The sequence below is a fragment of the Micromonospora tarensis genome (genome assembly GCF_016803395.1).
GTDB lineage: Bacteria > Actinomycetota > Actinomycetes > Mycobacteriales > Micromonosporaceae > Micromonospora > Micromonospora tarensis.
In genome coordinates this window covers 57,672-115,342 of record NZ_JAEVHL010000001.1, presented here as the reverse complement: position 1 = coordinate 115,342, position 57,671 = coordinate 57,672, and the positions used below count along the sequence as shown (strand labels likewise).

At 67.5% G+C, this 57,671-nt stretch carries 51 protein-coding genes and 4 pseudogenes (1 of these 55 only partly in view); 33 read left to right on the top strand and 22 right to left on the bottom strand.

The genetic code is table 11. The features are described 5' to 3' along the window. The 6 genes and pseudogenes from JM949_RS39500 to JM949_RS00530 form a co-directional block, all read left to right on the top strand. Positions 1 to 326 (top strand): annotated as a pseudogene (locus tag JM949_RS39500) (low temperature requirement protein A); its annotated part reaches 571 nt to the left of the window's first position; the annotation flags it as partial. 19 nt (positions 327 to 345) lie between these two features. Next, positions 346 to 939, top strand: coding sequence for a low temperature requirement protein A (locus tag JM949_RS38360; RefSeq protein ID WP_203146476.1), 594 nt, complete (start codon positions 346 to 348; stop codon positions 937 to 939). Between the two features lie 560 nt (positions 940 to 1,499). Continuing rightward, positions 1,500 to 2,189 (top strand): hypothetical protein, encoded by a 690-nt coding sequence (locus JM949_RS00545; RefSeq protein WP_309231942.1) that lies wholly within the window; start codon positions 1,500 to 1,502, stop codon positions 2,187 to 2,189. Next, positions 2,186 to 3,271, top strand: a complete 1,086-nt coding sequence (locus tag JM949_RS00540) for a hypothetical protein (RefSeq protein WP_203146475.1) — start codon at positions 2,186 to 2,188, stop codon at positions 3,269 to 3,271. The genes JM949_RS00545 and JM949_RS00540 overlap by 4 nt, the downstream gene beginning before the upstream one ends. Beyond that, the gene (locus tag JM949_RS00535; RefSeq protein ID WP_203146474.1) at positions 3,250 to 4,194 is read left to right on the top strand and encodes a hypothetical protein; all 945 of its coding nucleotides are present in this window, start codon (positions 3,250 to 3,252) and stop codon (positions 4,192 to 4,194) included. Before JM949_RS00540 ends, JM949_RS00535 begins: the two co-directional genes overlap by 22 nt. A 66-nt stretch (positions 4,195 to 4,260) precedes the next feature. Continuing rightward, a complete protein-coding gene (locus tag JM949_RS00530) occupies positions 4,261 to 6,261 on the top strand; it encodes a hypothetical protein (protein ID WP_203146473.1) in 2,001 nt (666 codons plus the stop codon). A 70-nt stretch (positions 6,262 to 6,331) separates the two neighbouring features. Here JM949_RS00530 and JM949_RS00525 read toward each other — a convergent pair whose 3' ends face one another. The 7 genes from JM949_RS00525 to JM949_RS00495 form a co-directional block, all read right to left on the bottom strand. Next, a complete protein-coding gene (locus JM949_RS00525; RefSeq protein ID WP_203146472.1) occupies positions 6,332 to 7,078 on the bottom strand; it encodes a hypothetical protein in 747 nt (248 codons plus the stop codon). A gap of 87 nt (positions 7,079 to 7,165) precedes the next feature. After that, a complete protein-coding gene (locus JM949_RS00520) occupies positions 7,166 to 7,618 on the bottom strand; it encodes a hypothetical protein (RefSeq protein WP_203146471.1) in 453 nt (150 codons plus the stop codon). Positions 7,619 to 7,714: 96 nt separating this feature from the next. Then, entirely contained in the window at positions 7,715 to 7,918 is a 204-nt protein-coding gene (locus JM949_RS38895; RefSeq protein WP_203146493.1) for a hypothetical protein, read from the bottom strand. 320 nt (positions 7,919 to 8,238) lie between these two features. Beyond that, a complete protein-coding gene (locus JM949_RS00510) occupies positions 8,239 to 8,859 on the bottom strand; it encodes an HAD family hydrolase (RefSeq protein WP_203146470.1) in 621 nt (206 codons plus the stop codon). A gap of 251 nt (positions 8,860 to 9,110) precedes the next feature. Next, entirely contained in the window at positions 9,111 to 9,461 is a 351-nt protein-coding gene (locus JM949_RS00505) for a hypothetical protein (RefSeq protein ID WP_203146469.1), read from the bottom strand. A gap of 183 nt (positions 9,462 to 9,644) precedes the next feature. After that, on the bottom strand, positions 9,645 to 10,436 hold the full coding sequence (locus tag JM949_RS00500; protein WP_203146468.1) for a hypothetical protein: 792 nt from the start codon (positions 10,434 to 10,436) through the stop codon (positions 9,645 to 9,647). After that, positions 10,433 to 11,041: an RNA polymerase sigma factor gene (locus tag JM949_RS00495; RefSeq protein ID WP_238432327.1), complete on the bottom strand. Its 609-nt coding sequence runs from the start codon at positions 11,039 to 11,041 to the stop codon at positions 10,433 to 10,435. The genes JM949_RS00500 and JM949_RS00495 overlap by 4 nt, the downstream gene beginning before the upstream one ends. Positions 11,042 to 12,146: 1,105 nt before the next feature. Here JM949_RS00495 and JM949_RS00490 point away from each other — a divergent pair. The 6 genes and pseudogenes from JM949_RS00490 to JM949_RS00460 all read left to right on the top strand — a co-directional run. Then, positions 12,147 to 12,524: pseudogene (locus tag JM949_RS00490) on the top strand (T3SS (YopN, CesT) and YbjN peptide-binding chaperone 1); the annotation flags it as partial. 668 nt (positions 12,525 to 13,192) lie between these two features. After that, the gene (locus JM949_RS00485) at positions 13,193 to 13,474 is read left to right on the top strand and encodes a hypothetical protein (RefSeq protein WP_203146467.1); all 282 of its coding nucleotides are present in this window, start codon (positions 13,193 to 13,195) and stop codon (positions 13,472 to 13,474) included. A gap of 733 nt (positions 13,475 to 14,207) precedes the next feature. Then, entirely contained in the window at positions 14,208 to 14,564 is a 357-nt protein-coding gene (locus JM949_RS00475) for an HD domain-containing protein (RefSeq protein WP_203146466.1), read from the top strand. Next, entirely contained in the window at positions 14,564 to 14,794 is a 231-nt protein-coding gene (locus JM949_RS00470; protein ID WP_203146465.1) for a hypothetical protein, read from the top strand. The genes JM949_RS00475 and JM949_RS00470 overlap by 1 nt, the downstream gene beginning before the upstream one ends. Positions 14,795 to 15,073: 279 nt before the next feature. After that, positions 15,074 to 15,619, top strand: a complete 546-nt coding sequence (locus JM949_RS00465; protein ID WP_203146464.1) for a hypothetical protein — start codon at positions 15,074 to 15,076, stop codon at positions 15,617 to 15,619. A gap of 35 nt (positions 15,620 to 15,654) precedes the next feature. Beyond that, the gene (locus JM949_RS00460) at positions 15,655 to 16,599 is read left to right on the top strand and encodes a coiled-coil domain-containing protein (protein WP_203146463.1); all 945 of its coding nucleotides are present in this window, start codon (positions 15,655 to 15,657) and stop codon (positions 16,597 to 16,599) included. Between the two features lie 183 nt (positions 16,600 to 16,782). Here the strand turns inward: JM949_RS00460 and JM949_RS00455 are convergent, their stop codons facing one another. Continuing rightward, positions 16,783 to 17,784 carry a hypothetical protein gene (locus tag JM949_RS00455; RefSeq protein ID WP_203146462.1) on the bottom strand — a complete coding sequence of 334 codons (1,002 nt, stop codon included), beginning with the start codon at positions 17,782 to 17,784 and terminating at the stop codon, positions 16,783 to 16,785. Between the two features lie 347 nt (positions 17,785 to 18,131). Between JM949_RS00455 and JM949_RS00450 the strand changes: the two genes are divergently transcribed. Further along, positions 18,132 to 18,350 (top strand): hypothetical protein, encoded by a 219-nt coding sequence (locus JM949_RS00450; RefSeq protein ID WP_203146461.1) that lies wholly within the window; start codon positions 18,132 to 18,134, stop codon positions 18,348 to 18,350. A 497-nt stretch (positions 18,351 to 18,847) separates the two neighbouring features. Here the strand turns inward: JM949_RS00450 and JM949_RS00445 are convergent, their stop codons facing one another. The 3 genes from JM949_RS00445 to JM949_RS00435 all read right to left on the bottom strand — a co-directional run bounded on the left by JM949_RS00445 (position 18,848) and on the right by JM949_RS00435 (position 22,839). Continuing rightward, positions 18,848 to 19,618, bottom strand: a complete 771-nt coding sequence (locus JM949_RS00445; protein WP_309231941.1) for an NYN domain-containing protein — start codon at positions 19,616 to 19,618, stop codon at positions 18,848 to 18,850. A gap of 59 nt (positions 19,619 to 19,677) precedes the next feature. Beyond that, positions 19,678 to 20,373 carry a hypothetical protein gene (locus JM949_RS00440; RefSeq protein WP_203146459.1) on the bottom strand — a complete coding sequence of 232 codons (696 nt, stop codon included), beginning with the start codon at positions 20,371 to 20,373 and terminating at the stop codon, positions 19,678 to 19,680. Positions 20,374 to 20,577: 204 nt separating this feature from the next. Beyond that, the gene (locus JM949_RS00435; protein ID WP_203146458.1) at positions 20,578 to 22,839 is read right to left on the bottom strand and encodes a DUF4365 domain-containing protein; all 2,262 of its coding nucleotides are present in this window, start codon (positions 22,837 to 22,839) and stop codon (positions 20,578 to 20,580) included. Positions 22,840 to 23,290: 451 nt separating this feature from the next. Between JM949_RS00435 and JM949_RS00430 the strand changes: the two genes are divergently transcribed. Beyond that, positions 23,291 to 23,902 carry a hypothetical protein gene (locus tag JM949_RS00430; RefSeq protein ID WP_203146457.1) on the top strand — a complete coding sequence of 204 codons (612 nt, stop codon included), beginning with the start codon at positions 23,291 to 23,293 and terminating at the stop codon, positions 23,900 to 23,902. Positions 23,903 to 24,003: 101 nt separating this feature from the next. Here the strand turns inward: JM949_RS00430 and JM949_RS00425 are convergent, their stop codons facing one another. After that, positions 24,004 to 24,315 (bottom strand): hypothetical protein, encoded by a 312-nt coding sequence (locus tag JM949_RS00425; RefSeq protein ID WP_203146456.1) that lies wholly within the window; start codon positions 24,313 to 24,315, stop codon positions 24,004 to 24,006. Between the two features lie 152 nt (positions 24,316 to 24,467). Then, positions 24,468 to 24,887 carry a helix-turn-helix domain-containing protein gene (locus JM949_RS00420; protein ID WP_203146455.1) on the bottom strand — a complete coding sequence of 140 codons (420 nt, stop codon included), beginning with the start codon at positions 24,885 to 24,887 and terminating at the stop codon, positions 24,468 to 24,470. Positions 24,888 to 25,617: 730 nt separating this feature from the next. Between JM949_RS00420 and JM949_RS00415 the strand changes: the two genes are divergently transcribed. Then, the gene (locus JM949_RS00415; protein ID WP_203146454.1) at positions 25,618 to 26,892 is read left to right on the top strand and encodes a hypothetical protein; all 1,275 of its coding nucleotides are present in this window, start codon (positions 25,618 to 25,620) and stop codon (positions 26,890 to 26,892) included. A gap of 100 nt (positions 26,893 to 26,992) precedes the next feature. On the opposite strand, the gene JM949_RS00410 is transcribed toward JM949_RS00415, so the two are convergent. From JM949_RS00410 to JM949_RS00400, 3 genes are all read right to left on the bottom strand, one after another. Then, positions 26,993 to 28,024, bottom strand: a complete 1,032-nt coding sequence (locus JM949_RS00410) for an ATP-dependent DNA ligase (protein WP_238432326.1) — start codon at positions 28,022 to 28,024, stop codon at positions 26,993 to 26,995. A gap of 281 nt (positions 28,025 to 28,305) precedes the next feature. After that, positions 28,306 to 28,755, bottom strand: coding sequence for a hypothetical protein (locus JM949_RS00405; protein WP_203146452.1), 450 nt, complete (start codon positions 28,753 to 28,755; stop codon positions 28,306 to 28,308). A gap of 238 nt (positions 28,756 to 28,993) precedes the next feature. Further along, positions 28,994 to 32,449: a hypothetical protein gene (locus JM949_RS00400; protein WP_203146451.1), complete on the bottom strand. Its 3,456-nt coding sequence runs from the start codon at positions 32,447 to 32,449 to the stop codon at positions 28,994 to 28,996. A gap of 547 nt (positions 32,450 to 32,996) precedes the next feature. Here JM949_RS00400 and JM949_RS00395 point away from each other — a divergent pair. Then, positions 32,997 to 33,959, top strand: a complete 963-nt coding sequence (locus JM949_RS00395; protein WP_203146450.1) for a phosphotransferase family protein — start codon at positions 32,997 to 32,999, stop codon at positions 33,957 to 33,959. A 112-nt stretch (positions 33,960 to 34,071) separates the two neighbouring features. Here the strand turns inward: JM949_RS00395 and JM949_RS00390 are convergent, their stop codons facing one another. The 3 genes from JM949_RS00390 to JM949_RS00380 all read right to left on the bottom strand — a co-directional run bounded on the left by JM949_RS00390 (position 34,072) and on the right by JM949_RS00380 (position 38,032). Continuing rightward, the gene (locus JM949_RS00390; protein ID WP_203146449.1) at positions 34,072 to 34,488 is read right to left on the bottom strand and encodes a hypothetical protein; all 417 of its coding nucleotides are present in this window, start codon (positions 34,486 to 34,488) and stop codon (positions 34,072 to 34,074) included. Then, on the bottom strand, positions 34,485 to 36,383 hold the full coding sequence (locus tag JM949_RS00385) for a hypothetical protein (RefSeq protein WP_309231940.1): 1,899 nt from the start codon (positions 36,381 to 36,383) through the stop codon (positions 34,485 to 34,487). Before JM949_RS00385 ends, JM949_RS00390 begins: the two co-directional genes overlap by 4 nt. 176 nt (positions 36,384 to 36,559) lie before the next feature. Continuing rightward, positions 36,560 to 38,032, bottom strand: coding sequence for a hypothetical protein (locus JM949_RS00380; RefSeq protein WP_203146448.1), 1,473 nt, complete (start codon positions 38,030 to 38,032; stop codon positions 36,560 to 36,562). Between the two features lie 48 nt (positions 38,033 to 38,080). Between JM949_RS00380 and JM949_RS00375 the strand changes: the two genes are divergently transcribed. Further along, positions 38,081 to 38,326 (top strand): hypothetical protein, encoded by a 246-nt coding sequence (locus JM949_RS00375; RefSeq protein ID WP_203146447.1) that lies wholly within the window; start codon positions 38,081 to 38,083, stop codon positions 38,324 to 38,326. Between the two features lie 121 nt (positions 38,327 to 38,447). Here the strand turns inward: JM949_RS00375 and JM949_RS00370 are convergent, their stop codons facing one another. Further along, the gene (locus JM949_RS00370) at positions 38,448 to 39,908 is read right to left on the bottom strand and encodes a tyrosine-type recombinase/integrase (RefSeq protein ID WP_203146446.1); all 1,461 of its coding nucleotides are present in this window, start codon (positions 39,906 to 39,908) and stop codon (positions 38,448 to 38,450) included. Between the two features lie 737 nt (positions 39,909 to 40,645). Here JM949_RS00370 and JM949_RS00365 point away from each other — a divergent pair. Beyond that, positions 40,646 to 41,029: a histone-like nucleoid-structuring protein Lsr2 gene (locus tag JM949_RS00365; protein WP_203146445.1), complete on the top strand. Its 384-nt coding sequence runs from the start codon at positions 40,646 to 40,648 to the stop codon at positions 41,027 to 41,029. Positions 41,030 to 41,764: 735 nt separating this feature from the next. Here the strand turns inward: JM949_RS00365 and JM949_RS00360 are convergent. Beyond that, a complete protein-coding gene (locus tag JM949_RS00360) occupies positions 41,765 to 42,619 on the bottom strand; it encodes a hypothetical protein (RefSeq protein ID WP_203146444.1) in 855 nt (284 codons plus the stop codon). A gap of 353 nt (positions 42,620 to 42,972) precedes the next feature. Here JM949_RS00360 and JM949_RS00355 point away from each other — a divergent pair, with 353 nt between their 5' ends. Both JM949_RS00355 and JM949_RS00350 read left to right on the top strand, forming a co-directional pair. Beyond that, a complete protein-coding gene (locus JM949_RS00355; RefSeq protein WP_309231939.1) occupies positions 42,973 to 43,938 on the top strand; it encodes a DUF5954 family protein in 966 nt (321 codons plus the stop codon). A gap of 169 nt (positions 43,939 to 44,107) precedes the next feature. Further along, positions 44,108 to 44,341, top strand: a complete 234-nt coding sequence (locus JM949_RS00350; RefSeq protein ID WP_203146443.1) for a hypothetical protein — start codon at positions 44,108 to 44,110, stop codon at positions 44,339 to 44,341. Positions 44,342 to 44,682: 341 nt separating this feature from the next. Here the strand turns inward: JM949_RS00350 and JM949_RS00345 are convergent, their stop codons facing one another. Further along, positions 44,683 to 45,384 (bottom strand): peptidase A24, encoded by a 702-nt coding sequence (locus JM949_RS00345; RefSeq protein WP_309231938.1) that lies wholly within the window; start codon positions 45,382 to 45,384, stop codon positions 44,683 to 44,685. Between the two features lie 623 nt (positions 45,385 to 46,007). On the opposite strand from JM949_RS00345, the gene JM949_RS00340 reads away from it, so the two are divergent. The 13 genes and pseudogenes from JM949_RS00340 (at position 46,008) to JM949_RS00280 (ending at position 57,487) form a co-directional block, all read left to right on the top strand. Then, positions 46,008 to 46,376 carry a hypothetical protein gene (locus JM949_RS00340; RefSeq protein WP_238432325.1) on the top strand — a complete coding sequence of 123 codons (369 nt, stop codon included), beginning with the start codon at positions 46,008 to 46,010 and terminating at the stop codon, positions 46,374 to 46,376. A gap of 26 nt (positions 46,377 to 46,402) precedes the next feature. Continuing rightward, positions 46,403 to 47,236: a hypothetical protein gene (locus tag JM949_RS00335; protein ID WP_238432324.1), complete on the top strand. Its 834-nt coding sequence runs from the start codon at positions 46,403 to 46,405 to the stop codon at positions 47,234 to 47,236. Beyond that, complete coding sequence (locus tag JM949_RS00330) at positions 47,233 to 47,913, top strand: SAF domain-containing protein (protein ID WP_203146441.1); 681 nt, start codon at positions 47,233 to 47,235, stop codon at positions 47,911 to 47,913. The genes JM949_RS00335 and JM949_RS00330 overlap by 4 nt, the downstream gene beginning before the upstream one ends. 20 nt (positions 47,914 to 47,933) lie before the next feature. Next, positions 47,934 to 48,674 carry a P-loop NTPase family protein gene (locus JM949_RS00325; RefSeq protein WP_203146488.1) on the top strand — a complete coding sequence of 247 codons (741 nt, stop codon included), beginning with the start codon at positions 47,934 to 47,936 and terminating at the stop codon, positions 48,672 to 48,674. After that, positions 48,671 to 49,980: pseudogene (locus JM949_RS00320) on the top strand (CpaF family protein). The gene JM949_RS00325 and the pseudogene JM949_RS00320 overlap by 4 nt, the downstream one beginning before the upstream one ends. Before the next feature lie 2 nt (positions 49,981 to 49,982). After that, a pseudogene (locus JM949_RS00315) lies at positions 49,983 to 50,824 on the top strand (type II secretion system F family protein). Further along, positions 50,821 to 51,690 (top strand): type II secretion system F family protein, encoded by an 870-nt coding sequence (locus JM949_RS00310; RefSeq protein ID WP_203146440.1) that lies wholly within the window; start codon positions 50,821 to 50,823, stop codon positions 51,688 to 51,690. The pseudogene JM949_RS00315 and the gene JM949_RS00310 overlap by 4 nt, the downstream one beginning before the upstream one ends. Before the next feature lie 57 nt (positions 51,691 to 51,747). Continuing rightward, the gene (locus JM949_RS00305; protein ID WP_203146439.1) at positions 51,748 to 51,954 is read left to right on the top strand and encodes a hypothetical protein; all 207 of its coding nucleotides are present in this window, start codon (positions 51,748 to 51,750) and stop codon (positions 51,952 to 51,954) included. Positions 51,955 to 52,010: 56 nt separating this feature from the next. Beyond that, positions 52,011 to 52,367: a TadE/TadG family type IV pilus assembly protein gene (locus tag JM949_RS00300; protein WP_309231937.1), complete on the top strand. Its 357-nt coding sequence runs from the start codon at positions 52,011 to 52,013 to the stop codon at positions 52,365 to 52,367. A gap of 122 nt (positions 52,368 to 52,489) precedes the next feature. Then, complete coding sequence (locus JM949_RS00295) at positions 52,490 to 52,867, top strand: TadE family protein (protein ID WP_238432323.1); 378 nt, start codon at positions 52,490 to 52,492, stop codon at positions 52,865 to 52,867. Further along, positions 52,864 to 53,346: a pilus assembly protein TadG-related protein gene (locus JM949_RS00290; protein ID WP_203146436.1), complete on the top strand. Its 483-nt coding sequence runs from the start codon at positions 52,864 to 52,866 to the stop codon at positions 53,344 to 53,346. The genes JM949_RS00295 and JM949_RS00290 overlap by 4 nt, the downstream gene beginning before the upstream one ends. Further along, positions 53,343 to 56,435, top strand: coding sequence for a BTAD domain-containing putative transcriptional regulator (locus JM949_RS00285; RefSeq protein ID WP_203146435.1), 3,093 nt, complete (start codon positions 53,343 to 53,345; stop codon positions 56,433 to 56,435). Before JM949_RS00290 ends, JM949_RS00285 begins: the two co-directional genes overlap by 4 nt. After that, a complete protein-coding gene (locus JM949_RS00280) occupies positions 56,432 to 57,487 on the top strand; it encodes a DUF2637 domain-containing protein (RefSeq protein WP_407664671.1) in 1,056 nt (351 codons plus the stop codon). The genes JM949_RS00285 and JM949_RS00280 overlap by 4 nt, the downstream gene beginning before the upstream one ends. Positions 57,488 to 57,671: the final 184 nt, after the last annotated feature.

Sequence of the window (57,671 nt, the reverse complement as noted above, 5' to 3'; positions counted from 1 at the left end):
ACGATCCTCAACTCCGGGTGATCCAGGCCGTGGTCGCCGGCACCGTGTTCGGCGTGGCCCTGATGGCGGTCGCCGTACCAACCGCCTACGCCGGGCAGGGGCTGCTCTTCGCCGGCGCGTACGTCGGCATCCACCTGCTCCGGGGGGTCGTGCTGATCGTCGCGCTGCGTCCACGCCGCGCACACCCTCGGGAGGAACGGTTCCTCTTCTGGTTCGTCGTCTCCGGAATTCTGTGGCTCGCCGGCGCCTTCGCCGAAACAGCCTGGCGCACCGGCCTGTGGGCCGGCGCGCTCGCAGTCGACTACCTTGCTGCCGCGCTGCTACCCGACGCCTCGACGGGGCCGGTTGCCGATCGATCACTACACCCGGTTGAGCGTCCACTTCGGCGAGCGCTACCAGCAGATCGCCATTCTCGCCCTCGGGGAACTGGCACTGACGGCCACGTTGACGTTCAGCCGCGCGGCGTACACCCCCGCGCGCGTCGCCGCGTTCCTCACCGCGCTCGTCACCGCGTTGCTGTTCTGGCAGATCTACGTGTTGCAGAGCAACAAGCTCGTCGACCGGTCGGCGCACCGGCGTCCGCGAGAGTCGGTGGAGCTCGCGCCGTACGTCTACGCCTGCCTGGTGACCGGGGTCATCGCCACGTCCGGCGGCGTGGATCTCGTTCTCCACGATCCCCACGGCACCACCCCGGTGAGCTGGGTCGTCCTCATCGCCGGCGGACCGGTCCTGTTCGTGCTCGGACGAATGAGCTCGGAGTACGTGCTCCTCGGCCAACTGCCGCCCACCCGCCTGGCCTGGCTGGCACTGCTGCTCGCCGCGACACCGCTGCTGACCACGCTGGCCCCGGTGCTTGTCATGATCGTCAGCGCGGGTGTTCTGGCCGGCCTCACGATCACCGATGTTCGACGTCTCCGACGCGGCGCGTCAGCGAACTAGACCGCCTGTCGCCATCGCTGGAGGGGTCAGCGGCCGTGACCCTCAAATTGTCAGCTCGGGCAGTAAGAAGGTGATAACAGCCGCGGCGGATAAGAAAAGCCCTCTAGCTGCCTGACGGCCTGCTAGAGGGCTGTTTGTGCGCCCGAAGGGACTCGAACCCCTAACCTTCTGATCCGTAGTCACAGGCTTTTGGGCGGTCTCCCACAAATACCACTCTACAGCAAATAGAGTCGGCCCGCAACCTCCCTAGTCCAACCCCGTCCAGCCACGTCCTTGCTGGTCCAGGCGCTGCAGGCGACCGCCATCGCTAGCCATCGATTATTGCGAGGGCTCGCGGTAGCTGATGAAATCCGGCTGCGTCCCGGTAAATCCACGCCCGTCCCCCGTCGCCCGAGCAGCCACCGAGCAGCCACGGATCAACCGCTGCCCTGGCCGACGTCAGCCAGCCGGCGCTGGGTGTCCGATCGATCGGCTCGTAGATCGACCGCCTCGGCCAGAAGTCGCCTTACGCCGCGCGACGGGTCTAGACACGCAGTGTGGTGGTCCGGTTGGCTCTACACGTGACTCAGGTGATGGTCCGGCACGCCAGCCTCTGGCAAGACGCGGTTCGACTGCTGTTGTTGATCGACGCAGCCGCGAAACCGGTGGGCGAGGACAGCGAGGCACCACCGAGTGCCGTGGGCATCGTTCGCACTCAGGTGCGGTTGCAGAAGCTGGACTTCTGGGTCCGTTACCCGGACTACCTCGCCAACGAGCTTCTGAACGAGTACGAGTCCCACCCGGACTCACCAGGACTTATCGACGAGGCGGAGCGCATCCTGTCGTCGCAAGAGCCCGACCTACGCCGTTTCCCCATGCTGCGGCACCGCTTCGGCGCCTTCGAGCAGCTGGACAACGCCCTGTCGGTCCTCGTCGAGAGGGGCCTGGCGCGTAAGCATGACCGGCTCGGCGAACGCAGAGTCCTTCAGCACAACTATTACCTGCTCGAAAAGGGGCAGACGACCGCCGTCGACCTCCTGAGGGAAGCACCCGTGCTCGGCTGGTACGGCGATAGGACCCGAACCGTGGTGGCCCTCGTGGACAGCTTAGGTGGCAGCCATATCAAGGCTCGCCAGTACCTGCAGCGCGAATACGCCGACACCCCCATCGGCTCCTACATCCCGCCGATCACGGAACAGGCCCGCCGCCGGCTGGCCGAAGTCCGAGCGGCTGTCCCGGCCCCCACGGCCCGAGAGGAGCTGGTCCGGTGACGGCCACTGTGAGCCCGACGGCGGTGCAGACCTGGACCCCACCCAGCCCCGGCGAACTGCTAGCGACCGCTGCGACAAAATCCTCGGCGACGGTGGCCGATGTGGAGACGGTGCTGCGGGAATTCGGTATCACTCTGCCCAGCCCGATCCCACCGCATCGGCGCATCAGAGTGCTGCGACTGCGCGTCGAGGGCGTCAAGAAGACCGGCGAACAAATCAGCATCGACCATCGCTTGGACGCCGGCGTCTGGGCGATTATGCACCCGAGCAACTCCGCCGGGAAGACAAGCCTGCTTGAGTTCTTGGTATGGGGACTGCGGGGCCGAACACGCGATCTGCCTACCCACGTCAAAGCCTGGGTCCGACGCATCGCTGTCGACGTCACCGTCAGCGGCCAGCACGTCCGCGTGGTGATCAACCAGGACGTGTCGAGCGGGCGACCCCATGTGACCGCCGTGCTGCTGTCGGCCGATACCGAGGGCCAACTGCTGGCCGCGACCGACGGCGAGCTGCGGATGCTGGTCAGCGCCGACGGCGAGGAGCCGGTGGAGCAGCTCATCGGAGCCTTCATGCGGGAATCGCTTGGCTTGGATTCCACGGAACTCTGGAACAAGAGTGGCGGGCTAGACGGCGCGGGTGCCGCTCAGGTGCACGGCTGGCCGGCGTACTTTGGCGCCGTCTACCTCAACCCGGGCGGAGACAAACAACTGCTCGGAGACGTACCAGGGGCGCTGCCAGCGAAGTTGCTAGAGCTGTTCATCGGGATCCCGTACACCTCCCTGCTGACTCATCTCTCCGCCGCGAAGAAGCGGCACACAAAGTCCACGAACCAAGCCGCTCACCGTGCCGATCAGGACCGGACGATTCGCGGCCAAGAACGCGCGCAGTGGAAGCGGGAACTCGAGGACACCCGCCGGCAGCTGGCGGCAGCGCAGCGGGCCGTCAGTCCATTGGCCGAGGTGGCGCTAGCGGCGTTGATGCCGCGCTGGCTGACCTGCGTGCCGCCCGGGATGCCTACACGGCAGCCGAGGATGCTCAACAGGCCGCCGAGCAGGTGTGGTTGCTGTCTGAACAGCAGCTGATGGATGCCCGGGAGACGGAAGAGGCTCGGCGGGTGCTGGGTCGTTTGTCACCGACCTGCTGTTCGCGCTGTGAAATGCCCTTTGAACAGGACCGGTACTCCGTTGAGCGCCAGGACGCCTCCTGTGCTGTCTGCACCCGCCCGCTACCGCCGGTGGATCCGGAGCTGACGGCCGCCAGGCTCGTCGAGCTGGAGGAGCAGGTGCGCGACTCTCGAGAAACACGGCAGCAAGCCAAAGCGCACCTCGATGCCTGCGCTGGAGAAGCGGCGGATGCCCAGCGTCGCCATGAGGCTGCCGTCCTTGAGCTCAACAACGTCAGCGTGGCGCGGGCGTATCAAGCGATGCGCGATCTGGACCTCAAGGCGGCGCGGTTGGAGGGCCAGCTTCAGGCGACCGGCTCTGACGATGGCGGCGAGCCGGCCCAGCCGAACCGCTCGGAGCAGATCCTCCTCACGTTTCACTCCGTGGTCGAGGGCACGGTCCAAGAGGCGGCGAAGAACCTCTTTCCTGACCTGAACCAGCACATCGTCGAGCTGGCGCGGACCTTCGGGGTCGCAGACCTCGACTCAGTGAACATCCAGCGCAACGGACGGATCAACGCGATCAAAGACGGCGAAAAGACGCCCTTTGACGACTTCAGCCGCGGCGAGCGCCTGCGGATGCGGATCGCCACCGTCATCGCCATGTTGCGGATCAGCACTCGGCGAGGCGCCGCCTCCCACCCAGGGCTGCTACTGATCGACGCCGTCGGCGCCGAGGAAGTGACAACGGAACCAGGCCGCAAACTGATCATGGCTCTACGGGACCTGGCCGAGGAACTTCCGGCGCTCCAAATCATCCTGACAACGGCGACACCGCCGCTGATTGACGGCCTACTCTCCGACGAAAGGATCATTACCAATGATGGTGATCACATGTTCTAGCGCGAAAGTGATCTACTGAGCCAGGGCCCGAGCACGGCCGGTGCCACACTGACCGGGGAGCGCAGGATGACCACGGTGGAAAACGCCCTCGCGGAGTGGGCTACAGCCGCGACCCAGGAACAGCTCGATCAAGGCCCGAGCATCTCGGACCTCGGCGGCCTGGACGCCGTGCTGGTGGAAGCACGGTCCCTGGCTAAGGGCCCGCTCTTTCCCTACCTGCTGCAAGCGGTGGCACAGGACGCCTCGCAACCCCCTGCTACCCAGACAGAGCCGCTCTTCGCTGCGATCAAGGCCGGGATCCATGAGCCTCACGCAGCCTGGGTCCTGGCCGAAGCCCTCGACGTCCTCTATCAACACCCCGAACTGCTAGGCACGTTCGGCAAAAGCACCGCACAGTCTTTGGCTCGTCACGCCACTGACGCGCTGCAGGGCGGCCTCGACCCGGCCTACGCCCACACTGCGATCGCTGGCCTGCTGCAGCTGTCCATCAGCGAGCACGCAAACCCCCACCAGATCCTGTGGATTCTGACCGAGATCGACGGCACCGAGCCTCCTGAGGCATTGAAGCGCCTGCCCCTGCTCATCGGAGTCGCACACGACCACTACGACGACGAGAATCTTGTCGCGGTGTTGCAGACCCTTGAGACACATCTTGATCTACCACCAGCCACCCGCAACGACGCTCGGTACGAATTGGCCGTGATTGCCCTGCGGGCCGGCCTGCAAGCATCTGACCGAGCCGAAGTTACGCGGCTGCTCCGTGACGCAGCGATGCTCATGCACAGGGTAGACGGCGCCCAGGAGGCGCGCCTCGACGCGCGCGCCTACGCCCACGCCGTCGACGCCGTGCTCCTGTTCACGGATCTCGCCTCGGGGCCGGACCCCGCAATCCGTGACCGCATCGCTGCCGCAGCCGACTCCCTCGGTGCCGTGGTCATGCAGCGCGGCGCCTGGTCCAGCCGTACGCATCAACCGCGTTGGCTCGAAGCACGAGGCCAGACCGATGCCGCCTGGGCCCGGCTCGTCACAACCCTGACTACCACCGCCACTCACCTGCATGAGCCGAGCTGGTACGACGCCAGTGCCGTGCTGACCAGCGTGTTGCAGGTCTACGAAGCCAGCCGGGCTGTCCACACACCCGCAGGCGCAGGAGGGCTTGAGCGGCTGGTGCCCCCCTCAGTTGAGGCCGCTTTCATTCACGAGATGGGTCTACTCCATCATCTCGAGCAAGCGCTCCAGGTCGATCCATATATCGCTACACATCCTGACGCCAACCACCTGCACGCCGCCATTAGCGCTCGCCGAGCGGCCCTCGGCGCTGGATCACCAGCGGAGCCGCCGGGAAAACCGTCGGCTGGGCAGCCGGTCCTGGAGCTGCTCGAAGCCGTCGAGGACCCTGACCTTCAGGAGCACCTCCGCAAGATCGTGCTTGACCACGAGCGCGGCTACGCCCTCACCGGGAACGTCCTACTTGACCAGAAGATCGAGCGCGTCCTTGAAGAATTGGGTCGCAGTTCTGCCTGGAAGCACCCAGTAAGCGCTCATTTCACCACACTGCTAAGCCACGTCCTGCAGTTCCTTCACCATCGCTTCGACGCCCAGGCTGACTACCTGGGCACCGCGACCGCATACCTCGGCCCTCCCCCGCCTGGGAAGCAGTGGCCGGAGAAGGCTCTGCAGAACGACTGCCTTCAGCACCTGATCTCCAGACTTCCTAACGGGACGGTGCATCGCGAGGTGGTCGACGTTGCCTCTGGGCGCACTGACATCACCTACACCCCGTCGCCGGGAATGCGGTACAACGTCGAGGTCAAGCGCCACACCAGCGGCTGGACCGCACCAAGCCTGGAGAACAAATACATCGCCCAGGCAGTCAACTACACCGCCACCACCCCACCTTTCGGCATCCTGCTCATCGGGGACCACAGCAACCACGCGAGCGGCTACACGAGCTTCGACGACAGCGTTTGGGTGGTGTCGCGATCCCGAACACCCACCGAAACTCCCCGGCTGATCGTCGTGGGCGTGCTCCCAATAGGTCGTCCCACGCCGTCCGCTCTACGCTGAAACCTCTCCGACGGCTTGCATGACCAAAGCCCCGTTGCAACGGCAGCCGAACAGGGCTAGATGCCAAACGTCAGGGCGCCGATTCGGCGCGCCGAAGATCCGGCACGAGTTCGTGATCATCGCTGATCTTGTAGATTTTCGCGAGGTAGGGTTGACCGCTACGGAGGCGCTCGATCGCACTCATGGCCAGCACGGCACTCCAGCCTAGTGCGAGGTTCTGCTCAGGATCACGGCCGCCGACTCCGTCCGGCCGCAGTGCGGGAGTCTCGCGCTCTCCCCGCCACTCAAGGTAGGTGGTGAGCGTAGCGAGGCTGACATGCACGGCGCCGCCGAGTTGCCGGTGCAAACCGTAGATGGCTCCAGTACCGCCGTCGAACCAGTCTGAGATGGCGGGGATGTGGACCTGCGGCTCGCCTGGCGGATGGTGAAGATCCGATTGCATCTGCGGCGGAATAACCGTTCCGCCTTTCTGCAGATCCCTGACCATGTTGCGGTGGATCCTGTTCATGGATCCAATGACCTCATCCTCGCCGTCGTTGCTGTGCACGATCCATTGGGCGGCGAGGGCATGTTCGAGCGCTACGCGCGCGTTGACGCGCGCAGCGTAGGTCAAATGATGGTCATGCAGAGCGAGGGACGCCGCGACCTGAGCCATAGAGTGGACAACTAGGGAGTACGTCGCGTTGAACTTCCTTAGCAAACCACGCTCCACCTCGAACGCATCCCTAGTGCGCCAGTGCTCGAGGGTGGCGCGAGCGGCCGACAGATGAAGCCGCGCAAGCCGATCCAGCTCGAGGTCATCTCCTGCGAATGCCATCCGGCTCACCTCCGTGTCTTACTGAATAGCCTAGTTTGGCTGGCATCTGACGGGCGCGACGACGGGGTCTGGCCGGAGGACCGCGGTTCAGCGTGTTCGATTCCAAAGCGGCAACGTGCTCAATGCATCGAGCACTGCCCGCTCCAGTGCCGCAGCTGCAAATTTGTCCTCCGTTATAGCCCACCGCACGTGCAGATCAGCCCAGGCGATGGCGTCCTGCGCCCAAACCGTCGCCCGCTTCGCTGTTCCGCTCACCAGTTCGTCAAGGCGTCTTCGCACGAAGTCCGAGTCAGCAAGCGCTCGGTCGAGGGCCGCCTCGCCCAAGCCGCTGACGGCACCCTTACCTCGCTGGTAGACGGTCAATCGTCCTCGGATGCCCCGCCCGTTTCGCTCGCCGGCCATCCCGACGTAGACCAGCCCTCCGTCGGCATCCTGCCGGACAAGATAGACGCCCGGCAGGCGCGGTGCGCGGACGACCGCGTCAGCGAACGGCAGCCAAGGCGACCACGTCGCGAGGCGTTCCACCAGATTCTCATCCACTGCCACGGGAAGCCTGCCGCCCTTTGTACGCCGCTCGCCGCCAGATCGACGAGCGATGGCTGCTGCTCCTACGGGATGCCGGAACGTGCCGCCGAGTCATCCGAGGACGACCTCGTGGCGGTACGCCTGCACACGAGCGCCGTCTCCGAGCACGACCTCGACCCGACCAACGTTGTCGGGTTGCCTCCCCACGGCATGGACCGGCTTGCCGGCATGCTCATCTGGCCGATCGTGGTCGGTCTCGGCACGGTCAGGCCGGAAGACCCAGACCAAGTTCACAGGCCTACTGGACACGAATATCCCCCAGATTTAGCACGCTTGTTCGAGCGTCGAGTCTAGTCATATTGAGTCCGGCATGAGCCTGCGACACGACGTTTGTGCGCTCGCGAGCCAGTAGTGGCGACCCACGCCCGCAGCCGCCGCAGTTTCGTGATCGCCGGACGTTGGCGAGGTCGAGGGGCACGCCGCGGCCGGGCTACCTTCGCATCCGATGTCGTGGATCTTCGCCCCTGCCCCTGCCGCACTCCCCCACAGATGCAGGCATCCAACCTTCGACCGGATCGTGGTGGCTCCGCGAGTTCGATCTGCGCCTGTTCGATCCGCAGCTCAGGGGCCAAAGGTCACCGATCGCAGCAGGGCAGGAGATGCTGCGGGGTGGGTAGCGTGACATCCGCCGGCTCGGACGGGTCGTGCATGTGGCCCCATGCTGCGGCAGCACTGAAGCTTCCGGCCGCCTTCGCGGCTTGCAGGTCGAGCGGAGAATCGCCGATCAAGATAAGGCGCTCGGGTGTCGTTCCGAGCAACTTCGCGGCGAGCCGCATGCCGTCCGGAGCGGGCTTAGGGTTCTGCACCTGGTCGCCGCCGATGATGATGTCGGCCTCCAAGCCGGCTGCGCTCAGGAGGATTCTGGCCGCCCTCGTGCTGGTGCCGGTGAACACCGCCACTGGTAGACCCTCGGTCCGGAGAGCATCAAGAGTCGCCACCACCCCGGGATAAGCGGCCACCTGTACGCCGGCCAGCTCACGGTAGTAAGCGTCATGTTCGGCCGGACCCAGGTCACGGCCGACCAAATGCGCCAGGATGACTTCCGACGTGCCGCGCCAGTACGCTGCTATCACGTCGTTTATGTTCACCTCCGGGCCGTTCAATGCGGCTACGGCTCTCACGAAGGCTTCCGGCACCACCCTGGACGAATCGATCAGAGTGCCATCCATGTCCCAAACCGCATGATCGAACTTCATGAGTTCGATTTGATCACGAAGAACTCGCCCAGACATCCACTTCTCGGCACATGCGCGTGCTGGCGACGACGCCGCCCTCACCTCGGTCACGACCGCTTAGCGGCCATGAGAGTGTTCCCGTGAGCCCGTCCTCATGAGAAGGTCGTCTGATGTTGCGTGGACGACTACTAACCGAGAGCCTTCGCGTGGGCGCCGACGTGCGTGTACCTTCGCTACGCGTCGTCCGAGTCGGCCGACACGATATATCAAGTTCAACGTCGGCCGACCAGCCGAGTGTCTGGACTTTTCTGGACTTCGAGGCCCCCGATGATGTAGCCGACGAAGTAGCAGCGGCGCTGGCTGAATCCCTGGCTAGCGATCAAGGCTGGTACGCGGACTTCGAGGTCGGCGATGATCACGTCGTCGTCTTTCCCGGTCAGGTTTTCCGCTACACCAGAGGTGATCGCGCGGGAAGAGACGCCGCCGTGGAGTACGGCCGGGCCGTCGGCGTACCTCGCCATCAACTCGACTGGGGCGAATAGGAGCGTCGCTCGAGTCCGGCCAAGAGGTATCAGGCAGGCAAGCGGGATGGCGGAGTGCACTGTCACGACAGATGTGGGCACCCGCACCTCCTACCAACGCAGCGCCCGCTCGTCGGTACGACAGGACGGTGCCGGACGCGCGGTCAGCGGCAGATCCGGATTTTCGATCCCGCTGGGGTCGGCTCATTGGGCCAACCGGCGATGGCGAGCTGGCGGCAGATGACGTTACGCCAGGAAGCTCCAGGGGTCGCGAACCTCGTTGGTTCATTGGATCCGTAGCCGGACGGCATCTGGGTCGACGAGCGTCACGCCGGCGGCAGTGCGCACGTGCAGCTTGCAGCCGGTGGGATCGCCCCGATCGCTGGGCCACCACACACCCCAGACACCGTTTCTCACCGTGGCGGTCACTCGCAGGCCATTCGTGAGTACAACGTCGACGCCGGTCACAGCGGGGCCGCTCAGGCCGTACATCTGGAAGGCTTGGATGCCGCCGGGCGATGTCTCCGAGATGCCGCCGAGCACCAACACAGCACTGCGTTGCGGCTTGGCGAAAGGTTTGTCGGAGACGGTGGACTGCATGAGGTTGAGGCCATTGAATCCCTTGGCCTTCAGGCCGGACAGGGCGATCAGCGGATCCGAGGAGGTGCCGCTGCCCAGCGCAACATCGACGCAGTAGGTAAAACCGCCGCGCCGATCGACCAGCACCTCTCGGCGAGCTGCGGCTTCCGGGCGCGCCGGGACGCCTCCGACGCCGACCCCGCCGACGCCGAGGTCGCTGCACTTCGAGGCCCAACTCTCGACTTCCTCATCCGGAGCGGTCAGTGGTGGAGCGGCCTGTGGAACGGCCGTCCAGGCGGCATAGGCCGGCGGCGGCGGGTCGGGATAGACGGCGAGCGCAACGACGCCGGTAGTGACGACCACCGCAGCGAACGCACCGGCGAGGGCGATGCGGCGGCGGCGGCGAGTCACCACAGTTGTCTGCGTTGCCTGCTCAACTAGCAGTCGCCGGATATCGGCCTGGCGCTGTGGGTCCAGGCGGGTTCGCAGATCGCTCATGACATCTCCCGTCGCTGTGCTGAGGCGGTCCTTGGGCAGGCCACGTGGGGTGTGTTCAAGGCTTCTGTCCCGGCCCCGAGCCGGGACCGCGCCCGGGACAGCCGCGATCGGACGGTGCCGACTGGTACGCCGAGCGCTACCGCCGCCTCGGCGTAGGACAGGCCCTGCCAGACGCAGAGCAACAGCACGTCCCGGTCGGGCGGCCTCAGTCGCTCGAGGGCCGCCCGCAACTGGGCCAGGTGCCGCTCGTCATCGAGCCGGCCGGCGACCTCGTCGGCATGGTCGGGAGTGGCCGGCGCGGGTGTCAGCCGCTCCAGCGCCCGCCGATGCCGCAGCGCGGTCCGCCAGCGATGCTGCATGGTCCGGCGTGCGATGCCGTACAGCCACGGCAAGGCGTTGCCATCAACCAACTCAACCTCACCCCGCCGGCGCCAGGCCTCCAGGAACACGATGGAGACCACATCATCGGCGGCGTCGCTCGAGCCGGTTCGGCGGGCACAGAAAGCCCGGACGGCCTCCCCGTGCCGGTCGAAGAGCACACCGAAGCACTCGGCCTCTCCCTGGCGTGCCCGCCGCCACAACTCGCCGTCGTCGGCCCAGGTCATGTCCGCCCTATCCCTCACATCCACTTATGACCGCTGCGCCCGTCGAGTTCCATAGCGCTACCGGACAAGGTGGGCGTAACCAAGATCGGCCAACGGTTGCGGACCGAGGCGCTCCGCCTTGTGGAGTACGGAACTGGGGCCCGAAAGGGCACAGCTTCATCGGCACGAGCTCGCATCGAGTGACATGGCCGCCGACTGGGAGTTCGCCTACCGAAGGCTACGTCCATCCGTGAGGTTCCGCGTCCGCTTCGCCGCAGACTAGTGAGTTCCGAGGCATCGAGATGGTTGTTCCTGCGCAAGGGCTACCCGTCGGAGGAAGTCAGGGCTGGCGCCGAAGAAGCAACTTCAGCAACTGGAATGCCCGGGTTCGGCGAGCATTGTCCCGAGACCAGACGTACACACCAGCAAGAATCCACATTGGCGCGGTAGCCAGCAGAACCGCGAAGTTCACAAGCTCCATCACTAAGGACCTCCTCGGCGCCAAGGGGCAAGCATATGTTGAGCGGACGACCGTGTCAGGTAGGAGCCGCTCACGGACTGAACCCAATCCTGGTACCTCGTAAAAGAGGTCTGACGCCGCGCAACTTATCCGGACGATCGAAAACGGGGTCTGACGAATCTTTACCGCCGCTTACGTCCTTTGACAGTGAAGTGGACCAGGGGATGACTTGTTTGCTCAGCAGTCATGAACGGCCGTAGAGTGATGTGGATGTCCCTCGACCTTCCCTCCATCGACGACCTCGTAGGAGACCTACGCGCCAAGGTGAAGCGCCTTCACCGCCTGAACGGGGAGCCGAGCACCCGCGAGCTAGCCCGGCGGACGGGCGGGGCAATCACGCACACGACCGTGCACGCAGTGCTTCGATGTGTTCGGCTGCCACGTTGGGGCCCGCTCGAACTCGTCGTGGAAGCGCTCGGTGGCGAGCAGAGTGAGTTCCGTCAGCTATGGGTGGCGATACGTGATGCCATGGATGTTGTGTCTGCAGCAAGCGCACAAAGTGGACTTGCGGCCTCCGGATCCGGGCATATTGCGCAAAGCGGAGACGCTGACAAGCAAACTGAAGATCGCGAGATAGGTGTTGCATTGCGCGACAGTGCGCTCGCCGTCGTGGCGACTATGCTCAAGACCACGCCAGAGCAAGTTCCGATGGACGCCGATGGCGACATCAACATTCATTCCGGTTCCGCAATGGTATTCGTGCGCGTGCGTGACAATCCGCCACTGGTCGACGTTTTTTCGCCAGTTTTAACCGAGGTAGCATCAACAGAGAAGCTGTACGCGCAGTTATCTGAAGTCACAAACCGACTGCCTATCGGCAGGATCTACTATGCAGATAGTACAGTCTGGGCCTCCATCCCGGTGTTTGGCCGAAACTTCCAAGCAGTGCATCTGATGCTCGCGGTTCAAGTCATGACAGGGCTGGCCGACGAGTTGGGCCACCGACTGCATGGCGAGTTCGGCGGTAAGGCCTTTTTTCAATAGCTTGGTGGAGCTCTTGATACTCTGAGCCCTGCCACGATGTCCGACGGCAACACGCGCAACTCGACAGATGCTTGCGTCGGCTCATCCAACGCCGTCGCCATCGGGGTCTACGGGGAGTCGCTGAGCGGCCCGTGCGCTGATCACCTCCAGCAGTTCGTCGCCAGCGACATCCTTTGAGTCGGCCAAGCGGAGAAATAAGTTGGTCGGCTTCGGTCAGCGTGGTGGGCGAGGCAGGCGAGTGACGTTGCGGGCGTGGTCGAGTGCTTCGCGCAGCTGGTGGACTTCGAGGGTGAGTTGCTGGATGTTCGCGATCGCCACTTCCAGGTTCGCCGCAGGATTGTGGTTGTCGCGCCGTAGTCGGGCGTTGTCGTGGCGCAGGCTCGTGATGGTGGCGACGTCGATCTCGGCCCGTGATGATGCCGGTCACTGACTGGGTGTACACAAGCGGGTGGTGACCAAACGGTTGACCGGCCGCTACGAACCCGGCAGGAGAGGCTGGAGGAAGTACCGCACCCGGATCACCACCGAAGCGGTCGCCGGCGCGGTGACGGGCAGCCTCCGCCACCCGAACACCGTGCTGCTTGGCCGGCGCGACCGGCGAGGGCGGCTGCGGTACACCGGCCGCACCAACCCGCTCAGCGGCGAGCAGCGCGAGGAGCTCGGCGGGGATGCTGTCGCCCCTGCGGGCGGCGCAACGCCGCGGTGCCCCAGTGCTGCACCCCTGGCCGGAGCCGCTGCCCGCATCCTGGTCCGGACAGTTGGAGCGGCCGGAGCCGCTGCGGTACATGCAGGTCGAGCCGAACGTGGTCGTGGAGATCGAAGCTGACGTGGCGTTCGAGCACCAGCGGTGGCGCCACCGCGTCCGCTACGTTCGGGCGCTGCCAGGGGTATCGGTGTACGACGTGCCGCTGCTACTCGGTGAGGAAGAGGGCTATTTCGGCGAGCCGTGAGCGGCTGCGCGTTGCCTGCCCGCCCGAGGCCGAACGGCAACCGCACGCCGATCGTCATGAGGCGCTCCCCGCCAAGGCGCACCGGTGTCGCAGTCAGATGCGCTCAATGCGTAGCCGCCGACGGTCAGGGCGGCCTCACCCGTGGCCGCCCTCATCAGCCCTTGCGGTGGCGCGACTGGGTTGATCGCCCCGCCTCGTGGCCACGCCGTCGTGACCTGGCCCGCACGGCAACAACGGCTACCGCCTGACCCTCGATCGAGGTCACCGGTCCGCGAGTTCGGCGGAGAGCACCCGGCGCAGCGCCTGCACCACCGCGCCGGGTGCGAACCGCTCTCCAGCCTGGCGTTCGGCCCGCGCCACCGCCGCGAACAGCCCTTCGGTTGAGACGACCCGTAGCGTGGCGACCAGCCACCCCTCCAGGTCCTCCAGCTCGGTCGCAGCTCTAACGCCTGCGCGGTCGGCTCCGGGCGCCGCGCCTCGAGGTCCGGCAGCGGATCACCGGCCGAAACGTAGCGACCCGACGGCATTCCCACTCGGTACGGGTGCACACACACCGGCTGTCCAGCCGGTCCCACCCGCCACCCGGCGGCCGGGTTGTAGGCGTACTGCGGTCCCGGACGGTCGATCACATCGAACTGTCCAGGGCCCAACACCTCCGCCGGACACACGACACACGTGTCGGCCTCCCACCGCGGCAGCGGACCACCCTGCATACCCGTCATGCTACGAGCACATGGAGGCCCCATCCATGACCGTCTTCGCCGCGCCTCGACACCCCCACATCGCGCGCGCACTTGCCGACGCCCGCACCTGGTGCGCAGGACGAAAGATCGACGAGCGATCCGCGTTCGTGCACGCCGTACGCGTCGCCGTCACCCTCGCCCGCCACTTACCTTCTACTCCCCCGCGCCTGGTCGCCGCAGCACTGCTGCACGACGCACCCGAGTTCGCCCCGCCCATGATCGACCTGCCCGTGTACCTAACCCGCCACTACGAACCCGAGGTCACCCGAATCGTCTACGCCCTGCACGCCGAACACCTCGCCCTCAACACGCCGGACCCACCGGTCGACACAGCGACCGGGATGTAGTGCCCATCTCCACCGCTGACACGATCATCGCCTTCGGGTCGCTGGTCCGACGCGCCCACGCCAGCGGGGACACCGCCACGTTCTTCGCCGCGCGCCCCGCGTTGCGGCGCCTCATGCCGCACTTCCAGGCCGCCCGCAACGCCACCCGACCCCATCTCCCTACCGGCATGGCAAACAGCCTCGATGGCAGCCTGGCCGCCCTCACCCACGCCGTCACCGGGCCATGTTGACCGCTGCCGCCACCGACCTTCTCGACCAGCTCACCGACGAACTACACGTGACGGCCACCGCCCGCGAGCCAATCCGGGTGTGGTCCCGCTCTTAGCCGAACCGCCGGCACCGGGCGGTCGATCAGGTCCGCCCCGTGCTGGATTCAGCGGCGGTCGACGGGACGGCGGCAGCAGAGCGTTGATCAACATGTCGATAAGTGTCGGCGTCACCGCCTAGAGTGACATCGACCGAAGTCGCACGTCCGGCCTTGGCGGTGATCGACGAAGGTGGTGCAGCCTGTGGGCAGACCGGATCTGGATCATCATGATGAAGCGGAGCGGCTCCACCAGGTGCTGCGTACGAGCCACGAAGAGCTTGCAGCGACGGAGTCCGGGACGACCGCGTACCGCTCGCAGCGGGCGGAAGTTTTCGCCGCCACGACGCAACTGCTGGACTTCGAGGCGCGGATCCCGGTGTTGATCGACGAGCAGCGCAGGCGGATCAGTAGCCGCGTCGTCTACGTCGGCGGCGCAGCTGCGCTTACGGCGATGCTCGTCATGGGCGGGCTCGTCGTGGACGGCCGGTTCAGCCGTTGGTACCTGGTGCCGGTCATCGTGGTGTGTCTGCTGGCCGGTGTCATCACGCTGAGCGAGCCGCGCGCCCAGCGCCTTGGACACCGCAGCCGGGCCGTCAGCGCGCTCATCATGGTGGCCGGCGCCGCGTTGGTGGTCGTCGCGGTGCTTCGGGTGGTGTCAGCGATCTGGCTGATGGCACTGTTGCCGCTGCTGGTGGCGGCGCTGGCTTGCTGGCTGCACGACGGCACCGAGGCGGAGGACAGGAAATGACGTACTCCACCTACCAGCAGCCGGACCTGCGGACCTTGACCGACACCGTGGAACGGCTCAATCGCCAGGTGTCCTCCACGTCCAACGATGTCTATGAGCTGCAGGAGAAGCACGAGTCCCTCGACGGACAGGTCCGACTGCACGACGAGCGGCTCGACGGGCTCGACCAGGCCACCCAGGAGATGCGCGAGGCGCACGACGGGCTGCGTGAGGAATTGGCCGACGACGTCGCCGAGGTCGAGGCCGCCGTGAAGTCGCTGACCGCCACGATCGGGTGGCTCGAACGGCGGGTCCGCGCCGAGCAGAACATCACCCCTGTGGACATCGACCACGCCGACAAGGCCATGCGGGACCTCGCCGAGCGCGCGCTGCGCGGCCGGCAATCCGCATCAGTACTTCTTTCGCCCCACGATCGAGCGATCTACGAGCGCCAGGTCGAGGCACTCGGTCGGCTCAGGCAGCGCATCCGTTCCAGTGGCGAGGACGCGTTGCGACACAGCGCGACGTTGGCCACAACTGCACGCAACAGCGCTGAGCACCGCCAGGCCGGGGCCGCTTTCCGCGCCGCTCACCAGGGATGGAACACGGCCAGGGCGCAGCTGACCGCCACGACCGAAGCCGCCGAGCAGGCGGGTCAAGCGCTGCAGAACGACGACGAGCGGCGGGCAGTGCACGGGCCGAAAGTGATGACCGGCGAGGCGGCCCGCGCCACCCTGCAGAGCAAGCTGCGGGAACGCCTGTCCACGGCGATCGCGGACGCGGCGCTTCTACCGTCATGGTTCACGATCGTGCTCGGCCACCAGCCATCCGCCACTGACACCCAGCGCTGGCTCGACACAGCAGTGTCGTTGCTGATGTACCGCATCATCTACGCGGTGAAGGACCCGGTCGTCGCCCTCGGGCCCCCACCCGGCGACGACGAGGATCGCAGAGCCTGGCACCGCAGTCTCACCGAGGACCTCCGCAAAACTCGGTACTAGCGGAAGAATCTGGCAGTGTTGAAGCTGTCGAATGCGGCCGTAGCCGGGTCCCGAGGTCATCGCGCGGATGGTCAGCGACAGTTCTGGCGGTGGGTCGCCGACTGATGGCGAGCAAGGGGCCGCGCGGACCCTGCAGTGTTCTGCAGCAGGTGGGCGGACGGCGCAGGCTCCGATAACAGGCCGTCAGTCCGCCGCGTCAAGATCGAGGTCGAACTGCACGAGCCATTCGATGTGTCCATCAGCCGCGGTTGCCACCATGCCGGCTACGAGCCACACCAGCGCCGGCAGGAACGCGTCGCCCAGCCGGTCGAGGGCTTCCTCCATCGTCAGGTTCGGTGCCAGCGGGCTGCCCAACAGGCCGGCGAGCTGGAACGCCTGGTCGGCGGGTTCGTCGTCCAGGTGCTCACGGATCCACTGCATGGCGGGGCCGGCAAGGTCAGATGCGGCTGCCTCCTTGGCGCCGATCAGCCACGCCATCAGAACGGAGACCAAAGCGGCACCAGCGAGGCCGGCCTCATCGGAGTCGCCGGTGTGGTCGAGGGCTTCGGCCAGTCGCCAGGCAGGCTCCTCCATCCCGCTGGTGATCGTTTCGTCGATCAGGTCTCGAAGCCCGTCGGCTGACAGGTCGACCGTTGCGCCGAAGTCGAGGTCGTCGTCCTCATCGACGGCTTCGCCGCTGTGTCGGGCGACCGCGGCGGCGTACGCCTGAATGTCAGCCGCGCTGAACAGATGCTGGTTCTCCTGCGTCACGAGGTAACCGACCTCGCGCCATGCATGTATGGGGGCCGCGTCAGCTCCGCTGTCTTCTGCGGCTTGCAGTAACTGGACCATCATTTCGTCGAGGTTCCGCTGGCCCAACGGCGTCGGCTCGTCAGCATCCGGGTCGAAGAACACCGGGTCTGTCGGCCCGGGTTCACGGCCGAACTTCGCCCGAAACGCCTCGAACTGAGCCTGAAAGCCGTCACGCAGTTGCGTGCCGGCCTTTGACGCGGCATCCCACGTCAGACTTACGGTGCCGTCCGGGCCGGTGACGCGCTGCACGAACCGAGGGTCTCCCGACCGCTCGAGAACAAGACTGGCGTGCTGCTCATGGAACCGCTCCTGCCGGGCAACCTCCAACCGCTGCTGCAGACGGGTCCGCTGCTGAGCGGCGCGTCGCTGACGAGGTGTGCGCTTCTTCGGCATGAGCCGGCTCCTCCCCTCACCCGCCGATCGGGCGGCACCGAAATTATCGCGCACCCCGGTCGATCCGACGCCGCGACACAGCCTCATCGCTGTCGAATGCGAATTGACGTCAACGGTCGAGGCTAGCCGGCTGCGGGTGGATCGCGTCCTGGCCGATGTCGGCGTAGCGAAGGCGCGGGCTTTGGAAGCCAGCGGCGCTCGGTCCGACTAGCGATCCTGGTTCCGACGGTCTGCCATGGACGGCATCCTATGCCTTGCGAGCAGGCAAAGGACCCGCACCGGGATCCGTGAAGCCGGTTCGTATCCTCGGAGGAACGACTCCCCCGTTGCTGGAGGTCCTGCCGCGTATGCCTCTCCCGGTCATCACCCTCACCGTCGACCGCCGGCCCGGCCTACAGGTCTTCTGCGATGTCGCCGGCTGCGTCAAAGTGCCGGTAGCGGCGTGGCAGGTCACCCGATCCGGGAGGATCTTCGGAGAGCGGTGGATCGCGGGGGAAACGGTCGAGTTGTGCCGAGAGCACGACGAGCGGGCGGCCCGGGTCACCGGCGCCGAGGACGGCCGCTGATCGGTTCGTTCGGCAGAGCGCGTTACCAAGACGCTGCTGCCAACGGGTCTGAGGGCCGATCCGAAGCCGGCAAGGCCGGTACGATCAGCTCAGTTCGACCCGCGTTCGGCGGCCCCCAACCTGACGCGGGTTGGGGGCCGCACCGCATTCATCGCTTGCCTGACGGTGGGGTGGGCCGAGTCGCTGCCACCACCGCAGCGGTGACCCGCGCAGTCGGCCGTCGAGCCGCGGTCAACAGGTCGCTCAGCGCCTCCTGCAGAACCGTACGGTTGCTGGAGCAGTGCTTGGCGGCTCATACCCCCTGCTAGCAAAGCCTCGGCGTCCGTTCCCAGGCCCATACGCGATGCCAATCGGCTGTGCGGGCAAGCCCGGGCGTCGTAATCGCGGATGGCGGTCCCGCAACCGGTAGTCACCACCTGAAGGGTGCGCAGGCGGCGCCTCCCGCAGTGCGCCTCACTGTCGAGCCGCCCGACCTGGCGGCGGTCTCGACCCTCGGATCATGTGCCCTTGCCGTCCCGGACCAACGTGATGACGATGTCTTGGCCCGATCTACCCGCAGTGGTGACCCGATGCTCGAACCGCGAGAGGAAGTCCCGGAAGGTACGGCATCCGTAGTTGGCCTGGTCGAACGACGGGTCAAGGGCGAGCATCTTGTTCTTGACTGTACCTGCGGTCGGTGTGTCGGTCGTGAGCTGCTCGAACGCCCGGATAAGAAGTCGCTCGGCGTCTTTTATGTCGAAGGCTGCGGTGACGGCGGGACGGCTGGCGGGTTCGACGGCAGCGACGATGGTGCCCCAGAACTTGTACTCCGAGCAGACGGACACCAGACGTTGACTGGCGCTGGCTTGAGTGCCGACGCCGACGACGTGTTTGCCGAATTCCCGCAGGCGATGCACGAGTGGCGAGTAATCGCTGTCGCCGGTCACGAGGAGAAACACCGCCACGTCTGGGTGGGTGATGAGCACCTCCATGGCATCGACGGCCATCCGAATGTCTGCGGAGTTCTTGCCGGTGCCGCCGATGCGGGCGATCTGGACGAGGTCGACGCCGTTGTTGGCCAGCGCCTGCTGATACTTCCCGAAGCCTGAGTTGGCCCAGTCAGCGTAGGCGCGGCGAATGGATGCGTTGCCGTGGAAGCCTCGGCACAGGTAGGTCAGGGCAGAGTCGGGAATGGGGTCGCTCTGTCCGGGTAGACCCTTACCGGCACCGCACACCAGGTTCTCGAAGTCGATGAAGACCGCGACACGCTCCTGCGCCTGGTAGGTCACGAACGGCTGAGACCTGCGCCACCGAGCCAGCGAAGAAGACTTACTGTCCAGCTCTTGAGTCATCTCTCACCAGCCGGTCCGTCACGCTGATCCCGCATGGCCGGAACCGGCGGTTCATGGGCTCCCTCGTCCGCGCGTAACGTCTTGGCGCAGGCGAAGGCAGCCCAGTCCGCGGGGTTGTTCGTCGCCCACGCTCCTGCGCCGGCAGAGTTGACTGGCGCACCCGTGTCTCCGAGATGGATGGCAAGTCTGATCGCGATCGCCTCGGCCACTACAACCGGTTGGGTAGAGGCCGCATCGCTAACGAGCCTATGAACGGCCCTGTCTCCTTCCTCTACCCCTGTCTGAGGAAGCCAATCCACCGGCAGGGGCGAGTAGGTTACGGGACCGCCGACGACCTTGGCGCCGGTCCGATGCATCGCCATGCCGTGTCCATGGTCGGAGTCCTCACCGATCCAGCTCCGCTCCTTCCGCAGCCGTTCACGCCAACCGCCCAGGCCGGTCCCTACACCGATATAAAGGGCGGCCCCCTGCATGGGATTGGCCAACTCCTGCCCGAACCCGGCAGCCACCCAGCAGTACAGGCCGACCTCGGTCCCAGCCTCGTGGCGGTCATCGCTCTGCGCCGACCAGCGGAGGCCGAGTAGCGCAAGTCCGTTGCGAAGGGCGGTCGGCGTCGCGAGCCGCAGAGTCACCAGCGACGTTAACGGTGCAGAAGCGGCAGCTTCGTCGGCGGCAGTGGGGGGCAGATTCACCAGAACAGTATGCATACGGTCGGCGATATTCTCGACACAAGCAGTGAGCGGTGATGCTCCTAGTCCTGCCCCGCATCCAAGACGCTCATCGACGATGTACTCCGACCGACGGCTGAAGGAGCTCCAGCAGAGCGACTGGCCCTCCGGTTGGGCCACCGGTGACGGCCGCATTGTCGGGAAGGCGGCTGAAGGCTCGCGGAGTTGTCACGGTGCCGGGTTGTTGAGCCTTTCGAGGCGGGCGAGTGTGTCTGGATCGTGTGGGAAGCGGCTGGCCAGCGTCGTGGCGACGCCTCGGGCTTGCGGTGTGTTGTCGAACCGTAGGTGCAGGTCGACCCAGGCGGGAACGGCGCCTGGGTCGGTGACGTCGGGTCGCAGATGGCGGTATGACGTCCATGCCGCGTCCCACCGGTTTTGGTTGAGTTGAGCGATGATCAGCGCCCAGGCGTGATCGTGATTGGTTGGTTCGTCTTTGAGCGCTGCCCGGCAGCACGCCTCCAGGCCCGCCCAGTCGTTTCGCGTGGCTCTGCGCTCAATGAGCCGGCGGTGCAGGGCTCTTCGCTGCTCGGCTGCGAGTTCGCCGGTGGCGAGTAGATCCTTGGCGCACTCGTCGGCGGCGTCGAGGTCGCCCCGGATAGCCAGGATGTTGACCTTTTCCTGGAGCGTTTTCAGCGCCCCGTATGCCGCCCAGATCTCGTCGCACACGGCGAGGGCCTCGTCGTAGCGTCCCGCCTCACGAAGGATCTCGATCAGGATCTCGCCCGCAGCGGGTGACCAGGCAGACCGAAGCAGCGTGACAGCTCCGTCGAGGTCACCGCTCCCAGCGGCGTTGCGTGCGGTGAAAACGACGCGGTCGCCGTCGTCGAGATTCGCCAACGCCTGCACCTGGTCAAGGTCGGTGGCGTCGAGTGCGCCCCTGGAGGCGAGCTGGTTCAGGCAGATCCTGGCCGCGAAGGCGGTGTTCGCGTTGTCGAGCGCAGTGCGCCACATGGCGACCGTAGCCGTGGCGGGTTGGCGCGGGTCTGCAGCGAGCGCGCGAATCAGAGGCTCGGCGGGTGTGTCGCGCATGGCGTCACCGAACCGGACGGCACGAATACGGTCATCCAGGGCGATGCTGGCCTGGGCGCCCGCGATCGCAACGACGGGGTCGCCCGCTTCTCGGTCGGTTGCCTGACCGCCGAATGCCGTGGGCGTGGCCAGCTCGACGACCTCCTCGAACGCGCCGACGAGCATGCGCTCCTGCACGAGAAGGCGATGCATGGTCTCGCTTGGCCCAGCCCATTGCCGTACGTCGTCACGGACGGACATGGCGAGCGCTGTCACCTCCTGCTGGTCACCGAATGGTAGGGCCGTGGCCCCGCGCAGTGTGCGCTCCATGAGTGTGCGTGCCCGGCCGAGTCTGCCACCGGTGCTGGTTGGCTGCCGGTCGCAGACGCGTTCGTACAAGGCCAGCGCCTGGGCCAAGTCGCCCCGGCCAGCAGCGCGCTCGGCGAGGAACAACAGGCAGGTCGGTTCCGCGTCGAGCTCGCCATCAGGCCGATCGCGCAGAAATTCCTCCAGCAGATCCTCCCTGCCCGATTCGTCGGCGTCGAGGGCGCAGACAGCGACGTCCATGAGCAGGTTCGTCCCTGGCTGTTGCGGGGCCTCGACCGGACGGAGGAGGCCGGCGGCTCGGCTCCTGTCCCCGACGGTGATGGCCATGATCGCCGCGACAGCGCGTAGCCGTAGCTGATTGTCCGGGTCCCGTTCGGCCGCCCGCGTGAACGCTTCCATCGCCAGGTCCCGGTGGCCGTGGTCGTTGGCGTATGCCCCGACGGTCGCCAGCCGCGCCGCTGTTGCGTGAACCCAGCCCCGGCTCGCCCTAATGAGCGGTTCCACGACCGCCCTGGGGTCGTCGCGGCTCCCGCTGAGCATCCGCGCGAGACGCCGTGCGCCCTCGGGGTCGACCAGTCTTAGTGCCGACAGACCCGCCACGGTGGACGGCGACAGCAGCGGCAGGACCTCCGCGACAGGATCCGGGTTGGCTGAGGGAGCGGCGAGCGCGATGTCACGCAGGGTGGCATGCGATGAGGCGTCGAGGACGTTCGCGGACGGCACCTCGATCGACCAGCCGCGGTCGGTCTCGTGCACCGCGTCGGCGGTGATCTGAACCCAGTATCCGACCCGGGTCTTCGGGTCAACGATGACGAGCACCACGGGCATCAGGTTGGCCAGCCAGTACGTGAGGTGCCGAGGCTTGCCGTTGAAGCGCCACCCGTGTCGGGTCCCTCGTTTGAAGAGCGTCGGCCCGCATTTGATCTGGACGGCGATGTACCGGCCGGTGGGGCTTGTCAGACCGTCGAGCTCGACTTGAGCGTCGATCCCCTGATCCGCTTCGCGTTGCTCCCGAAACGCCCAGTCCAACCTGGTGAAGGCGAGTTGCACCTCGGCGACGCCGCGGCGTTCCATCCCTACCGACGTCGTCGTCACCCTTTAGCCCCTATTCACTCCGTTGCCGGCCTCCACGGCCGGCTGTCACCGAGTGCCTCGTCGACATTGCCCACCCACGTCACGCAGGCGGCCCCGTCACCGTCTCGGTCACCCGGGGCACGGCGTCCATCATCGCCCGTAGAAGCAGCTTGCGGACCCCGTACAGCTGGGGTGGAAGCGCTGCTGGCGGGGGTACCGCTGCGCGGCACGACGCTGAGGAGGTATGCGCTTGTTCGGCGTAACCCGCTCCTCCCGCTACCTCTTCGACAGGCGACCGGGGCATTATCCCTGTGCGACAGCCCGAGCCGATTCCGCGACACAGGCTCTGCCGTATCCGCCTGCCTGTTCATAACTCGGCTGCAGATCCGCTTCGTTGCGAGCTTCCTGGTTGCGCAGGCACGTGCCGGCTAACGTGCGGATGGAGCACCCCCTAGGAGGACGCGTGCGTCGGATGACGAAGTTCCAGGAAGCCGTCGATCGGCTGCGCGAGGAGAGCCGCCGCCGAGGCCTGGACATCTCGGAGGTCACCGCGCAGGACATCCTCGCCGATCTCGTCACCAGCACCGCTGCCACCCTCGGCGTCCGCGAAGAGACCTACGTCCGCTCGCACCTTCCGAACGTCGACCTCGCCGACCTCGTGACCCACCTCAGCCAAGCAAACGACGCGCAGAGACGCGAGGTGGCCGAAGCTTCCCCCGCGATTGTCAGCATGCAGGACACTGGCCGGCTTATCGCGTCGCTCGCCCAAGCGGTGCGGTGCGTCAGCCTCAACCACGAGCGACTCGCGCAAGGGCACCGCGGCAAGTGGGAGGCCGTCGGCGTCCTCGACGACGCCAGCAACTGCTTGACCCTGCTCGGCGAAGCCGTGAGCAACAGTCACACCTCAGCACAGGGCACTGCCGTGCTGTGGAGCGACGAAAGCGTCGTGTACGCACGGCGCGCTCTCACCCAGGCCATCAGCAACATCCGCGACGGCGGCTGGACGTTCGCCCATGGCCCACAACTCGACGCCGACGTCGCCACCCGCATGAACGCCGACCTGAAGCTCCTCCCAGCGGAGTAACCACGCCAGGCGCTTCATTTCGCGCAGCCCAGCGTCGCCTCAGGCCGCGGTATCGGCCCCAGGGTGCGCGTCCTGCCTAGCCGTAGCGGTGTTGTGGGCAATCAGCTGGGCAGGGTCGCCACGCGAATGTCGACACCAGCCTCACGAAGGCTTCTGAGGTACTCGTCGAGCCAGGCCAGGGCCGCCCTCTGCGGATCGTCGTCGTACTCGTAGATCGTCCACGTCTGCGAGCCCACCCGAACGCGCTGCACATCCATCCGCCACTGCCCGGCGGCGCGACCCAACGCCGGATCGGCGTCGAGGATCTGCTGCACCTGGGCGTGCGCCTCATCGCGAGTGAAGTAGCCGGGCCCAACTGCTGGTCGGGCCAGCAGGTCGTCCAACGACACATCCACGTGCAACGTGTTCCACATGCCAACCAGGAGATCACACCGTCGCCCCACGTGCGTGCACCCGGAAGAGTCGATCAGTGCGCACACCTCAGCGTGACTCGATGCCGCTGGTGCTGGCGGCTGCGCGACGTAGGACCAGCCAGCACCCAGGATGAAAGTTCACAGGTGTGCCGTCAGCCGGCGCGCGACGTTGTCCGATGCGCGAGACGGTGCAACGCGGAAAGAATGTGCTCTTTTTCGGCGGAGGTGGTGCGGGGATCGATGAATCGGTCGCGCACGGCGATAAGAAGCACCTCCATCGCCGTCGCCGCGGGCACCTCCGGCGATGGCGGTGTCTTGTGGGTCAGCGGGGTAAGGGCGCGCAGGGCAGCACCGAGCGGGAGGTCCAAGGCCGCGCAGAACGCCCGCACCTTGGGTAGCTCGGGATGGTGCTGCCAGTCACCGGAGAGCCACCGGAAGATGGTGGAGCGTCCGACGCCGCTACGTGCCGCCACCTGCGTGATCGACCAGTCATGCTCGTCCTGAGCGGCATCGACTGCATGACGCACGAACTGAGCGAACGCGTCCTGCGCTGCCCGTCCGGCGTCACTCATCTCCTGGGCCGCCGCCCACCCGGTTGTCGGTACTCAACTGGCTCTTCCCACCCCCTGTTGTCGGCTGCACCGCAATACCATCGACTCACCAAGGCCGCAGGCCTGAACTCACAGTACGACCGGGGGCAACCGGACCCTCTGGGAACGCCGGGCAGCTCACGGAGATCCCGAACTCCACGATCAGCGGACGGTCGCGCGATTCGGCTTGCCACCCACCCGTAGCTGATCCGGTTGGGCGCGCTGCCCTCGACGGTGGACGCGAGGACCGTCGGCCTCGCGATCGCCGGGGCGGCGCGCATCTCCGGTGGTTAGCTCGGCGGATCGGGATCGATGCCGCGCCTAGGGACGTCGCCGTCGCGGGCGCCGCGGCCAGGGACGTGAACGACGGTGCTTGGGATGATGCCGCGCCGGTCGGGCCGGACGACTGGTTCCGCCGGCCCGGCGCTACCAAGCCCGCACAACCAGTGCGCCAAGGGTGGTGGTAACCCGCCGAATGCTCGTTGAGGGCTGCACTCTGTCACCGCCTTCTCGCATGATGTATAGATGGCGGGTGCTCCGCGCTGACCCGGCGGACAACCAAGCTGCGCGGAGCACCCTGACCGACCAGCCAGTCAGCACCGATCGGCGCGGATAACCTTCCTCGACGTCCCTAATGTCGGGAAAGGGTCCGGACCAACTCCCGACAACATCGACCGCTGTCGGGCCACCCTCGTGCACCAAGGACGACCGCATGAGCACCGGCCAGCACCCTGCGCCGCGCCGCAACACCCGCCCGTACGCCGTCGACGAAGTCACCATCCGCAAGCGGTGCGCCAACCCCGACGCCGCCGAGTACACCCTTTACGTGCGCGGGCTCATCGACGACTACCTGGGTGTCGGCGGGCAGGCGAAGATCCTCGAACACGCCCGCAACAGAGGGCTGCACTACCCCGGCCTCAACCGGCAGAAGCTGTCTGAGCAACTCAGCCGCTACCGCCTCGGCCCGACCTGGGAGATGACGGAACTGATCATCGCCTGCCTACCCGACAGCTGCGACACCGCCGGCATCCGGGCCCTCGCCGCAGGCTGGTACCAGTGCGCCCGCGGCCAGCTCCCTGACGGCTATAACGGTCCGGTCAGCCGCCCGCCGGGTAAACCCGGCCAACGCAACGTCCCGGAAAGCCAGCCCGCGATTCCGGTCCTGCAACGCCAGGTCGCCCGCCTGCAGGAACGCCTCAAGGCGGAAGCAGAGCGCCATGTGACCAACCTGCGGACCTCAGAGAACGCCCGCAACCAGGCGGTCCGCCAGGCCAACCAACTCGAAGTGCAGTTCCACCAGACTCGGGAGGAGCTGCTACGGGTTCGCTCCATCGCCGCGGAGGTCGCAACGATCCGAGAGGAGTACGCGCGCCAGTGCGTCGCGCTCGAACTGGTGGCCGCGCCCGGCCTGCGCTCGACGCCGGTCATCGACCTGCCGGAACTGCCCGCCACCAGCCGCCGGGTCCGCTTCGGGCTCCTCGTCGCCACGATCGACACGCAGGCCTCACCGGTGCGCCGGGCGCTGGCCCGCTATCTGTGTGTCTACGCCGAGCTCACCGGCATCTCCCCCACCGAACTCGCCAGCAGGGCGGACATCGCGACCACGGTGACGATGGACATCCTCGCTGGGCGCCTCGTCCCCACCGCCGCCCACGGCACCCGATTGACCAGTGTGCTGGGCTGCGATCCGGACACCATGCGCTATCTCATCGGCGTCGCCAGCAGCGCCACTGCAGTCGACGAACACTTCTGGAGCATTGCCGGCACCGTCGACCCCACGAGCTCTCCAGGTACGGCGCCGATCGTCGAGCACGTTGTCGGGTTGGATCCCGACAACCGTGTCGCGCATCCATACCCCGACCCGACAACTGCACCGTCCAGCCCGATCGCCGATCGGCTCCGCCAGGTCGCCGCCGTGTATCAGCAGGGGTTGATCAGCGATGGCGAGTACGCCGAGCAACGCACTCGCATCCTGGGCGAGTTGTAGGCGGCTATGCGGTCACGCACGCGCGAGCCGACAGGACTGCTCGCGGGTTGGGCGCGCGATCGGCGGGCCCTCCGACGCGGTTGCAGTTCCATCCCGACCATCATCTTCGGCGGCACCCCGCTGGAGAACGCCGGGTGATGGTGACGTCCTGCGGATGAAGATCAAGCCGGACTCGGACCAGGCGGCCACGGTGCCGAACTCGACCGAACGGGCCGTCGAGCGCAGTGTCGACTTCCACCTCGGCGACCAGGGTCGGCTCTACCGGGATGAACGCCACCGGCTGCCGCTCGGCGAAGTTGCCGGTCCACGCGGCCGGCAGCGGACACGGCCACGGGTGGCCGGCGTCGGGCCCGCGGAACGGCAGGCCGCGCAGCGCGCGGGCCACATCCTGACGATCCTCGGTCTTTACCGGGTGCGTCTGGCCGACGAAACGGAAAGTCCCGCGCTCGTCGAAGCGGCCGAGCAGCAACGTCACCGGCCGATCGAGGGCACCGGTCACCCCACCGATGACGAATTCCGCGGTGTCACGAGCGCGGACCTTCACCCACAACCCAGCGGCAGGGCGATACAAACTGGCGGCGGGCTTAATCACGAGGCCCTCCACTCCGGCGACGCCGAGCTCGCCCAGCCACCCCAGCGCAACTTCCCGGTCCTGGGTCTGCGGGCAGACGGCGATTTGCGCAGGCGCGCCGCGCAGCAGCTGCTCCAGTTTCGTCCGGCGCGTCGCCAGCGGCTGAGCAAGTAATTCGACGCCACGCCCGTCGCGGAGCAGGTCAAACGCGACGAGATGAGCCGGGTGCTTCCGGACGATCTCCGGCAGCCGGTGGCCGGCCGTCAGCCGACGCTGCAGCAGCGAAAAACTGGACCGGCCACGCCGGGTGTCCCAGACCAGCAGCTCCCCGTCCAGCACCGTCCTAGCCGGCAACGCATCCGCCAGCGGGGACACCAGATCGGGGAAGAACCGGGTGAGATCAACACCTTGACGTGACTGAATCCGAACGCCACCGGCAGCGCGCCAGACCACCGCCCGGAACCCGTCCTTCTCCAGACTGGGGATGTCTCGTGAGACACGGGGTGGGTTTTGCCTAGCGCATCCAGGTGACCAGATCGGTGGGTCGCCGCCGTTTAGCAAGGTGGGCGTTGGCCACTGCTGGGTCTTCGGCAGCGTGGCCGAGCGTCATGATGCCGGTGAGTGCCGTGTCGGTGGGTGGGCTGGCGACGATGGTGTCGGCGTACGGGTTCCAGTGCAGATGCGGCTACGCCAATGTGCAGAGGTCCGAGACGCTAAGCGCTCCATACGCCGCGACGGCGGCGGCCCTGGCGACCTACCTCCGCCACTCACGATGAGTAACCGGTGGACGCGGGCCGTCGCCCGAATCGCGGCATGAGCGTGCGGCTGATCATGTTGGCGCGTCACCCGCTGGCAGACTCATTCCGGGCCCGTAGACGTGTGGCCGCGAGCACCTCGTACTCGGCGTCAGTCGGCGGACATGCAAGGTGCCCGTCGTTGTTGATCCACTGACGTAGGCTGTTGGCCCGGTTGACGGACTGCTCGACTCGGATGATGGCGTACTCACACGGTCCGCCGCTGGTCAGTCCCTCGACTGCCCGAGCCATCTCCTCGGGATCGGTCACGTTGGACACGCCGTACACCGCGTGCATTCCCTTCCTCCAGCCGTAGTGATGGCGCTCCCGGTCCAGACGGATCTGGAGGGCCTGCTCATCGGCCCGCCGCTTTTCGGCCTGCTGGCGATCCCGCCAGTCACTGAGTGCGGACTTACCGCCCATGAAAGCGAACACCGCAAGCACTGTCGTCGCGAAACCACCAACGCCGTCGCCGAGATTGCCGAAGTCATCGAACACGCTTCTCACGATAGAGGCCCGGCTCAACCGTGAGAGCGAGCCGATGCCCGAGCAACTGATGGGACAAGGTCTGCAACCACGCGGAGCAACTCGGCGTTACGGTGAACTCTCACTGATCAGGCGCGGATGGCGGCAGTTGTGCGCGTGGGCTTGACCGCAAAGACCATCGAGACAGGTTCCGGTAGCCTCTCTGACGGAGCCGCATCTTCAGGTGGCGATTTGGGTCGACCTACTGATCTTATGCAATATCCTGGAACCAGTTATTGCGTTCGGCTAGTGAGGAGATTGGCTCGACGGACGCCATTTTTTCCGCGAAATACTCGACCGCGCGCTGCACAACGTCCGGCGGCCAATCATAGGGAGAGCGCAAAATTTCCGCTGCCTTGGGCGCTGCGATAGCGCCGAGCTTGACATCACTGGCCCATCCCCCTGTGGGGACTATCGTCCTCGTGCCGCGAAGAGCATCGATCTTCACCGTCTTTTCGGGGCCTACTATCCGGAGCAACGACCGCATGTCGCCAGCACCGGTTTCTAGTAACTCGCTGTACTTTGCGACGAGCTTCTTGTCTATCTGCTCGACACTGCTGTGAGTCACCATCGGCCGAAGTAGCCAGAGTGAACGCGGAGAGTAGTTGACGAGATTACGTCTAAGTTGGTCCTGAATGACCAGTGCTGATCCACCGAGCCGCCTACCGGACGTCTTCAGCGCCTTCTCAAGCAATCTCAGATACTTTGGCTCAAGTTGATTGGCCGCCGTGTTGAGCTCGCCAACAAGTTCGATTAGCACATTAGAGCGCGCGACCGTCAGTAAAGAAAATATACTGTAATGGAGGTCGATGTTCGTCTTTGCTGTGTGCAGACGGTTTCTCCACCAAACGACGTCGCTCTTGCGCGCGCGGGCTTGGCCCTCAGTCTCGACGATACTGGCCAAAAGGTGTTCGGTGCGCTCGTCCGTTGCGATCGCGGATAAGTCAACACCGGGCGGGACGGCCCCTACTGCTTGTCGAAGAACCCAACCATCGCCCCAGAAATTGGCAATTTTGGCGAGACGATGGTACCAGCCACGGTAGTTTTCGATGGATCCTGGGCTCTGGCGTAGCTCCTCGATGAGCGTGATGGAATTCGTGCTGGTGGAGCCCCTGCGGCGTCGGCGAGCGCTGGTCCGCAGGCCTTTTGAGCCAGATGTCTTCTGCGTCGATTCGTGAGGTCCCTGATCGCTGCAGGCAATCGCACATTCGAGTAGCAGACCTAGGGGATTCGTTGGCTCGGGCGGCCTTACTAGCTCCGCCGCGCCGTCGTTGATGTCAGCCACGCAGGCTCTGAGGACGCTCTCGGCCAGCCCGTCATAACCGCCCTTGACCAGCAGTTCGCTGATCCAGCCTGTCGAGAGATTCAAGCGTGGCAGGACTTCGACGAGTTTAGCCGTCTGTTGCGCGTTCAATCCGCCGAGCACGGTTAGCGTCGCCGCAGTCTCAAGCCATGACTGCGATGGCGTGAACAGGTTCCACCACCACGTGGCAATGCCGTCATCCGGTTGCGCGTGGCGATAAAGGCTCTCCGCGAGAAGCATACGCAGAGGTGCCGGATTGTCCTCACACAGTCTTTGTTGAAGGTGTCGGACCGCTTGCTTACGTCCGGCCCCACCACTGAGCGCGAGCGGAGTGCCGGAGGCTTCGAGAAGGCCGTCCTCGGCCAGGACCACGCCTGGGCCGTCCAAGACGAAGTCTACGATCTCCTGGATTGGCTCATCTGGCTGCCCCTGAAAGGTTCGGTCATCAAGAAGAAGCGTCGCCGTGGAGCGGAGTAGCGGATGTACTCGCAATAATTGCTTCGTGCTCAATCCGCGCAGATTATGCCGGATGCCACGGACTTCCACGCCTGAGAACATGCCAACGAAGAACCGGCATACGTTCGACCAGTATGGCCGCTCAAGAAGGGCATTGAGGCAGTCGTCACGTGAATTTCCTCGACCTCTGGGTGGGGCGTTGTCAAAAATGTACAGAGCCGCGAAGTATTCGCGCAGAGACTGAACCTCAAATTCAAACTGATTGGTCTCTCGCTCGACGAGACATAGCACACGCGACGAGATAGCCGAGAAAAGGGCCTTCGCGAGCTCTTGTCCACCTTCACGACCCTCCAGGCGGTCGTGAACGAGCTCCTGTATTTGCCGCCGGCTGATCGAGCCTGCCCCAATCCCTTCCTCGGCTTGCGATTGAAGATGCCAGCCGAGAAAAGCATGGATATCTTCGATAACTTTGCGCTCTTCCGAGAGTAGCGGTTCTTTTTCTTCGGTCTGCTCGCGGTCGAGGAAAGTCTTGAGATATTCGCGGTACAACTCGGTACGCTGTTGTGGCAGGAGTTGACGTCGATGCAGCAGATGGAGCAGGATGGCCATCTGCATGGGATAAGAGGCGAGTTCCCGGATGTGTGGCACATGCTGGTTGTCGAGGAAAACTCGTTGAAGCTTTTCGGCCGATTCATGCGTTAAGCGCGCAACCGAGCTCCATTTCTGCAGATACTGCAACCGGAGGCCGTAGGTGAGGCGCTGTAGGTAGAAAATCGGAAAACTCTGCGACGACCACAGGCTGGCTGTCGTCGCTCCTGGACGAGTTGCCGATACGATGACAAGATTATAAGCGAATGTGCTCAGCCGGTCATGAGTGCCGACAATCGCCTCACTTACCAGGGCTCGGTCTTTCAGGTTGGCCACTTCATCGAGGCCGTCAAAAGCCAGAAGCACAGGCTGTGTGGCCACCAACACGCCGAGGTCTTCAAGGCTGAAACCTTGGCCACCGCTATGTTGCTTAATATGATGAGCGATGTATTCTTCGAGACTGGGGAGTTCGCGCTGTGAGGCACTTTGCCGCCGCGCTCTCGCTTCCTCGGCCGCGCGTGGATTCAGCCGGGATGAGGCCCAATCCACATAGCGCCTCAGATCGATGCGAATCGGTGTTCTGATATGTTCAGTGACTGGCTTAAGCTGCTGGTCGCCGCCCGTGTAAGTGTCACGGCCAAGTATCCGTGCACGGTGGAACTGGCAGATGTACTGCAGGAGGGTGGACTTGCCCGCTCCGGGACCACCTACCAGGAGAGCGTTGCCCGTCCACTCTGGATGGAGAAGTGCTTGGGCTGCACCTGTGACGACGTAGCCCTCGATGGGCGTGATGTCCCCTGGATGACTGGCTGCGATGCGTGCCATCAGTTCAGCCGGTGCAGCGTCGAGGCGGCATCCGAACGGAACGTCAACGAACATCGCGTCGACGCTTGGGCCGCGCAGCTCAGCTTGTTCGAAGAGAACCCTGTCGTCGGCTGCGTACTGGTCGCCGACGTATGCTCGAACAGTTCGCTCGATGTGCTCGGTACGCTGCTCCTGGCGCTCATGCGCCCGGCGCATTTTTACGAGAGTTTCGACATCGTACCCACGGCCGCCGTCGGCGTCGACCATCGTGTGGTGGACAGGGCACAGCAAGATCAGGTTCTCGTACTCGTCGACGTTCGCGAAGTCAGGCTTATGTCGAGGGCCGTCGGAACGTGACGACCGGATGTGCGCCTCCTCGCCAACGACGGTCGCAAAAGTCTCCCCGGTGTGGGCGTCGATCTGGTCGGTCGTTAGTTCCTGCCGACACTGCGGAAAGGCGCATCGATTGTGGGCACGTCCCCACAAGAGCTTTCGTGTCCTGACCGAAATCCCCACGCGCGACCCTTCACCCGGTCCGTGATCACCTGTTGGCTGCTGGCAGCATTCTGCCAGACCAGAGCCGGCCCCCTCGTCGGCTGCTGCGCACTTTTCTCGGCATGATCGAATGCGCGCTCATCGGCAGATCCGGGCACCGCCGTCCCCGCTTGCGGTGACTTAGCGTAGTCGACGAATGCTCGCGGCCTGCCCTCGCGGACGTACCGACGTCAATGGCTGCTGTGTACTTCATGGCGTACGCGGCTCTGCAGTTCGAGGCGTACGCGGACAGGTGGCGAGCGCGGAGATCGTCGGGTCGCGCGGGGCTGTAGAAGCCGGTGGCGAGGCCTTCATTGGCGGTGGCGAGTTGGAGCAGGACGAGCATGGCGCCGGCGGTGAGATCCGACAGTGCTCCAGGGCTGGAGGCGGGTTCGCGGTGATTGGAGTCGTTCAGGTCCTGCCGGGATACTCGGTGCTGCTGGTGAATGATCCTGCTGTGCAGCGACTGTCGGAGCTCTTCCGCGTAAAAACTTCGCACGTGCCGCCCTCCGGATGATGAGGTGGCAGGGTGATCAACCACGATGAGGCGGCGGCTGTCCTGCCGTTAACGCTGGCTTGGGTGAGTCGGCACCTGGAGGTCGGCGAACGGATTGTCAGGACCGAGGCGCTGCACGGTGGCATCACTGCCGAAATGCGGAGGCTGACCATCAGCATGCGGGACGGAAGCACCCGTGAGCTGGTGCTACGGAGCTTCGTAGACCCTTTCTATGTGGGACACGCCGAGGACTGGCTGCACCGGGAGGCCGACGCCCTGTCCCTGCTCATGGGGACCGGCGTGCCGGCTCCTGAGCTGGTCGCGGTCGATCCGACCGCCGTGCATTGCGAGTATCCATCGCTACTGATGACACACCTGGCCGGCCGGACGGTCCTCGATGACGAGGGATTGGAGACGCGCGTTCCTCTGCTGGCCCGTCAACTCGTGGCGATCCACGCGGTGCGGCCCGCCGAGCGGCCCCGAGAGTATGTGGCGTTGACGACCGCCGAGACCGTCGTGACTCCGAAGGGCGCCGACGCGGCGGCGTGGGCCGCGGCGATCGACGTGATCCGCAGGCCCGCGCCGGCCTATGAAGGACGATTCCTGCACCGGGACTTTCAACCGGGCAACGTGTTATTCGACCTGCCTCCCCGAAGGGCGGCAGGTGCTCGGATCACCGGCGTCGTCGACTGGGCAGCGACCTCTTGGGGCCCGGCGGATCTCGATGTGGCGCACTGCTGCACCAATCTCGCGCTGCTGCACGGCCCGGCGTGGGGTCTGCGGTTCGCTCAGGCGTATGAGGAGGCCGGCGGGGTGCTGGCCGCGGCCGCGAGCGAGCGGCTGTACTGGCAGGTGCGGGACGCGCTGGCGTGCTCAGAGGAGGTGCAGGTGGTGGCGCAGCCATGGCGGGAGGCGGGGAGGACGGAGCTGACGACGCGAGCCGTGGAGGAGCGGCTGGATGCCTATGTCAGCGCCCTGATGGACGCGCTGGGCTGAGCCAAGGCGGCCCGGGCGCGGCCTGGACCTCATCGTCACCGCTTAACCAAGCGGAGAATCGAGGTTCGGCAGCGGCATGTCATGATCGGTGGGCGACCTGGGCGTAACGGGCTCACCTCAAGGACCTGAAGCCTTGCAGCGGGATGACGGAGCGGATCGCGGAGTCGGCGGCCTGCCGACGCATCGCGGCGTTCTCCGCGGCGAGGGCGGCGATGACGGTCGCCGCAGCGTCGAGCTGGTCCTGCAACTCGCGGAATCGAGTTCGGCTGGCCGTCAGGTCGCGGCGTAGGCGGTCCAGCTCGTCGTCGCATTTTCTGGCCGTGACTGCGGCTGGACTGTCGCTGACCCGGGTGTCCCACTCGGCCAAGATGTCTCTCGCGCGGTTCATGGTGGCGCGGCTGACCTGCGCCTCGCGGCAGAGGTTGTTCTTGGTCAGCCGCCCGTCGGTGTGGTTCGGTGCGCCGGCGAGCAGGCGCTGCATTGCGTCGAGCAGCCGCTGCCGGGTGGCGGGGGAAACGGATCCGCTCATCGGCCGGTGAGCGTGAGGACGTGGTCGACCTCGGTCAGCTCGGACTCTATGCGGCGCCGATGGTTGGCCGCGAGGGTGCCGGAGTCCAGCAGCCGGTGCAGCGAAGATCGTTCGGCGGTCCAGATCGGGATGTGTTCGGTGGCGATGATGCTGTTGGCGCACCGTGCGGGCTGGCAGCGGTCCAGCAGTGGCCCGCGGTGCCCGGCCGGGGTGATCGCGTCTTCGAGGCATTTCGCGCCAGCCGGGTCGTCGTCGTTCATGGTGCAGTGGTTGAGTTTGCCGAAGCGGATCGAGATGCGGGTGCGGCGTAGAAGGTCGTGCTCGACGCGGATGTCGCCGCGGCGGGCTTGCCCGGTGGCGCGTAGCTGTTCGGCCTGCGCGCGGACCGTGGAGAACGCCTCACGCAGGCGATCGGCGCCGGGGCCGTAGCCGATAGGCTGGCCGCTGGTGTCGGCGTTGAACAGCTCGGTGAGTCGGTCGAAGCGCCGGTCGCTGATGGCGGTGTCGAGGTGCTGGGCCCAGGACGGGTCGGTGTCCATGTAGCTGCCGGTGACCCGATTCGCCAGTGCCCGGGTGGCGACGTGTTTGAGCTGCATCCCGACGGCGATCTCGGAGCCGGGGAAATCGCGGGTGAGCATGGCCATGGTGCGCCGGAACATGTGCGGGGTGACTTTGCCGTCCGGGATTTCCTCGAGGCCGCTGAAATGCCGCCATCGGTTGATGTGGTTGATGAAGTCGACGATGGCGGCGATGCTGGCGAACCCTTCGCCCGCCCGGGCGCCGGTCACGGAGGCGAAGGTGAGCTCGCCGTGGCGCGACAGCTGGCCGGCCAGCGCGATCGCGTGGGCGACCGGCTCGGTGATCCACCAGTGCTTGACGGGTAGGTCCGGGTCGAGTTTCTGCCGGACGGACCTGACCGCAGGGCAGCCGTAGTAGTCGACGACCGCATCCTTGGTGATCATGCGCAGTTCCGACTCGCGCATCATCGACAGGGCCGCGGTGAACACAAAACACGCGTTGCGCAGCATGACCCGTTCAATCGCGATCTGCCGAGGACCCAAGCTGTCGTGCCAGGGCCCGCGGCTGCCGTCCGGCCGGGTCACCATGGCCAGATCCGGCAGCAGGCCGGGATGGCAGCGGCCGTCGGCGATCAGCCCGGCGAGGGCGTCCCTGCGGCTCTGGCCATGCGGCTTGCCGGGTCGGAAGAATGTCGGCCCGACACCGATGATGCGGGCAATCACGCTGAGGTGGGCAACACTGCCGCCGCCTTCACCAGGCCTGGCGCGGCGCATCGGCACGGTCGTCGCGGGATCGGCGAGCCAGACGTTCAAGCGCTGGTCGCCGCCGATGTCGGTGACCAGCCGCGTCTGCAGGTCGTCGCAGTAGGCGCTGGCGCGCGCGATGTCGGCGGCGAACACGTTGATGTAGGTCGAGCAGTTGCGGATCAGCGGGAACCAGGTCTGCGGCGGGATCGCCGGGGTCCGCAGCGGCGCGACGATCGGCTGATTCGCCACCGCGTTGGGTGAGCGGCCGGGCCAGGGGTCGTCGGCCAGGCCACCACCGGTCAATGCGGCGCGTAGCCGGTGTAGGGCCTTGATGACGTGAACAACATTGCAGATGGTGCCCGGCTCGCAGGTCTGCTGCCTGATGACGACGTAGGCCTTGAGGTCGTCGTCGTTCCATTCGCAAAGATCGGCCGGCAGCCGACGCTCGGCACCGAACGCGGCCAGCGGACGCAGCTGGGCGACGCGCTGGGTGACGGTCATCGCCGACAGCGGATCAGTGCGCAGATGAACGCCGGCGGCCAGCACCGCGGGATGGCCGGGGTTGAGCCAGAGCATCGCCAGTTCCCGCGCCAGCAGGTTCCAGCGCCCGGGCAGGTCGTGCAGCAGCACCCGGAGCGCTGAGCGGGGGTGATGGGGAGCTTTGTGAACCACGTCGTTGAGGTCCCAGCCGACGGTGTCACCGAAGCGAGGGACGGCCGCGCCGGCCAGCAGAGGGTGCGACTGGATCACCAGTTCGTCGTCGCGGTAGAACGCGGACCGGCCGGCGAGCGGCGAGGCGGGGCTGGTCATGCGTCGAACTCCACCCTGCTCGCCAAGGGCAGTTGAAGGACGATGCCGTCCTCGGCAATCTGCCGCCGCGCGTCGCGCAGCTCGGTGTCGGTGCGGGATCGCAGCACCTCCAGCAAGTTCGCGCGACTCTGTCCCCACAGCGCGTGGAAATGGCTGGGTGTCAGTCGCAGGGCGAGCTGGTCGAGGTGCTCGGCGAACAGCAGCAGCTGCGGCAGGTTCGACGGCAGCACGAACGCGTTGCGGCATTCCAGGCAGCGCAGCGGCGCCACCGGGCAGAGTTGCCCGGGACGGCCGAACGGGGAGGCGAACGGGTCCGAGCAGTCGGTAACGCCCATATTGAGCTGCCCGGTCCGAAGCGCCTCGATGTCGGCCGGTTGCAGTCCCAGCGCCGACGCCGAGCCAGGATCGTCCAGCGACCGGGTCGCCTGCTCGTCCAGCACCGTCGGGCCGGCCAGCGCCGTGTCCAGCCAGCGCCGCTGCGCGGTGGTGATCACGTCCCCGGCGATCACCCGCAGGGTCGTGCCGTGCGCGTAGTGGCTGCGGAAGGTCTGCTCCGAGTGATCGTCGGCGATATCACTGATGCGCCCACCGAACGCGATCGCCTTCTCCACCTTGGTGGACTTGCGCAGCCGGCGGATGTCGGCCGGCCCGGACACCGTTATCCCCTGCAGGCGCAGCCAATGGGCGAAATCGAGACCCTTCGACCTCGTCAGCAGCCCGGCCACCACCGCCGAGCCAGGAAGTGACGCCCGCAAGAACAGCGGAACCGGCGAGATCCCCATCCGGTCGGCGAGCGGCCGGCTCAGCTCCAGCAACGCCCGGATGATCTCCGCAGCGTCCAGCCGCAGGCCCGGCGGATGCAGCTGCCCCGCCGGGGCAAGATCGGAGGAGAAAGCTTGACGCGCTCGGACGTGGGCGCGGGCTTTGCTGAAGGTGATCGTGACGCCGCGTGGGCCGAACTCGAGGTCGTCTTCGGTCAGTCCGGTGATCTCCTCCGGGGCGCGCCCGGTCGCCGCCATCAACAGGATCCGGTAGGCGTGCAGGTCCATCGCGGTCAGGAACAGCTGAGCGATTAGGAAGCGCATCAGGCCGCGGGTGCTGTGCCAGGCCCCGTCGGGCGCGAGCCGATGCAGCACTTCTGGCAGCTTCGGTGCGCTCGGCAGCCGAGCCGGGATCTGCTCGCACGGGTAGGCATCAGCCCAGATCACCCACAACAGATTCTCCGCCGCAAGCCACCCGCCGCGGGCCGGATCGGTGCCGGTGGCAGCCAGCTCACGCCCGGCCCGGATCCGGGCTTCCGTCGCCCGGCGAGCCGCTGACGCGACTCTGATCAGCGTCTTTTTGTCGGCGCGGCTGAACTCGTCCAGCTCGCTGCTCGAGCCGCGGCGAACCCCGAGAGCGCCGTCGATCCAGCCGCTCCAATGCCCGGCCACCGGCCGGTCCGGGTGCTCGGCGCGCCGGGCGATCAACGCCCGAACCCGCCCGGCGTTCCAACCCGGCGTCCGCGATCCTGCCCGATGCTGCGACGGCAGGACGCGGACCCATCCGGTGACCGCCTGACGCAGCTCCGGGTCGTCGCGGGCCAGGGACGCCGAGCCGGCGCCGGGGACCTCAGCGTCGACATAGGTGAGCAGCGCCTTGATCGCCGTCAGATAGGCGCGGGCTGCGCCCTCGCGCAGCCGCGCGGCCTGCGCCAGCTCCACCCACTCATCGGCGAGCTCGCCGGCCAGCCGCGCGCATCGGAACGCCGCCGGATTGAATGACACCGCCACTGTCGCCGACCGCAACCCCGACGTGCCGCTGGCCGGCACCGTCACCTGCCGCACCCCGATCCGATCGACGCCCGGCTCCACCCGGCGTTCGGTGGGGAATCCGGTCGTGTGTTCACCCCTGCGTGGCATGGCCGTCCCTCGTTGTCATCAGCTGCCGGGCGATCTCGGCGTAGGTCGCGCCGCCAGCCGCGGTCCAGCTGCAGAACGCCTCGTGGACATCACGCATCGGGTCCTTCAGGTAGCGGATGTAGCGGTAGGTTGTGGCCGGGCTGGCGTGACCGAGCCGCCGCTGCACCTGCAGCAACGGGTTGCCGCTCATGTGATCCAGCAACGTCGACATCGGCACCCGCCGTCGCCGGTACTCGTCCAGGGCCACCTCGGTCAGATAGATCAGCAGCCGCAGGGCGAACGTGTGCCGCAGATCGTGAAAGACCCAGCAGCGGCGCGGCACCAGCCCCGCCGACTCCTCGTCCGCGTGAGCCTTCATACGGTTCCACGCCGCCCAGCGCACCCGGTCCCAGCCCGAGGCCGTGAGCATCCGCCCGCCGGTCCCGACGAACAGCGCCAGCGGGTCCAGGCCGTCGCCGGTCTCGCGCACCGCGATGCGGCGCAGCCGCGGATCCATCTCCCGGATCGACCTGTTGACCATTCCGCCGTCCAGCACCCCGCGGACCTTGGCGCCATCGGCCTCCAACCGCGAGACGACGAACAAGTCGCGGTGCCGGCGCCGCAGCGTCGGCTGCGCCTTCTCGACAATCTCCGGTCGTTCCAGCAGCAAATACGGATCGAGAACGTCGACCGCGTCGGCGGGGACGTAGACAGTCCGCGGATGCCCGAACTTCGCGCACGCGCCCAGCTCAAGCTCCACCGCCCGCGGCCGGCCGCCATCGAGCAGCCCCAGCTCCGGCAGCAGCACGGTGGACCACTCCTGGATCCGCATCCCGGTCAGAAGGGCCAGCTCACAGGCCGCACGATTGCGATGCGGCCGCCAGCCCCGGAACCCCTCGTCCAAACCTGCACCTGGGGCAAGCCCGCCAAACCCGACATCGCGCAGGAACAAATACTGCTCAAGCTCCATGTGCCGGACCCGAAGATCACGACCGACCCCGTTCGACAACGACCGCCGACCACGCCCGGCAGAGCGCCACGGCCGACGCTCGACGATGCCCTGCCGGACCATGAAGTCATACAGGCAACCGATCGCCGCAGCGTCACGGTCCCACGCCGCTTCCCCGATCGTCTGCTCGGCATCGTCAAGGCGCCACCGACGAAACTCCTGCAGATCGGCCTCTGTGGCCGACGCCAGATTCGCACCACGGGCCAGCAGAAACCGGAGCAACATCACCACGGTGTAGGCATAGGCCCGCATCGTCTTGACGCTGCGACGATCCAAACCCAGCTCCCGGAACCAGCTACACAGCGGCTCCACCGGCGTCATCGACTCCGACAACACGATCGGCGTACCCACCGCCGGAGCCCATCCCGCCAACAGGCCAGACAACTCCACCGCGTCCAGGCCGGGGATCTCGCCGACCTTGCGCACCTTCTGCACATCGGTGAAGAACAAGTGCATGGAAACCCCGCGAACGATCGACGACCATGCCAATCACTCAACGGAGCCAGGGCTAGAGAGATACGCGTCGATCCTCAGCTGAGACACGTAGGTGTCTCTGGAGAACCGTCCCACTTCATCTCATACAGGGACCCGCTGCGCGGCGCGGGCACTGACCGGGCCGCGACCGCGCGAACCGGGTCCACGGGCCAGCTCAGCACGACGGTCCCCCTCACGGTCGGAACCCTCGACGCTAACCGCAGCAGAACGTCCCTGAGCTGCCAGAACACCGAATTCGCTGACCCTGAGAGGACGGCCAGACGGCGCGCACCGCCCCAGCCGAGCAATGACATGCACAAGGGTGCCGAAGGGGCTGAGACGCCACCTGGCGAGTCACGAGGACCAGACGACTCTCCGCTGCCCTGATCAACGGCGAATCTGACGGCGGTCGCGAAAATTCTATGAATTACATATCCGACATAGCCCGCCTACAGAAGGTGACGGACTGCTCCGGCCGCCCTGGGCCGCAAGCGACGCGGGACGACAACGGCATCCGTCGGTCGCCGACCATGACTGAAAGCGATTTGCCGGGCACCTACCGATGACGATCGGATTACGCGACTCGCAATAGTCGCCTCTGCCGTACCACTGCGAGGTCCCCGCAAGGGGACAGCAACCTGGTCTTACTTTCGGAGGGAGCAGTTTTCGGGTTACTGTTCTCTTAGTTACCCGCCGACTCGGTTCAAAGGAGTATTGACGTGGCCAAGCAGATCATTCACAAGCTGCTCGATGACCTGGACGGCGGGGACGCTGACGAGACCGTCAGGTTCGCCCTCGATGGGGTTCATTACGAGATTGACCTGTCGAGCGCTAACGCCGGGAAATTGCGCGAGGTCTTCGGGCTGTACACCTCGAACGGGAGCAGGGTCGGCCGGGGCGGTGTCGTTGGTGGCGGACGGGCACGCGGCCCTGCAGGAGCTGGTGACGGACGGGTCACCGGAGTGCGGGTCAGCGCGGCCAGCTCCCCGGAGCAGAACAAGGCAATTCGGGCGTGGGCCAAGCGGGCCGGCAAGAACATCTCTGACCGAGGACGGATTCCCCAGGAGATCGTCATAGAGTTCCACGCACAGGCGGGTCGTTGAGCTGCCGCACGTGCGAACCACGTTGTTCGAGCCACCACCACACCGACTAGCAGCGTTCCTGCCGTTGCGGCTAACTGGACGTCGCGAGTCGCTCTGATATTCGAGTCCGGTCGCGTGGTTGGCGAGCCGGGGACGTGTTGCACTAGGCCAGTCGCTGCTAACAGGGCTGACCCTGACTGAAATCGCCTTGCCGCAGGCAGCTCGGCAATTCGATGCAAGTTTCACACGTCCCCGGGCCCCTTTGCCCCAGCTGCGTTAGAAGCACCACGGAAGAGATTGCATCACTACGGCTTCGCTGTGGTGGGCCGTAGGGAGACTTCGTGCAGGACACGACATGCCACCGCGCTCAGCGCCCGTCATACGCCACGCTCACGGTCTGGATCAGCGGCGGCGCTTTGACCAGTAGCGCCCACGTCGGTGTCGCTGCAACCTACGGCCATAGCTGAGTCGCTCGGCGTTGAACATCGGCCATCCCCTGAGCATTGACCACGGGCGGAGCCGGTCGGTGTTGGACCAGCAATATTCGGGCGCATGCTTGAGCTTGGGTCGCACTCGGATCCACTGTTGCCACCAGGAGGGGCCACCGATGACCCTCGTGATCCTCCTGTCAGGTTCGGGATCGGAGCGACGCCAGGCAAAGGGCAGCCGCGCGGCAGGAGTTTTGTGCATAACTGCTTGCCTTCTATGCGCGTGCTGCAGGGTTGAGGAACGCCTGCGAGCATGGGTTGGAGTCGGCTAGAGGGAGACCACCGGTTCGGCGGGGCGCCTTGCGGTGGGGCTGTTGTTGGGCAGGCCCGCCTGATGCGCGTTCAGGTGCTGGGTCGGATCGGAATCCTGGCGGAGCGGGTTCGTAGCGGGTTGGCCCTGCAGGTTCCAGTACGCGTACAACAGGACCGTGATGGCGCGTTGCCGCATTGTCGGATCGTCGAGGCAGTGGTAGCCGGGGGGCGCTGACTCCTGGGCATGGTCGGCCTGGCTCGGTGCTTCGGCCAGGGCGATCAGGGGTGTGTCGGCGGGAAGGTCGGCAAGCGAGCTGAGGATGTAGGGGCCGAGTTGGGCGACGATGGTGGGAGCGTCGGCGAGTTGTTCTCGCCGACGCACCGCAGCTGGGTCGTTGAGGGCGTCACGGTTTGCCCAGCCGGTGACCCACCAGCCGGTGCGGCCGGTTTCAGTGACGCGGTACGGCGCCCAGGCGATCGCGCCGATCGAGGTGACGTGGCCGAGTGCGTCGCGCTGGTAGATCGGCTCGGGTAGGACGAGGACACCGGCGTCGCTGGGTGCGCTGTCGGAGTCGACGACGCGGCCAGTGAGGTCCAGAGCCCGTGCGGCAGTGGCGAGCGTCGCCGTCAGTTCGGGTGCGAGAGCGTACGGCTGTCCGCTACGCCATGGCTCGTGTGCGAGCCGGTCGAGCACTGCGGTGACGGCGGCAACCCGGGCCGCGTCTTCAGAGGTGGGGTCGTTGGCGCGGGCATGGAACGCCTGGATGTACTGCCGGGCGAAGCCGCTGCTGGCGTACTGGAGCATGCTCTTGAGCACGTCGGGCACCACTGGGCCGTCGTCGGCCGGGGTGAAATCGCGGTGGAAACTCAAGAATGCCTCCTATGCATTCAGGCGGATTGACGGATCTGGGCCGGCGCGATTGGCCATGCGCCGGCCAACGGACGGCGCCCGCGGCCGGCGGGAGGATCGCCGCCGTCGGGTCCGCTGTGGGCGGCGGCCGACGTCCAGTGACGCTCGACGACCCGTGTTGATCAAGTCGATCCGCTCTACTGCCTGCCATGCTCGGACAGGCAGTTAAGGGCTTCGAAGCCGCGCGCGGAGGCTGTCGTGACTCGATGAGCCGATCGACGGATGTCGAGTGTGCAGATCGCCGGCCGATCGCGTGAGAGGTGCGTCGCGCGTGTCTTCCGCCTCCAGGCTTGCGCTCGTCACACACTGCTTGGGTGAGCAGTGACGGTGAGATGCCCCTAGCGGCCGTGATCCGGGTTCAACGGCGCGATGATCCAGTCGGGGCGGTAACCGAGCAAGATGCCGTCCTCAGCGCGGTGGCGTACCCGCTCATGCGGATCGGAGCACCGCTGTTCGGACACGCCGTCGATCTCGGCGACGGGCAGTGGCAGGTGCACGGCTTGACCGAATTCAGCCCGCAGGCTGCTCGCGATGAGATGGCGCATAGCTTTCGCGAGCGACTCGTCGAGACCAGTAATCCGGTGCTGGCCGCCGAGCTGACCACCGTGATCGGGTTGTTGGGCCGGGAGAGGGTCGACGAGATCGTCGCCGACGGCCGGAGGCACCGGATCGTTCGGGCGGACACGTTCGCCCGATTCGGCGACGAGGGGCCGGAGCCGCCGCGGCCCACAGACCTCGATCCACGTCAGGTCACCGCTGACGTGAGCTTGCACGACGAGTCAGTACTCGTCGACCCGAGCGAGCCGACCGACGTCGGAGAGGCCCTGCTGAAGGTGGAACTGCTCAGCGCGCATTACCCTCGCGGCCAGGTGCCGGCCGCCGTCTACGACGACAGCGTCGAGGCCACGCGTTCACACCCGAACGGGGTTCTGCTGCCAACCCGTTACGCCGCGGCGGAGTGGGCGAACGGAGTGTGGCGACCCTTCAGCCGACCGGTGGCAACCCCACAGGAGGCACGTGAGGAAATCGCGTTCGCCTTCCGCTACATCGAGCCGCGGATCGCCCAGCTCAGCGAAGACGACACCGCGACGTACCGGCGAGCTGCCGACGATCTCGACGCCAGCCGCACGAATGAAACCGCAGTGCTGGGGCGCCGCTTCCGGGTCGCTCGCATCGAGGCGTTTTTACGCTTCTCACCCGGCGGCCCTGAACGGCCGCGCCCGTCGGACCACGAGCCCGACACTCCGTCGGAGGACCAGGGCGCCCGGCTGCCCGAGTAGAGCGAACTTCCAGACCCACTACCCGGCAGCCCAGCGACCCGTGCCCGCCTGCCGGGCTGGTGAGCGGTGCGCTTCCTGAGGAGGCAGAGCGCATGAGGGCCTGTGATCGCTGGACGGGAATCGCAGCGCCGCCCACCTGACCACGTTCGAACATGCGTACGATCAGGTTGTGGAGGAAGTAGCGCGGAGGTGGTGGAACGGATTATGGGGTCGCCTCGCGCGCCGTGATGTTTGGCTGATCCGCCAGACACGCTGGAAGGTCGTCGCCCGGACCGGAGACAGCGAGACAGGCAAGGTGCTGCGTTGGGAATTCGAGACACAAGCCGAAGCCCAAGAGATCGTGGACCGCCTGCTGCGTGCACACTCGCCCGGGTCGTGGCGGGAACACGTGACGCCCGATTGATCGGGCGGTTCAGCGGGGATGGCCAAGGGTCAAGGGTGAGCAGTGCTTTCTCGGCCACCGGGTCGTCAGCGGCATGACGTCGGCGTGGACGAAGAACGTCTCGACGCTGGCGTGGTGCAGATGTCCGGCAGTTCACACTCACCTCGACCAGCTTGTCGGTCTGCTCAACCCTGGTGCCCTCTATCTCGGCGATGATCTGCTGCGACAACCGACCTGGCCTGACGACCACCAATGCCGGGTCGACGCGTTCCTCGAAGACACTCCACACCAGCGCGATCTGCGGCCGGTCGTCCCGCGATGGGCGCGCCCGAGGCCTACCTGACGACCAATGCGCAACGCGGTCACGGGCCGAGGACCGCGACCGAGGCGAGGGCGCCGGCGAGCAAATACGGGCCGAAGGCGATGTCAGGATCGCCGCGCAGCGCGAGGCGGGTCAGCGCCTCGGGAGCGGCGAGCGCGTAGGGCAACACCGCTCCCACGAACACCGCGCGCCAACCGAAGGGTCCCAGCGCCGCGCCGAGCAACGCGGCCAGCCGGACGTCGCCGAGCCCCAACCCGCTGCCGCCGACGACGGCCAGGAGCAGGAAGGCGCTACCAACCGCTGCGGCTGCCAGCGTCGCGCTGATCACCTTCTGCGCCTCGCCGATGGCGACGGCGTGGCCGGTGAGCAATCCGGCCACGGCGAGCGCGGCCACCCCGATGACAGGTGTGGGCAGCCGCCGCAGTGCTAGATCGACGCTGGCTAGCAGTGTGCCGGCATAGAGCATGACGAGCCACACCCCGACCATCCACAGCCCTCCCAGGCCGGCGCTTATACGCCAGGTGAGGCCCGCGGAGATGGCGGCCAGTCCGAGACCGCTCAGACAGGCGCGTGCGGCCCGCCAGAGGTAGCGGCACGGGGCACTCGCCTGCGTCGCCATCGGTGCCTCGCCGTTGTGGCACCCGCCCAGGTGCGTCACGAGCCGGACGCACACGTCCGGCAGGGCGGCACCCATCAGCGCGCCGAGCAGGGCAGCGGCCCAGTACAAAGCCCCATCCGTCACGCCAAACCTCACCTCCTGCCACGCGTCGCTCACGGGTGATCACCGAGCCGCGCCCAGCACTCGGAGCGGACCTTCAGCCCTTTCTCCGCGGCGCTCAACAGCGAGGGGCCCCGCCTCCGACCACGCTAGCGCTGGTCAACCCTACTTGCGCAAAGGGCAAACTGTGGTTGACGCCTCTCAAGGTTGTGTGCTTAGCTCGCAAAGTCGCAACACAACTGTGGTTTCGGATTTAGTCAACCACAGTTGCCGACGACCGGATGGTGCCCGGTCGAGTAGCCGATGAGTCCACATCGGGGGTTGGACCAGCCCACCGCGAACGTCGGGAGAAGGTGAGGCCCCGTTCCCGGCGTGACGTTGAGGGCCGAGGGTGAGTTCCTGCAGCTTCTGGAGGCGCGGTTAACCATGACAGTCCACGCAAGACGGCGAACCATCGCTAGTTCAGCGTCGGCCCTCGGGTTCGCGAGATTGGCTGGCCTGGCCATCGCCGTGTGCGTCAGTACTGGGGGCTGCGGCGCAAGTGAGCCTGAGGATCCTGCTCCGACGGCGTCTGTCACCTCCCCGGCATCAGCTCGGCCGTCGCCGGCATCCGCCAACGATGCCGCACTACTCGCCTACGGGCAGATGTGGGCGGCGTACGCGCGGGCGGGCATGACGGCGACCCGGACGATCCCGAGCTGACGAGATACGCCACCGGTCAGGCGCTCTCGACACTGAGGGCCGGATTGGCGAAGCTGCGCACCGCTGGCGAGGTCCTCAAGGGCGAATACCGGTCGACGCCGCGAATCGTCGCGGCGTCACCCTCGGCGCAACCGGCGACGATCTCCGTGCAGGACTGCTTGGACACCACGCGCTTCCTCACTTACACGGCGTCCACGGGCGAGCTGGCCAACGACATCCCGGGCGGTAACCGCGCCGTGCGAGCAACGGTGGTCCGCGACGGCGACGGCTGGAAGGTATCCAGCTTCGGCGCGCAGGAGGTGGGCACATGCTGAGGCAGTCAGTTCGCGGCGGATTCCTGATGCTCTTCGCTGCCGCCGCCGTCGTCGTGACGATGCCACCCGCTCTGGCCGACGACGGGATCGGCCATGTCAGCTGTAGCCAAAGCCCTTCGGCACCGGAATGCGAGATTGCCGCCGGTGTTCCTGGCCGCTCGGGCGGGTCGCGCGGTGCAGCGGGTAACGGCAGCGGCGAGTCAGACAAGAACAATGCGGACTCGGATGGAGCCTGCTACTGGGCGCCGGTTGAGGGCAACCGACCGCCGCCTGCGGGCAAGGGCCCGACCGGTGGCTGGTACGCGCGGACGTGCGCGGCCAACGGGCGTGGGTCGCAGGAAACGCCGGTGTGGCTCGACCAGGCACCCGGGGTGGATCTGGCCGCACTGGCGCAGACAGCACGCTCGCGGCTGCAGCTGCCCGCGCCAGGGATCCGCACGAACCCCAGCACGGCGCCGTTCCTTCTGGTCCGGGTGCCGGTGTGGCTGTGGGTGGACCCGCTGACCTGGGAAGCCCGCTCAGCCACGGCCTCGGTGCCCGGGGTGACGGTAACCGCGACGGCCACACCCACAACGGTGCGGTGGTCCTTCGGTGACGGCAGCGCGGATCTGACCTGCGCCGGCGCGGGCGAACCGTTCACACCCGGGACGGATCCACGGGCGTCCTCGCCCTGCGGACACACCTACACCCGGTCGTCGGCTGCCGCACGCAATGAGAGGTTTGCGCTGCGGGCGACAGTGACGTGGTCGGTGACCTGGTCGGGTCCCGGCGGCGCCGGCACCCTCACACCGCTGACGACGACAGCTTCGGCGGCGGTACGGGTCGCGCAGTCGCAGACCGTCGTCGAGGGTGCCCGATGAGCGTCGCGACCGAGCGCCCACAGACCACCGGCGGCAGCACCGCCCAGGCGGCGGCAGGATCGCGGCGAGGTGGGCACCGCAGTGGCCGGCGGGTGGCAGCCGGGGTGCTATTGGTGCTGGCGACGGTGGTCATCTTCTGGCAGGTCGATCTGCGTCGGCACGCGGAGGAGCGGTTCCTGGCAGTGGCGCGGCCGGTTAACGCGGGTGCGGTGATCAGCGAGACGGACCTTCGGGTGGTGCGGGTGGCGAACCCGTCGGGCCTGGCCCTGATCGCCGCGGATCGCCGCGACGAGGTGGTGGGACGCACCGCTGCGGTGCCCCTGGCCGCGGGCAGCCTGGTGGTGTCCCAGCAGGTGGGGCCGCCAGCGTGGCCAGCAGCCGGGCAGGCGGTTATCGCGGTGCCAGTCAAGGCGGGCCGAGCCCCTGCCGGCCTGGACGCGGGGGCACGGGTCGTGGTCCTCGTCGGACCGGCGGCCGGCGCGGACGCGGCGGCCGGGACCCCGGCGGGCAGCCAACCCGCAGCAGGGCCACCCCGGGCGGTCGCCACGGTGGTGGCGGCAGACGCGGATCAGGCCGGCGGTCACGTGGTGACCCTGCTGCTGGCCGCCAATGAGGCAGAAGCGATTGCCTCGTCGGCGGGGGACGTGTCACTGGTTCAGCTGGGACCGGGCCAATGAGAGACGGGACGGTGCGCAACATGTTCACGGTGGTCGCGTCGGTGTCCGGCGCTGCGGGCGTGTCGACGACGGCCCTGGGCGTGGCCGCGTTGTGGCCTAACCGCCCGGCGCTGCTGGTCGAAGCCGACCCCTGCGGCGGGGTACTCGCCGCACGGTTCGGTCTCGCGCAGGATCCCGGCCTGGCCGCGCTGGCGGCGGCAGCCCGCCACGGCGCCCCGGTCAGTGGGCCGGTGCCGTTCATGCAGTCCCTGCCGCTGGGGTTGCACGCGCTCGTCGGCCCAGGCGCCGCCGAGACCGCCGCGGGCGCGGTATCGGTCCTTGCCGGTCACCCCCAGGCCCTGGCGGGCTTGGCGCCGGCTGTGGTCGCCGACGCGGGCCGGTTGTACCCGGGCAGCCCGGCGCACGCCCTGCTGGGCTGCGCGAACGCGCTTGTCCTGGTCACGTCAGGGGCAACCGAGCACCTCGACCACCTCGACAGTCGGCTGACGGCGCTGCGGACGATCACCTCGCCGGGTGATGTCCGCGTCGCGGTGGTCGGCAAGTGCGCCTACGAGCCGCAGGAGATCAGCGAGCGGCTCGGGGTGCCGGTGGGGGCGCACCTGCCCGGCGACCGGTGGGGCGCGGCCGTGCTGGCAGGACGGATGAACGCGCCGGGCTGGACACGGACCCGGCTGGCGCAGGCGTTGCGGTCACTGGCCGCGACCGTCGCGACGTCGCCGCAGCCGCGGCACGCCCGCACGGTGCTGGAGGTCGTCCGATGAGCGCCCCCGCGCCTGGCGGCAGCACCGCCGACGTGGAGCCGGAGCTGGTGGCGCGGCTACGCGCCAGGATCAGCGATCGCCTCACCGACAACGGCGCGCAGCTGCCCGACGCGCAACGGCTTGCGCTGATCGCCGGTTATATCGCCGAGGAGCTCACCGCCCACGCCCGGGAAACCATCAGCGCGGGGCGTGCCCCATTGGGCGCGCAGGCCGAGGCCGCGCTGGCGCGGGCGTTGCACGACGCCTTCACCGGTTTGGGCGGGCTGCAGCGGCTGATCGACCACCCGGCGGTCGAGGACATTTTCGCCAACGGCTGCGACAACGTCTGGGTCCGCACCGTCGAGGGGCGGACCGTGCAGGTGCCACCAGTCGCCGCCTCGGACGAGGAGCTGATCGACCAGGTACGCGTCGCGGCGGCGCGCAGCGGGCAGGAAGAGCGGCGCTTCGACCGCGGCTCCCCCTCGGTGTCGCTGCGCCTGCCGGGCGGGCAGCGGCTCTTCGCGGTGATGGCCGTGTCGAAGCGGCCCAGCGTGTCGATCCGCCGCAATGTGCTGCACCGGGTCACCCTCGATGACCTGGAGCGCCGCGGCGAACTCACCGCCGGACTACGGCAGATGATCACGGCCTTGGTGGTAGCGCGCAAGAATTTGGTGATCTGCGGCGGTACTGGTGCCGGGAAAACGACTCTGCTGCGGGCCGCCGCCGGGGCGATCAGCCCGAGCGAGCGGATCGTCACCATCGAGGACGCGTTCGAGCTCGGCCTCGACGAGGACCGTGAGGCGCATCCGAACACCGTGGCCTACCAGCAGCGTGAACCGAATCTGGAGGGTGTCGGCGGCATCGACATGGCGACGATGGTCCGGTGGGGGCTTCGTATGCGTCCGGATCGGGTGATCGTCGGTGAGTCTCGCGGCGCTGAGGCCGTGCCCATGCTCTTGGCGATGTCACAGGGCAATGACGGGTCAATGTGCACCCTGCACGCCTCGTCGAGTAAGCAGGCGTTGGCGCGGCTCGCGTTGTATGTGATGCAGGCGCCGGAAGAGTTGACCTTCGACGCGGCGAACATGCTGATCGGTCAGGCCGTCGATTTCGTCCTGCACCTGGACGTCGCCACCGACGGCACCCGGGTGCTGTCCTCCGTCCGGGAGGTCTTGGAGACCGATGGCACTCAGGTGCCTTCGAACGAGATCTACCGCCCCGGTCCCGACCGCCGGGCGTGCCGGCTGCGCCGCTGCGCGCCGACACCCTTGATGAGCTCGTCGCCGCCGGCTTTAACCCTGGCCTTCCCGCTGGGCAGCGGTGGTGAGCGTGGACCTGTCGCCGATCCTGCTCGGGTTGGGCTGCGCCCTCGGCTTGGTGCTCGTTGCCGACGGCCTGCGCCGCCGTCCGCCCGGTGCCCCGAGCGCCCGGTCGCGTCGGCGATGGACGTCAGCCGACCGGACCCGGCTGCTGAGCGCCGCTGCGGGTGGGGTGGCGGCGGCGGCGTTGACCCGCTGGCCGGTGGCGGCGCTACTGGCCGCCGCCGCGGTGTGGGCGCTGCCCCGTGTTCTGGGGCCCGACCGCGAGCACACGCGCGCGGTCGCCCGCATCGAGGCGGTCGCCACCTGGGCGGAGCTGCTGCGCGACACCCTGTCCTCGGCCGCCGGGCTGGAGCAGGCCATCACTGTGACCGCCCCGGTCGCCCCGCAGCCGATCCGCGCTCAGGTCACGGCGCTGGCGTCCGCTGTTCGGGGTGGGGCTCGGCTGCCGACGCGCTGCGCCTGTTCGCCGCAGACCTCGCCGATCCGGTGGCCGACCTCGTGGTGCGGGCGCTGACACAGGCTGCCGGTTACCACGGCGGGCAGTTGTCGCAGTGCTTGACTAGCCTCGCCGTCACCGCCCGCGAGTTGGCCGGGATCCGGATGCGGGTGGCCACGAAGCGCGCCGCGACCCGCACGGCCGCGCGCGTCATCACCGGCACCTCGGTGGCGATGGTCGCCGGGCTGATCCTGCTCAACCGCGGGTTCCTGGCCCCCTACCGCAGCGTCACCGGACAACTGGTCCTGCTCGTCGTCGGGGCGGTCTTCGCCGGCGGTTTCTGGTGGCTGGCCCGCGCCTCCCGCGTCACCGAACCCCCGAGGGTGCTGGCCAACCCGGGGCGGACCTCATGAGCGTCGTGCTCGCCTGCGGTCTTGTCGCCGGGCTTGGTCTGGTCCTTGCCTGCTCCGGTCTGGTGCCGGCCCGGCCCGGCCTCGCCGAAGCCCTCGACCGGTTGCGCCGCGCACCCGTGGCAGTCGAGGAGGCGACGCCGGCACGTGCGCGCCTGCTGGCCGCTCCGCTGCGCGCGCTCGGCCTGCCCCGGCAGCGGATGCGCGCCGACCTGGCCGTACTGGAGCGGCCCGTCGCCCTGCACCTGGCCGACCAGAGTCTCGCGGTGCTCGCCGGGCTGGTCCTGCCGCCGGCCGCGATGGCGGTCCTCGCCGCCGGCGGGTTCAGCTTCGCCTCCGGCATGCCACTGTGGGCGTCTCTGGCCGGCGGGTGCGGCGGCTGGTGGCTGGCCGAGAGCACCGCGCACGCCGAGGCCAGCCGGCGCCGCGACGAGCTGCGCTACGCCCTGTCCGCCGTGCTCGACCTCGTCGTCATCTCCCTCGCCGGCGGTGCGGGCCTCGAACAGGCCCTCGACGACGCCTGCGCCGACAGCCACGGCTGGGCCGCGCAACGGCTACGCCGCGCGGTGGACACCGCCCACCTGCTGCGCGTGCCGCCCTGGCAGGCGCTCGGGCAACTCGGCGAGGACACCGGCGTGATCGAGCTGCACGAACTCGCCGCCACGATGAGCCTGGCCGGCACCGAAGGCGCCCGCATCCGTGACTCCCTGACGATCCGTGCCGCGACCCTGCGCGCCCACCAAGCGGCGGCCCTCGAAGCGCAAGCCAACTCTGCCACCGAACGCATGTCGATGCCGGTCATGCTTCTCGCCGCCGCCTACATGCTGTTCCTCCTCTATCCGGCCGTCACCGCCATCGACACCTTCTGACACGTAGAACAGCCCGCACCGCAGGCACCGATTCGACCCGCACAAGGAGGCAGATTCATGTGGCTGAGGAAACTGTTCGCCCTGGTGACTCTGGCACAGCTCGTCGTCACCGACCGGGTCCGTCGTCTGCGCGAGAGCGGCGACAGGGGCAGCGAGACCACCGAGAAGGTCATGTGGATCGCTCTGCTGGTCACTCTCGTCCTGACCGTCTACGGCATCTTCCGCTCCAAGATCCTCGGCAAGATCAACGGGATCAGCCTGTGACGACTAACCGACCGAGAGGCCGCAGACGGCGCCAGCGCGCTGGGGACCGCGGATCGGTGAGCACCGAGGTGGTGCTCTACGCCCCATTGCTGTTCCTGCTCGTGCTCATCGGCGTGCAACTGGCGCTGTGGGCCTTGGCCCAGCTCGGCGTCCAGCACGCCGCCAACCACGCCCTGCAGACCACTCGAGTTTCCGGCGGCACCGCTACCGCCGGGCACGCCGACGCTACCGCCGTGCTCAACCAGGTCGCCGGCCGCGTGGTCACCGAACCGCGCGTCGCGGTGCAGCGCAACCCCGAATCCGCCACCGTCGCCGTGTCCGGTCGCGCCCCCGCCGTCGTGCCGTGGCTGCGCCTTGCGGTCAGCACCCGGGTCAGCGCCCCCGTCGAGCGGTTCCGACCCGACATCGGCTAACCCCGCAACCAGCCCAGTCAAGGAGCAGCGCGGTGACCAAGCGAAACACTCACCACCATGCCCGCTCACACCGTCGACGCCGCGCGGCCCTACCCTCGGACGCAGGGTCGGTCAGCGTCGAGATGGCCCTCGGCTACATCCCGCTGATGGTCATGGCGATCCTCGCCGTCGTGGCGTGCCTGCGGCTGGCGTCGGCCGCGATCGACGTGCGCTCCGCCGCCGCGGCAGCGGCACGGCAGGCATCCCTAGCCTCCACGCCCGCCGAGGCCCGACTCACCGGCGACGACGCCGCGTCGCTCACCCTGACCGGACGCGGCCTCACCTGCCAGCCCGCGACGGTCACCATCGATGCCGGCTCGTTCTCGCCCGGCGGACAGGTCAGCGCGACCGTGGCCTGCAGCGTGCGGCTGGAAGACCTATACGGCCTGGGACTGCCCGGGGCGGTAACCATCTCCACCACCTCCCGCCAGCCCCTAGACGCGTACCGGAGCCAGCCGTGACCACCCGCCTCCCCGCTAGGGCACGTCCGGTTCGTCGCGACGACCGAGGACAGATCACCCCATGGACTGTCGTGGGAACCCTGATCGTGCTCATCCTCGCCGGCCTTGTCTTCGACCAGGGCATGGCCATGGCCACCAAGGTGTCCGCTTACGACACCGCCCAGGCCGCCGCCCGCGCCGGTGCCGACGAGATCGACCTGACTCTGCACCGCACGACCGGCGCGGTACAGCTCGACCCCGCCGCAGCAAGCACCGCCGCCAGAACCTTCCTCACCCAAGCCGGCCAGGCAGGCACCGTGTCGGCCACCACCGAGCAGGTCACCGTCACGGTCACCACTGGCCACCGCACCCAACTCCTGCACCTCGTCGGCATCACCGACATCCCGGTATCCGCCACCGCCACCGCCACGCCCGCCACCGGCGTCACCACCGCCACCGAAGCCCAGATCATGCCTACGCCTGGGGAGGTGCCCCTGTGATCGCGACACTGTCAAAGGTCGCCCGCCGCGCGGTCGGCGGAGCGACGCTGGCGCTGCTGCTCGCTGGCGTGCCGTACGCGCTGCTGCGCTACCTCGACCCGCCGCTGCCCGACCAGCCGCCTACCTGGGACACCGTCACCACCGCGCTGACTAGCCCGCTGACCGACGAGATGATCGGCGCGGTCCTGACCGCCCTGCTCTGGGCGGCCTGGGCCTCGTTCACCTGGTCGGTGCTCGCCGAACTCGCCGCCGCTCTCACCGGCCGAAGACTGCCTCAGCCCCGTGTCCTGAACCCTGGTCGTGGCCTCGCCGCGCTACTCATCGCCATGATCACCGGCGGGGTGCTGGCCACCGCCGCGCAAGCCGCCACCCCGCCCCTGACTGGTCCCGCCCACGCCCACCCGGGTGCCTCCGGCGTCGCCGCGGCCACGGCGGCTGTCGCGCACCGCGAGTCTCTCCCCGGCACCACCAGCACCCAGGTATCGCAGGCAGCCGCGACGCCGGATCGGACGCTGACCCACGGCGAGGTCACCCTCGTCGCGAACGGCCGCGAGTACGTGCACACCGTCAAGCGCGGCGACACCCTGTCGAAGATCGCCGAGCAGTGGCTCGGCGACGCGAACCGCTGGCCGGAAATCTTCGCCCTCAACAGGGGCACCCACTTCGCCGACGTCGGCGGCACCCTGCGCAACCCGAACGTGATCTACCCGGGCTGGGCGCTGGACCTGCCCGCCGACGCCACCCCGCCCGCCGGGCAGCAACCCCGGCCCTCAACCCCCACGCCGCCCGCGCCGCGCACGCCGGCACCAGAGACCACACTCGACGTCCCACCGGCCGAGGAGCCGTCGGCGAGCACCGCTCCGCAGGTTCCCGTCCCGAGCGCGCCGACTGCCATCCCGACACCCACCGGTACGGCCTCGACCCCCACCGGCGATGCCACCGCCGCCAACCCCACCTCCGACAGCAGCCGGAGCGCCCGCCCCGGCCACGGTGTGCCGCTGCCGACCGGCAGCTGGATCGATGGTGGGCTGGCGCTCGCCATCGCCGCCGCGGTGGCCATCGTGTGGGCACACCGGCAGCGCCGATACCGCGCCCGCAAACCGCCGGTCCAGCGCCCTGTGACGGACCCCGATCTGGCGCCCATGCCCCGCGTGGTCCGCCAGATCCGGCGTGGCCTGCGCGACGCGGCGACCCCAACCGACGCCCCACCCCCCGACAGCCCAGCCGATGAAGACAACGGCCGGTCACCTCGGACCGACGATGTCCTCACCGACGACGCCGACGCCGTCCATGAAGCCAGCCCCGCGCAGGCCGCCACCGCTATTGACGACGCCCCCGACAGCGGGCCGGTGGCACCGGCACTCGCCCACCCCCTGTCGGCCGTGTGGCCTGCGGCCGGCCTGGGCCTCACCGGGCCCGGCGCAGACGCCGCCGCCCGCGGCTTCCTCACCGCCGCCCTCGCCGCCGGCGCGGCGGAACACCCCGACGCCCGCACCCAAGTGGTCATCCCCGCGACCACCGCCGCGACCCTGCTTGGCGCCGCCGCCGTCAATCTGCCCCACACCCCTCGACTCACCGTCACCGCGGACCTCGACGACGCCCTGGAAATCCTCGAGGAACAAACCCTGCACCGCACCCGGCTGGCCTACCACCACGAAGTCGACACCATCGCCGAACTGCGCGCCGCCGATCCCTTCGAAGAACCCCTGGCGCCGGTGATGCTGCTCGCCGACGCGACCGGCCGCCACGAACGCGCCCGCATCGCCGCGCTCCTCGCCCAAGGCCAACGCCTGGACATCCACGGCGTACTCCTCGGCGCATGGCCCGACGGCGACACCGCCGTCGTCGCCGCCGACGGCACCGTCACCCGCGCCGACGGCGACGCCCGCCACGGCCCCCATCCCGCCGACGTCGGCCGCCTCGCCATCCTTGACCCCACCGAAACCGTCGACGTGCTCGCGACCCTCGCGGAGTCCCACACCGGCCAGATGCCGGAACCCGCACCCATCGAGACGCCACCTAAGCTCGGGCCCGCGACAGCGGCGGCCCCCGCCCCCACCGCGGTAGCGGACGCCTCGGACACGGCCGGTGACAGCACCGACCAGGAGTCCGTCGACCCCGACGAACACGGCTCGGGGACGTCGTCGGCACCGCACACTGACGCCGTCAGCGCACCGACCGCCCAGCAGCCCGTCCCCGAGGACAGCGCAGCGCCGGAAGGTTCTGACGGGCCCGCTGCCGCGGACGCCGACACCATGTCCCACGACATCGCGTCGTCATCCGGGCCGCGCGAAGACGAGGCGTCCGGCGCTGGCCCAGCGGCAGCGCCGCGTAGCCGGGTCGAGGTGACGGTGCTCGGCCCGCCGGCCATCCTCGGCGCCAACCATCCACGCGCGCTGCGCGCCAAGTCCATGGAGCTCCTCGTGTACCTCGCCGTGTGCGACGGCGACGCCGCCGCCGAAGCAATCCTCGAAGACCTCCTGCCCGACGCCCCCACCAGCAAAGCCACACACCGCCTGCACACCTACGTCTCCGACCTGCGCGCCGTGCTGCGCCAACACGCTGGGCCCGGCACCTACCTCACCCGCCCCCACCACCGCTACCAGCTCAACCCCGACTCCTTCGACATCGACCTGTGGCGACTGCGCGCCGCGCTGCGCGCCACCGACGGTCGAGCCGACCGGGCCCAGGCTCTGCGCCGCGCCGTCGAGGACTACCGGCCCCTGGCCGAAGGCTGCGACTACGAGTGGCTCGAACCTCACCGGCACGCCGTGCAACGCGAAGCCCTCGACGCCGTTTCCGCACTGATCGAGGAACTCGCCGACCAGCCCGAGCAGCAGGCCGCCGTCTACGACACCGCCCTGCCCCACCACCCCTACAACGAGGAGCTGTATCAACAGGCGATGCGCGCCCACGCCGCCCTCGGTGACCTCGACGGCATCCGTTTGCTGCGCCGGACCCTGACCCAACGACTTAGCGAGATCGACGCCGAGCCCACCGACGACACACTCACCCTCGCCGACCGTCTCATCGCCGAAGTGCGCTCACGGCGCGGCCCACGCTCCTCCGACGGTCGGCCGTCGGTGTGAGCAGCGCGTCTCATCTGGCCAGCGGTCCGGGAACACCAGTCGCCGCCGGGACCACCGACGACAAGCAGCTACGCAGGCTGCGGTGGGCGGTACGGGCAACTCTCGTCCTCGGCGTCGCCGCGTCGGTGGCCGCGAACGTCTTACACGCCCGCCCGAATCCGATCAGCCAAATCATCGCCGCGTGGCCACCACTGGCGCTCCTGCTCACCGTAGAGTTGATCTCGCGGGTGCCCCACCACCGGCGTCTGCTCGGCGCGATCCGCATCGCGGCAACCTCGGTCATCGCCGCCATCGCGACCTGGGTGAGCTACTGGCATCTTGCCGGGGTTGCGGCCCGCTACGGCGAGACCGAGCACGGCGGGGCGTACCTGCTGCCCATCTCCGTCGACGGGCTCGTCATCGTGGCCAGTGTCAGCCTCGTCGAAATCACCGCCAAGATCCGAACCACCATGCCCCCACCATCGCCACCCGCGCCCACACACACGCCGTCGCCGCCCATCAACGCATCCGCAGCAGCGCCCGCAGCACCGAGCGATGCGCGGCCTGTGGCTCGCGCATCCGACACGGCAACCACCAACGCCCCGGCCCGACTCGACCGCCCCAGCACCGTATCGGCGATGCCCTCACACGCCGCTGCACCCATCACAGCCGAACCGGACGCCGACAGCGCCAGCACCTCATCCACCCCTCGGCATCGCCCGCACGACGACAACGGCCCGCACCAGGAGAGAGCAGTCGCTACGCTGGACAACTGCGCGCCCAAACCCGAGACAGACGCGAACCTCGGCGACGTAGGCGGCCTCACGCCGCCGCAGACCTCGTCGCCGAGCGTCAGCAGCATCGAGCCGACCGCACCGGCGGGTGACGAGCGAACAGACAACGTACCGGCTGACACCGCAGCCGCAGTCGCCTACTGGCGCCGCCGCGACCCGGAGCTACCGCCCGCGGACATCGCCGCCCGCATCGGGAAATCGGAGCGCACCGTCTACCGGTACTGGTCACCGCCAATGCCGAACGACAACGGACACCCCGCCGACAGCCTCCGCCACTGACAGGAAGAAGAGTTCGAACACTCTCGCCGCTGCGGCGCCGGCAGGCAGGGCAGCCACAAGCTCGGCTCCCAGCCGCCCGACAGGCGGCACCCCGCCTGAGGCCACACCCCCGAGCCGGGCCGGCACGTCCACCCTCACCTACTGGCGAGCAAAGGGCTCCGACTCTGATGGGGTGTCGGCGCGG

Bases quoted from the DNA above. Each gene is read 5' to 3' on its own strand.
- JM949_RS00530 (WP_203146473.1), top strand. From the start codon at position 4,261: ATGACCACGGTGGAAAACGCCCTCGCGGAGTGGGCTACAGCCGCGACC.
- JM949_RS00525 (WP_203146472.1), bottom strand. From the start codon at position 7,078: ATGGCATTCGCAGGAGATGACCTCGAGCTGGATCGGCTTGCGCGGCTT.
- JM949_RS00510 (WP_203146470.1), bottom strand. From the start codon at position 8,859: ATGAAGTTCGATCATGCGGTTTGGGACATGGATGGCACTCTGATCGAT.
- JM949_RS00500 (WP_203146468.1), bottom strand. From the start codon at position 10,436: ATGAGCGATCTGCGAACCCGCCTGGACCCACAGCGCCAGGCCGATATC.
- JM949_RS00495 (WP_238432327.1), bottom strand. From the start codon at position 11,041: ATGACCTGGGCCGACGACGGCGAGTTGTGGCGGCGGGCACGCCAGGGA.
- JM949_RS00485 (WP_203146467.1), top strand. From the start codon at position 13,193: ATGCTGTCGCCCCTGCGGGCGGCGCAACGCCGCGGTGCCCCAGTGCTG.
- JM949_RS00475 (WP_203146466.1), top strand. From the start codon at position 14,208: ATGGAGGCCCCATCCATGACCGTCTTCGCCGCGCCTCGACACCCCCAC.
- JM949_RS00455 (WP_203146462.1), bottom strand. From the start codon at position 17,784: ATGCCGAAGAAGCGCACACCTCGTCAGCGACGCGCCGCTCAGCAGCGG.
- JM949_RS00450 (WP_203146461.1), top strand. From the start codon at position 18,132: ATGCCTCTCCCGGTCATCACCCTCACCGTCGACCGCCGGCCCGGCCTA.
- JM949_RS00430 (WP_203146457.1), top strand. From the start codon at position 23,291: ATGACGAAGTTCCAGGAAGCCGTCGATCGGCTGCGCGAGGAGAGCCGC.
- JM949_RS00425 (WP_203146456.1), bottom strand. From the start codon at position 24,315: ATGTGGAACACGTTGCACGTGGATGTGTCGTTGGACGACCTGCTGGCC.
- JM949_RS00420 (WP_203146455.1), bottom strand. From the start codon at position 24,887: ATGAGTGACGCCGGACGGGCAGCGCAGGACGCGTTCGCTCAGTTCGTG.
- JM949_RS00415 (WP_203146454.1), top strand. From the start codon at position 25,618: ATGAGCACCGGCCAGCACCCTGCGCCGCGCCGCAACACCCGCCCGTAC.
- JM949_RS00390 (WP_203146449.1), bottom strand. From the start codon at position 34,488: ATGAGCGGATCCGTTTCCCCCGCCACCCGGCAGCGGCTGCTCGACGCA.
- JM949_RS00375 (WP_203146447.1), top strand. From the start codon at position 38,081: ATGCTGCGACGGCAGGACGCGGACCCATCCGGTGACCGCCTGACGCAG.
- JM949_RS00370 (WP_203146446.1), bottom strand. From the start codon at position 39,908: ATGCACTTGTTCTTCACCGATGTGCAGAAGGTGCGCAAGGTCGGCGAG.
- JM949_RS00335 (WP_238432324.1), top strand. From the start codon at position 46,403: ATGCTCTTCGCTGCCGCCGCCGTCGTCGTGACGATGCCACCCGCTCTG.
- JM949_RS00330 (WP_203146441.1), top strand. From the start codon at position 47,233: ATGAGCGTCGCGACCGAGCGCCCACAGACCACCGGCGGCAGCACCGCC.
- JM949_RS00325 (WP_203146488.1), top strand. From the start codon at position 47,934: ATGTTCACGGTGGTCGCGTCGGTGTCCGGCGCTGCGGGCGTGTCGACG.
- JM949_RS00310 (WP_203146440.1), top strand. From the start codon at position 50,821: ATGAGCGTCGTGCTCGCCTGCGGTCTTGTCGCCGGGCTTGGTCTGGTC.
- JM949_RS00305 (WP_203146439.1), top strand. From the start codon at position 51,748: ATGTGGCTGAGGAAACTGTTCGCCCTGGTGACTCTGGCACAGCTCGTC.
- JM949_RS00295 (WP_238432323.1), top strand. From the start codon at position 52,490: ATGGCCCTCGGCTACATCCCGCTGATGGTCATGGCGATCCTCGCCGTC.